Origin of the sequence: Mesorhizobium sp. B2-3-12 (assembly GCF_006442205.1) — a bacterium.
Classification (GTDB): Bacteria; Pseudomonadota; Alphaproteobacteria; order Rhizobiales; family Rhizobiaceae; genus Mesorhizobium.
This window is the reverse complement of the sequence record NZ_VFVR01000007.1, coordinates 57,672-115,342: the sequence shown is the minus strand read 5'-3', so window position 1 is coordinate 115,342 and position 57,671 is coordinate 57,672. Positions and strand designations below refer to the sequence as shown.

Here is a 57,671-nt window from a genome sequence, read left to right as displayed (position 1 = left end):
CGATCTTGCTTTACTCCTATGCCATATTCAAATATTACACCAAGCTCTGTTTGGGCGTCGCTGTTGCCATTAGTGGAACTCTGCTCAAACGAATTTATTGCTTTGTCAAAATTCTTTTCTATTCCTATCCCTTTTAAGTACACAATACCTAAATCATACTGCGCCAACGAGTTGTTCTGCTCTGACGATTTCTCAAGCCAATAGCGAGCGAGGGCGTAGTCTTGCCCCACACCTTTGCCGGTTAAGTAGGCCACCCCGAGATAAAACTCACCGCTTGCATCCCCGCTGTGAGCTGCAATCGAGAAGAGTTCGGTAGCGCGCCGATAATCTTGCGACACCCCCCGGCCACTTGCATAGAGGCCACCAAGATTCACATTGGCCGGAGGCAGTCCTTGCGCCGCTGCCTTCGCGTACCAAATGGCGGCCTGTGCGGCATCGGGTGCGATGCCTTTCCCGTTCTCATAAAGTCCGCCTAGATTGTTTTCCCCGATAGGACTGCCTATCGCTGCAGCAGCCCGATACCAGTGCATGGCAGCGGTGAAGTCCTGTGGGACACCCCGACCGGTTTCATACAAATAGCCAATTGCTGCCAGCGCCGTGGGATCGTTCTGGGCTACCCCCTTCTGATACCACAACATCGCCTGCGCATAGTCTCGCCCAACGCCTTCGCCACTATCGTAGGCCGCACCGAGCTGATATTGGGCAGCGGCAAGCCCTTGGTCCGCTGCCTGACGGAGGAGCTCGGCGGCCTTAACTGGGTCCTTTGGTATTCCTTGGCCGATCTGATACATTGTGGCCAGGCTCAATTCCGATTGGGCAAATCCCTTGGCGGCTGCCTTGGTATACCAGGCAAAAGCGAGAGCGCTGTTCTGAGCCACGCCAACGCCTCTGTCGTAGAGGTATCCTAGATTGTGCTCTGCTTGCGCGTCGCCCTTGTCGGCGGCCTGCTCGAAATACTTCCTTGCGCGCTGGGCGTCCTGCTTCACGCCGCAACCCATTACGTACATAAATCCGAGATTGTTGAGCGCTGCCGCCTTGCCTAAGGCGGCGTCATTTTCCCATTCCTGTTGCTTTGCGGCAGAATCTCCCAGCGCTCCACATGTCAATTGGGGGGTGATAATGAACTCTCCTGCGTTAGAGGGTGACGAAGGAATAAAAATCAGTATCCCTACGCAAGCCGCAGCCAGGGTTATTATCGTCCGCTTTGCCGGATCAATCATTGTGAGCTGTCTCAAGGTAATGCTGCAATCCATGAGTCAAGGAGGCCAGAATTGTCGGTGTGCGTCCTAGCACTGTCACTCTACAAAAAGAACCTGACGGCAACCTGACGAACTTCGGCCGATACGCATCTTTCCATGAACTTTATTGTGTAGGTTCAGCGTCAACCGATGCTCGGCGAACTCGCCTGCCGTGAAATTTCTATGCAGTTTTGAACCTCAGGCGGAACAGGGCGCCGCCTTCCAGACGATTTTCCACCTCCACGGCGCCGCCATGCTGGCGCATGATCTCGTCGACAATAGCCAGGCCGAGGCCCGAGCCACCTTTGTCGGCTTCGGTTGTAAAGAACGGCTCCAACAGGCGTTGCCGATAGGCCTCGGCTATGCCGTCTCCTTTGTCGGCGACAGCGATGACGGCGGGCAATTCGACCGCTATTTCGACACAGGTGCCGAGCGCGGTGTGGCGGAGACCGTTGCGAATGACGTTGGCAAGCGCCTCGCCGATCGCCGACGCGTCCCCCGTCGTCAGGCAAGGTGCTTCGGACGCCTCGTAGGAGAGGCTCTTGCCTTCCGCGATGGCGAGGGGAGCCATGGCTGCGACGACATCCTTGGCAACTGTCCTGAGATCTACTTTTTCCTGAGGCAGCGGCACTGCGGCAAGCCGCGACAGGTTGAGCAATTGTCTGACGAGGTTCTGCATGCGCATGATGTCGCCGCGCAGACCGGGATCCGGGTGGGGCACCGCGCTTTGCTCGATCCGGGCAGACAGTAGCGCCAATGGCGTCAGAAGCTGATGCGCCGTATCCGCGGTGAACCGGCGCTGGCTGGTAATGGCCTGCTGCAGCCGGCCCGCCGCCGCATTCGCAGCCTCGGCGAGGCCGCGCAACTCCACCGGCAGGTAGGCCTCCGCGATACGCGCCTCTGGATCGCCTGGTCCGATCCTGTCGGTTGCCTGCGATAGCCTTCGCACCGGCGCGAAGCCGGAACGGACGATGGCCAGGCTCGCCCCGAACACAATAAGGCAGATCGGGATGGCCGCGAGCAGTGTCCCGGTCAGCAACCGCCACTCCACGTCACGCAGCAGCGCGTCTATCGGCGAGGAATGCTGCCCGACGATCAGAACCAGGTTCTCACCCTTCGCACTCAGCGGCCGCACCAGGAAGTAGAAGGCGTTGTTGAGCCCATCCCTGCCTTCCGTGTCGGTTTCGCCAAAGGGCAGCTGGCGGATAAACTGCAGCCCGAGCCTGTTCTGCATAGCCGCCGAGGAAGTCATGATGATATTGCCGGCTCCATCACGCAGTGCGTATAAGAAAGTCGGTGCATCGCCCTGATAAGGAGCCATGCGATCCGCGGGCAAGTGTACGGCAGGGCTTGTTCCATCACCAAGGCGGAAGGCTTGACTAATTTCACCCGCCTGGCGCTGCAGACGAAGCGACCTCGCCGTCTCGTCGATGTTGGACAACTGATAGCCGATCAGCAAGGCGCAAGCCGCCGCGAAGAGTACGAACAGCAGCGAGAGCTGCAGGCTCAGGCGAAACCCGATCGAGCCAAACAGGCGCTCGCTAAGGCGCAAGGCAATACCCGATGCCGCGGACAGTGTGTATCTGCCGGTCCGCCCCCAGGTTGCCGAGTGCGGTACGCAGCCGGTAGACGCTCGCCTCTATCGCATTAGGCGAGGCACTGTCGCCGAAGCCGAAAAGCTTGGCGTCCAGAATTTCCCGGGTGACGACCTGGCCGGAGCGGCAGACCAGTTGCTCGAGAAGCATGCTTTCCCTTCGCGCAATCATCAGCGGTTTGCCGCCGACCGACGCCGAATGCGTCGCCTTGTCGAGGACGATGTTTCCGGCCTCAACCGTCGAGGCGACTACCTCGCGCGGGCGACGCAGCAGCGCAGCCACACGCGCAACAAGTTCGGCGCCTTCGAAAGGTTTGCAAAGATAGTCGTCCGCCCCCCGGTTGAGCGCCCCGATGCGGTCGGCGAGGCTCGATCGCGCCGTCAAGAACAGCACTGGAATGGCCAGTTTGGTTTGTCGGGCAAAGTCCAGTAACAGCAAGCCGTCACCATCCGGCAATTGCCTGTCGAGAACCAATAGATCAAAGGCGGCCGCGCCGAGAGCATGCATACCGTCGGTTATGCTATCGACGATGTCGACCGCATAGCCCGCCCGCTCCAGCGTGACATGGATATGCCGCGCCAGAACGCGCTCATCCTCAACGACCAAAAGCCGCGCCACGTAACACCCTCCGCCAGGCAGGCGAGCTGAAAGGAACCTGCAGGTAAGCCAACGGTGTTATGAGCTTCGGCTGATACTTGGAACAAGGGCAGTGGACAAATATCCGTGAATTACCTCGTGGGGTGCTGCGGTAATATACCACAAGCCGAAGCCTTCATTCTGCTAAGGGATACCCTATTGGCGCAACTGCCTGTAGCTTGATGGCTGTGCTGGCCATCATTCGCCGTGTGCCTGGCTTATAGTGCACAGCAACGATCTTAAGCGTGGTTATCCATGATGCCTGCTTTGAAGCGGTGAATGGCCCCGCGGGGATTGCGCGCCAAAATGCGGTTCGCCGCATGCTCAGACTGGATGTCAGAAAAGGCTCGTGCGACGCCTACTTGGCAAATTCCAGACTGCCATTTATGCGACTTTCGAAGCACAAAAGGCGAACATGGTCCGTTTCGACGTCAATAGCACCGGCTCCGTTCCGCGGCTCCGGCGAGCATTATCAATGGCTGGGATGGGGCCGAAAGCTGACGGCCCGGTATTGGCCGAAAAACTTGCTAAGTTGCCGTTCGGCATCCGACCTCATTTCCCCCACTCGGTTTAACCACGTCGGCGCCCGACACTTGCCGTTCGTTCGATTCCAATACTGGACCTGGTTAGAGGCGCTTCGAGGCCAATCTCGGCCAAGAATTGCGTCGGCTGTCGCGATATATTTCGACTTTTGCAGCGAGCTAAAAGCAATACCCATACTCCAATTCAATTAGAAGCATACGGTCAATCCAAGCAATTTCTACGGCCAAGAGGAAACAGAGTTGAGGGTGTCAACAATCTCTGCAAAATGATCAGCCGAATCCCGAGCCTTCGCAAGATGAGCGCCACGAACGCCATCGCTAGAATTACAGTAAAAGATGGGCTTCTTGGCATCCATGGAGTAGGGAACGAGGCTGTGAAGATTTGGGATCAAACCTAACTTATAATCATCATCATGCCAAACTTGGACTTGATTCAGAGGGCTAAGTTTGTTGATGATGTTTGCTCGGATCGCGGGTTCGAGTTCGTTCCCGTAAATTTGCCAACCTTCCGTCATTCCAGCTGCATTTGTACGGACGTTATGCTGTTGAACGACGTAGCCAAGGTAGCTCGGTTTCCCCTTCGGGATAGAGAGAGTGGGATCCTGCCATGCGACATTAGTTTGATCCCACTCTTTCCGCCATCCGACGAGCTTGTTACCGAGGTTTTCGGTTCCTTGGATGGAAAAAAGATCGGGAGCCAACGGCGTGATGAAGTAATCCGCCGAGGCTAGAACTGCTCGGTTCAGCGCGCCAAGATTGGGGCCGAGGTCCAACAACACCAAGTCTGCGCCGACTTTCTCGCTAGCCCATTGAATGTACCGATGGATTGCAGATTGAGCTCGCACCGCTGGCTCGTTGCCACCTCGTGCAGCACTCCAAGTGTCGCCCAATGTGTCTTCAAAATCGCTGAGTCGAAGATCCCCCGGCACGAGATACAGCTTACCCTGAGCGTTTGGAACCGGACTCGGCTGTCTCTGGCGAACATCGCCAATGCCTCGTGCGACACGCTCAATGGCTCGGTAGATACTGTTTCCCTCCGTGCTCCATGATTGTCGAATGGAAGTGTCGCTCAGGCAATATGCACTGAGGTTGCATTGACTGTCGCAATCGACCATCAGCACGGTGAGCCCGCGCGCGGCGAGGAGATGCGCAACGTGATACATGTAGGTCGTCTTTCCGACGCCGCCTTTGTTATTGAAGATCGCAATGCTCTTGGTCATTTCAAATTCCTGTTGTTCAGGCGATGACCATAAGTGGCCGATGGTCGGTTAGCTACAGATATGAAATTTATCTTCCTCGAATTACGGGAAAGATATGGGCATGTCCTCAAGCCTCCGCATAGAGCCAGTCAAGACTGTCGACATTAGGAATGCCGGCTAGGCGTTGATTCTCACCGTTCTCCTCGATGTGCTTAAACGGCTGATCCGTCGCATGCTCGACTCAAGAGCTGTCCGACCGCTTTCCACCACCTTATGGACGGGACGAACAAGGATTGTCGCGCCAAAGCGGCCATCCGCGCTGCGTCGGATGGCCGCTCAACGTCAGATTTCGGTTCGCTCAGCCAAGAGAAGCGCGTCCTCCACTTCGACACCAAGATACCGGATGGCCTGCTGCCGGTTTTTCGGACACCCAGTTAAGCTAGCATAGCTTGTTCCTCGAACTCGACCGGCTGAGATAGCCCAGCGTCGAGTGCCTTCGACGAAGCGAGTGCGTGCCGTACTCATCTGAACGCAGACCGATCGCGGCCACCCACTCGTCAACGAGGCGCGCGTATTGCCTTGTGCTCATGTAGTGCGTGTGATCAACCCGACTCGGGAAGGCGTAGTCTTCAACCGTGCCGCCTCGCCTTTCGATCCAAGATAGGAGGCTCGCGCTCACATCGCCGGTAATCTCAAACTGAACGGCGCCCTGCCTTTTGCTAAACCACGATTGCGCGAGTCCTGATCTCCGGTCCCGCGCGAATCCTGATCTTGACTAGATCGCAGCCGCGACGTTTGCTGTCGATTGCCAGATCGAACAGGCAAGATCTCGAATTCGTCCCTCGTCATCGAGAAAGAAGCGAACGGCCCAGATTTGCTTCTGAGTGAGCGGACGCTTCGTTCCCACCTGTTTGCCAGCGTTCCAAGCTGCTCGCTCGCGGCTAGCATCATCGAATTGAGAGTGACCCATTTGAGTTCTCCTCGGCCTTGATTGGCCGAAGGAAAAACGGCGCGAGACACTTCCACTCGTGCGACGGTTTGCGGAATGGCCGCTACTGGGATTTAACCGAAAAGAGGACGCACTACCGGTGGAGTAGGCCGAAATTGTCGCAAAGCGGTGGTCCGATGGGGCGCCACTTGCCGCCCGGGCAAACCCGCCACTCAGCACCAGTCAATGTTACCTTTTCTAACAAAGAAATGGCTTTGGCAGCCGTTCTGACGCCAGATTGATGGCTTGAGTGTAGCCAACCCATCGAAGCCATCAAGGGCAGACCATTGAGGGCGAATCTGCGGCAGCATGTTAAGCTCGATGGTTTCGCGGCAACCGCACGGGCAGGTCATGGCCGCTCCCCAAAAATCGTCACCTTCGCCGGCAAGATAGACACGCCCCGGCATCAGCATGTCTGGAAAGTCTTCGACGCGCTCGAACTGCCAGACAAGGCGACGTCGAAACAGTCGGTTGAACAGCGCTACAGGCGCTGTAATGAGCCATAGCCTGACCGCGAGGATGAACGCCCAAATTTGTCTCATGGCCACACCCGGCTGAGTGCCGGCATGTTCAGAAGCGGCGTCGTGTCCCCCCTGCCGACATATTTGCTAAACATGCCCGATGCCTCACCTTCGCCGCTCCGCATGACCTCCGAGCCAACGAAGTTGACACGAACGACGGAGGACGACGCGTTTTCGTCGAGGCGATAAGGATGGAGCCGCGCCAAGAACTCGTTAACGGCCATGCTAGCGATCTGCAAGTTGATGCTGATGACAGCGGGCCGGTCTTCCGGAACGCCGCGTAGGTAACCTCGCGCCACTTGATCGCGATAGGCAGCGGGGTCGGTACGCTTCATGCCTTCGGCCATCAACTGCTGCTGAGTATAAACTCTCCGGTCCATCAGCGTGTCACGATCCGGCCGAAGGTAGTGGATGGCGCCCACTGCCTCGTTGATGCCCCCGGCACCATCGGCTTCGAGCTTCACGCCGAGATCGAAGTACGGCATCGTATAGAAGGACGCAATCCGGTTCAGCAGCGCGCGACCCTCAACCCCGTCCATGCAGCCGAAAACGATGTCGCACTGCGCCACCGCCTCGACGCAGCGCGCCGTCGCAAGATCCTTGCGCAGAATTTCCAATTCGGTCCCGAAGCCCATAGCAGCGATCGCGCGCGCCATTACCTCGACCTTCGACCGACCAAGATAGCTGTCCTCGCGTGAGCTGTTGAGAATCCTGTTCAGATTTTTTTCTTCGACGATATCCGGATCGACGAGAACCAGTCGGCCAATACCCAGGCGCGCGAGCTGCTCGATCACGGGGCTCCCGGTTCCCGAGCAGCCGATGACGGCAGCCGACATGGCCCGCAGACGGTTCACCGTCCCGTCCCCGAACATCTGCGCGTGTCGCTTCGCGAACCCGGGCGCCACCCTACCGCCGCCGTCGGTCCAGATCTGGATGTCATCGCCGACTACAGTGATGGAATCCAGAACGCGCATCTTTCCGTCGGGAAGGATTGCTCGGCCGAAGAGTTCGCCGTCGGGGAGCATGACGGCGCTCGCGTGTGGAAACACGCTATCGGTCCAGCCGAAGACCGAGTTGAAAAGGTCGGCGTCAGATTCGTCGTCGATCGGGGAAAAAGCCCGGTACCCGCCCGGGTGGCTATGAATCTTGAGGATGCCAAGGTCGTACTTGGCAGCGCGCTCAAGAAGGGGGACGAGCCTTTTCGTCGACCAGGTCACGCGGTCGGCACGTCGGACGCTGCACTCATTATATGGTATCGGGACCAGATCGAGGATGCTAAGGGCGTGGACAGCGTCGCCACGACGGCGCCCACACACGGCGACGGCGACCGCCTCGAGGCCGTCACCGGGCAGCAGATGGGCCTTTGCCGCATCATGCTGCTTCTTGGTGAGCCGGAGTTTGATCGCCCTCATCTGTTGATCTCCCGCTGCAGCCAAGTATCGACCTGCAGAAGGTGAGTGCAGACATTGTCGATGCCAGGCCGCCACGGATTGGCCGCGGTGCGATGCCGGGACCACTGCTGATACTGCTTACCATCGAGGGGGCTCATCGACAGGTTGGCAATCACCCTGCCAGTCCTGAGCGCGATCGGCGGGTCGAAATAGACCATGTCGATCTGCTCGTCAGGATATTTCGGCGGGATCTTAAGCGCTGCGGTGGCCACGCTGACGTTGTAGCCGTCCGGGATGCGGTGGCCGGGAAGGATCAGCCAGTTGGCGTCCCCTTCCCGGATGGCTTCCCAGGAGAGCCCGGCCTGCGCCAAGCACTCCTCGTCCTCTTCAGAAAGCTGAAAAGCCTTGCGCATTTCAGCCCTCCGACGGATCAAGCGCGAGGGTCTGGAAGCGTTCGACGCGGTCCTTGTGGAAGACGACGATCTGGGTCGGACCGACGGGCTGGAAGCCGGCGCCGCGGACCTTCATCGACAGAAGGTACTTGTCGGGGATCTTGTCGACGAGCGCCAGGATCTGGCTGCCATTCATCTCGTGCACCTCGACCACTTTCTTCTCCTTGTCGATGCGCAAGCGGTACTTCTTAGCCTTCTTCGGGTCCTTGCCGGCCTTGGCCTGCTCTTCGAGGTCGATGAGCTCTTCGAGCACCTCAACCTCGTGATCGAGCACAGCCACTTCCTGCTTCAAGTCCGCGATCTCGCGGTCATGTTCGTTCTCAGTCATTTTGACATCCTTGCTTCGCTTGTTCCTGCGCCGCCGCACTAGGTACACCGGCTTCAGAGAGGTCGCCTTTCGACCATGAGCAACATGATAGCAGAAAGTTTACTCTTTTGCAAGTTAGGTTTACACAGGACAAATTATTGTTGACGAAACCGAGGAAATGGGTGACATTCGTTTGTATGGAAATTGACACAAAAAACCTCGTTTCGCTGCTTCAGGCCGCGATGTCGGCCGATTACACACAGGTGCGAAGGATGGCTAACGTCCTCTCCAAGCGGCTGCTCGACGCCAAGGATGTGGACGGCGCCAAAGCCATTCAGGCGGTGGTGCGCAAAAAGGGCGTGCCTCTTCAGTCGTCCGGATACGTTGAAACGCTGCCCCTCGATGCGGGCAGCAGACTGCCGCTGCTTGAGGAAGGAAGTGCTCCGACGACGCCGCTGATTATCGACGAAAGCGCCGGGCATGTTGTGGCCCAATTCATCGAGGACTCCAGGCATCACGACCAGCTGGAGCAAGCCGGGGTCGATGCGCCGATCCGGCTTCTGATTTTCGGAGATCCGGGTACCGGAAAGTCCCTGCTCGCCTCGCACATTGCCGCGCAGTTGGGCCGGCCGCTTTACATTGCGCGCCTTGATGCGCTGATCTCGTCGCGCCTTGGCGAAACCGCAAAGAACGTTCGCGGCATTTTCGATTTCATCCCAGTCCGGAATGCCGTTTTATTTCTAGATGAAATGGACGCGATCGCAAAGCTGCGCGATGACAGGCAGGAGCTAGGCGAACTCAAGCGCGTGGTAAACGCAGTACTCCAGGGACTTGATACGCTGACCAATGACGTGATCGTCATCGGTGCGACCAATCATCCGCACCTACTCGATCCAGCAATATTCAGGAGGTTCCCCTACAAACTTGAACTCAGGCCACCCTCGAAGGACACGCGTGCAGAGATGTGGACGACCTTCCTGCGACTGCATGCCGACGACACAGCGGACGCAAAAACCCTTGCACAACTCTCTGAAGGGCTAACGGGAGCGGACATCGAGAATATTTCGTTGAGCGCGCGTCGTCGGGCGGTCCTGGATAAGACGGATCTGAATCTGCCGAACATTCTGCTTGCGATACTGTCGTCCCACAGAGGCAGCCCTTCCCTCCTCGACTCGCGGAAGCTCACGTCTGACGACAAGCGAGAGCTGGCTGTAACGCTGCATGATCGCGCCAGGCTCCCGGTGACCGATATCGCACGGCTGATCGGCGTAAGTCGACAGATGGCGCACCGTTACCTTAAAGGCGAGGACGGAGAGATAGATGGCTGACGAACAGCCCCGCCGCCCGATCCTCAATCCGGTCCTGCGTTTTACGAAGGACCCGAGGCCAGAAGGCATCACCGGACGAGGTAAGGGTCGGACGGGGATCAAGTCCGAGCGACTAGACCATCAGCGAAGCGCCCTCAGTGATGCGTTCGCAGGCCTCAATAGGAAGCGAGAGCAGCTCGCGACGGCTGCCGGCCGCACGATGATCTATGCGTCCATGTTTAGCGACTCTCGCGCGACAACGTGGACGCCAACGGATATCTTCAACGCGGATCGTGGGGCCTCGATCATCGCGCCCTACCGCTCGGGGTACATTGTCGAAATCGAAATTAGCCGCTTGGGTTTTTATTCGAGCCTCATGATCGCTGCTGATTTCGATCGCGACATGGTCGATATTTCGCGCGTCGAAGACGTGCGTGCTTACGATTCGAACGACGTCGCGCACGGAATCGGGATCGACCGGCTTTGGGAACTCGCGCCGGAGATAGGAGCAGGTCGGGCCTTTACACTCTGGTTCATGCCTTACCGTGACAACGCAAGCGCCGAAGTGGTACTTCAGGAAATTGGCCGCCTTCGCGATGAGGAGGTGGTGGGAAGTCTGCCGCCCGCGCCGTTGCTTCAACTGCCGGCATTGCCCGTTGCGCCCGGTGAAGAGACTGGGCAACGCCTGCGGCTAGTCTCAAACCTCACTGATCGAATCTCTTCTGCGCTGCGGGACTATCGGGCGCGTCACCGGGCAAAGACTGGGGTCATCATCCAAGACAGGAAGCGGCTAGCGTTAATACTTGGCTCTGCCGCCGTTTTCCGCCTCGATCCGATGCCGGTCATTGCATCGACTTCCCCCGGCGAAGGGACGGAGCCGCAACGGCCCCTGCCGTCGTCACTTGCCTCGATGCCGATTGTGGGCGTCGTCGACGGCGGGCTGACGGCGTCCTCTTATCGGCCGGCGGAAGCATGGCGGGCGCAGCCCCTCGTCCCGACCGGCTTTGCTGATGCCGGACATGGAAACAAGGTCACCTCCCTGATTGTTCAGGGCCACGACTGGAACAACCGCTTACAACTCCCGTCGCTGTATTGCCGCGTGGGCATCGTGCAGGCAGTGCCGCGCGACGGCTCGGGATACTTCCTCGATCCGGATTCGCTCACACCCTATCTTGATGTGGTGATGGCGGCTCATCCAGAAACGAAAGTCTGGAATCTGTCTCTAAATCAGCGGATGGATTGCGACCTCAATCAGGTCAGTGCTCTCGGCCACGATCTCGCCATTCTTGCGCGCAAGCACCGCGTTCTACTGGTGATTTCGATTGGCAACCAGCCAAGTGGGCGAATGCAGCCGCCGGCTGACTGCGAAGCGGCTCTGACCGTCGGTGGCCGGCTTCACACGTCAGATGGCGCGCCGGGAGGTAAGTGCCCGGTCTCCCTGACTGGTCCTGGCCCGGCAAGCATGCTCAAGCCTGAAACCGTGCACTTCTCTCACGTGCGGACCATAGGTGGGGTCGTATCGGCGGGATCGAGCTTCTCGGCGGCCCTTACCTCTCCTCTTGCCGCGCACACGATGGCCGCTTTGCGCGAGCCTTCGCCAGATCTGGTAAAGGCGCTGATCCTCCATAACGGCGACAATGCGGTTTACGACATCGCGCTCGGATATGGGTCTCCTGGCACGTCCATGCCGTGGAACAGCCCTCCCGGCGCGGTGACGCTGCAATGGACAGCGTCCTTGAAAGCGGGCGCAGCCTACTACTGGGAGTTGCCGATCCCCGCCGCTTTGCGCGCAAGTGGCAAGCTTCGTGGTTACGGCACGCTCACCGCTATCCTCGACCCCCATCCTCTCGTAAGCGAAATCGCGGGTCCGAACTATTTATCGGCGCGACTGGAGACGGCGGTTCAGTTTGAGCGCGACGGGAAAACTCACAATCTACTTGGATCGCTCGACACGAAGAAAATCACGGAGCAGGAAGCGCGCGAACTTGACCACAAGTGGAGTCCGCTTCGCCACCATCACAGGAAATTCAAGGGCATCGCCTTCGACGGTGACAATCTCCGCATTTATGCGCGCATCTTCACGCGCGACCTCTACCTGTATGGCTACAATCATCCGGACGAGGCCCCGGAAATGCCGATCAACTTCGTGCTGACGATTGGAACAGGCTGGGAGAGCGATGCGGTCTTCAACCAGATGCATACATCGCTTGGGGCTTTCGTCGAGAACTCAACCATAGACACTATGGTCGAGGTCGAAACCTGAACTCTGGTCCGCGACGAAAGGTAGCCTCCGGCCCACCGCCCACTTTGGCGAAAAAGGTGCCAACCTGACTTGCTTCGATTAGTCCGCTTCTGGAAAGGAACAATCATGTCGGTAACGGCCGAAATGAGGCGCGAAGCGGTCGTTGACAATGCGGCTTGCCTCGCGAGAACGGGCCAACGACAACGACGCCGCGTAAATCACCCAAGCTCATGGATCGCGACGTTGGGGATGACGGCCCTGGCGATGTCGCATAGGTGTTGGTGATGGGTGAGATAGATCACCTGGCCGACGCTGGCCATCTCGCCGAACAACCGGAAAACTTCCTCCGACCGGAGATGGTCGAAGGTCTCCATGATGTCGTCGGCGATGAACGGAACAGCCGGCCTGAGCTTGGCAAACTCGTGATATCCGGCGAGCCGTAGAGCCAGGTAGAGCTGGAAGCGCGCGCCTTTCGAAAGAGCGTCTGCGACCTTCGATTGGCCATCCCGCTGTGTCGCGATGAGGACCTCGCCGCCCCTTACCGGCTGGGTCGTCAAGCCTGTGTAATGGCCCCGCGTGATCAGTGCGAAGGCGTCGGAGGCCTCGCTCATCATTCCGGAGCGGTGACGTTCGCGATAGACGCGAAGCGCGCTCGACGCCGACATCACCCCAAGCTTCAATTCGATGTAGCGGACGGCCTTTTCCTCGATTTCGAGAAGGACGGTGCGACGATCGGCATCGATTCGCGCCACTGCGCTGTCGCCGCCGATCGCATCGAGCTTGTCGGACGCCCGGGTCCGCCGGACGAGCTGCTGTTGCAGTGAGTCATCGAGGTCGGCGAGGCGCCGCTCGACGTCGGCCTTTTCAATTGCGAGCCCATCAAGATCGAGGCCCTCCAGCAACGACTGCGCCTGGATGAAGTCGCCGAGGGCGAGCTCGCTCGTCAATCGCTCTTGAAGCTCGGCCACGGCACTCTGCAGGCCGTCTCGCTCGCGAAGCTGTTCATCGCGCTCCACGACCTCCGGCAGAGTTTTCACCCCAAAAGCATCGAGCACTTCCTGTTTTGTGGTCTCGTGTGCCGCGGCCTCAGCATTCAGTGCCTCTCGAACGTCCTCCAACTTTTGAACGTCAAGGAGGAGATTTGCCCTCGCCTCACGGGCACGCTCGGCTTGCTCCAGACGTTCTGTCAGCCTGACGCTCACCTGTTCTGGCGCGTCGTCGCTTGCACGCTCGCCGGCCTGCGCACCAAGGCGGGCCACCTCTTCAACAAATGCAGTCCTATCCGCCTCCATCTTGCGGATGCGGATACGCATGGCCTCACGATCTTGCAGTGCCTTGGACAGCTCCGACAACTGATCGAGCACGCTGCCAAGCCCAGCCCCGGCAATGCCTTCTTCGAGCCAGGTGCCCTTTAGCGTTTCCTTGACCTCGGCCTGCCATGCACCCTCTCGCCGCTCGGCAATTTCAACAGCGAGCCGCCTGGCGGCCAGCTCCTCTTCTTTCGCGACGACGCTCCTCAGCGCTTCCGCGCGTTCCGCGTCGACCTTCGCCTGCCTATCCAGAAAGCGGTCGGCGGCGACCACCATTGCCTCCAAGGCCTCACCGACTTCGGTCTGAATTCCTACGCTTTGAAGTGCCGAGGTCAATCCGAGTTGGACCCGCTCTCCTTCGGCTGTTGCGCGTTGGACCTTTGCGCGTGCGAGCAGGATGTCACCCCAAGCGCTAAGCGCGTCAGCACGCGCTGAAATGCGCTCCTCCAGGAGTCCGATCAAGAGGTCGAGCGACTGCGCCTGGCAATCCTCAACCAACGCGCTTGCAATTTGCTTGATTTCAGCTGACGCCATTTCCGCGCGCTTTTCCACCTCGGCGAGTTGGCAGCGTACGCGCTCTATGGCGGCTTCGGTCTCGGCCGCCTTTTGCTTCATTGCGCGCAGATCCGCCAGCTCGCCCGCATGGGCCAACCGACCCGCGCCGACATCATCGTCCTTGGCCAATGCGGCGGCAAACACGTCTGCGGTTTCAGCCTTGAGGTCCGCCCGGTGTGTTCGCCACGCCTCATCTCTTTCACGTCGCATGACTGCCGCTCTGTCATCGTCGGCGAGATCGACCGAGGCGCTGACAGCAGCCAGGCGTGACGAAGCAGATACCCGGCTTTGTTCATGTTCAGCCAAGCGCTCGGCGAAGACTGCCTTGTCCCTTTGAAGGTCCGCGGCCAGTGTTTTCCACGCAGCAATGTGCGTGGCTGTCGGAACCGGCATCTTCGAAAGTGCGTCCGCATCTCCCGACCATGGCTGGAGGCGCCGCGTCGCGTCCGCCAGCCTTGCTTGCCGCTCGTCCTCCAACGCGCGCGCCTCTGTTATCTCGCCTGCGTGACTGCTGGCCTTCGCCTGCGACACGGCTGCCATCAGCCTGGCCCTTGCGGGCTCGGGCACCGCCCTCTCCTCGCCAACGCGACCTCGTACAGCGTTGAGCCCGTCGAGCGCGGCGGCGGCTTCGTCGCGAGCCATCCGCAAGCTCGTCGTGATGCCGGAGCGTTGCTCGACCATAGTGCGAAGCGTGCCGACCACAAACGCCGGCAGGATGAGCCGGGACGGATCCGGGTCGGCCGACCTTCCTAGCGCGGCGAGACAGTTCGCCACCACTTGGTCGAGCATCTGGACTTCCATCTTGCGGGTCGGCAGATCCATGCCCGCGGCCACATAGCGCGCCTTGCGATCGGCAAGTCCACGCACCTGTTCGGAGATCGCCAGCACAGCGTCGTCGACAGCGATTGCTTCGATCTTTGCCTTCGCCCGATCGATCTCATCGCCATTGGCCTGGAGGCGAGTTCTCAAGCGGGCATCATGATCGATCAATTCCGCGACAGTGCCGCTCCAGGTTCTGGGAGGAGACGGAATGTCAGGCAGCTCAGCCAATCTGATCGCCTTGCGCTTGATCTCCGGGAGGATCGGCGCGGCGCGGGTATATCGGTCGATTGTGGCGAGACGCGTCGACAATGCCGAGCGTTCAGCGAGGCTACGGTCATACCTGTCCTGGGCTTCCACCCGTTCCGCCTCGAGCGCCTCGAATGTGGAGGCCAGGGTATCGATCGTCTCCTTGCGTGACTTCAGTTCCGCGAAGCGCTTCTTCAGCAGAGCGATTTCCGTGGTCTGGGCCTGTTTTCGGTGGAGGCTATCTGCTTCCGTTTCCAACGCAGTCAAAACATCGCTGGCATGACCAAGTCCTGCACTGGCGGTGAAAAGGAGCTTGCCGAGATCGCCACGCGATTCAAGGATCGCCTTGCCCCCCGCTTCCAGCGTCTCGTCATCGAGCGAGAACATACTGCTATAGGCTTCGCGGGACAGTCCGGCGAGCTGCGCCGAAATGGCAATTTCGCTTAGCGGCGTGCCCTCCGCGTCGTGCAGTGAGTTGCTGCGGCTTTTGGTGCGCGAAACGGCAAGCGTCCGTCCCTCGAATTCGAGCAGCCCGCCGATGCGCATGGAGCTATATTCGTGCAGAAAATTATAGCGGCTGCGTTCTTCGATGCCGAAGAGCAAATCTAGGTAGGCGGAAAGCGCCGTCGATTTGCCGGCCTCATTCAGACCGAACACGATATGTAGATCCGGACCTGAAACCGACTTCTCTCCGAAGTCGATCGCCTTATCGGTAAACTTGCCGTAGCGAGTCAGATCGAGGCGCCGCAATCTCATCGCGTCGCACCTGCCTTGAGCCTGGAGGCGACCAGGTCGACGCTTCCGGCAAGCACATCGTCGAGAAACTGTTCAAGCCCCGCTTCGTCCTTGCCGGCGAAGCCCCGCGCATCGGGCGGCAGGTCCGCGATCGTTTTCAATACGAATTCTCGCGCGTCGGACCTAAATGCCTCTGACTCCGCATTGGCGCGCATCGACTGCGCGAGCTCGAGGGTGGGATCGGCAACGCTTTCCAAATTCCCGTCCCCAGGATTGGAAAGGGCGAGTTCCACCTTCTCAACCCAGGTATCGCCCACCTGCTCCGCGGCTTGTTCGGCTTCTGCGACAACCAAGTCCCGGTCGCGGATCATAGCCCATGAAAGCGCAGAAGTGCCGATCAGGCCAAGGCGAGCAACAAGGAAGCGGGATCTGGTAGCCTCCCGGGATTGCTCGAGCCCTGATCGGATGCGGGCAATGGCCTCGCTCCATTCCAACGCCCCGGTCAGATCGACGCTCACCCGCGCGAACTGCGCCACGCTGGTGAGTTTTTCCTCGATCTCGACAGAGCGGTCGTCGCGAATGGTTACCAGCGTAACCGACTTCTCGCCGGCTTCGTTGATATCCCTCCCCTGAGGGATCCCTGGCATCACGAGCGTGCTCGCACCGGAATACACCTGGCGAGCGTGAATGTGGCCAAGCGCCCAATAATCAAAGCCGTGGCCGTGCAGGTCGGCGACGCTGCAAGGTGCATAGACGTCATGGGCTGGGGAGCCGGCCAGGCTTGTGTGCATGATGCCGATGTTCGCAGCACCCTCCTGCGGGCCCACATATTTCGGCAACAGGCTTTCGGCAGCCTTGGGACTGGCGAAACTGAGACCGTGGAACGCGACATCTACCCCAGCGCCCGACTGGATCACGGATTGGCAGCGGCCGCCAAAAGTGGTCACCGTGTCGGGCAATACGAGCTGCTTCGTAATCCGCGACATGGCGTCGTGGTTGCCGCGGATCATGTATACCCTGACACCGGCCTGATGGAGGCGCGCCATCTGGGAAGCCAGAAAGCGCGCGGTCTTCATCGAGGTCTGGTCGCCATCGTAAAGGTCGCCGGCGATGACCAGAGCGTCGACACACTCCGCGAGGCAAAGATCCACTATTGCAGCGAAAGCCTGGCGGCTGGCATCCCCTACGAGTTCGGCGAGTTCAGAATTTCTGAGTGCGAGCGAGCGCAGTGGCGAATCAAGATGGATGTCGGCCGCATGAACAAATCGAAATGCCATCCGGGCGCCCTCCAGGCCCGAACAAGAGTCCAGGCAAATGCCGATACCTAGTCAAAGTCGCCCATGCCATCACAGCGTGCGACAAAGGCAGCTTGGGTTTCGGTAGCAAAGTCCGGCAGCGTTCGGCAACAGTCCTACTGCAATGAGGTCACGAAGTTAAGGACGACCGTTATCGCGCGTCCCCTGGCGGTGCATTGCTGAGAGTGCGCTTCACCGTTGGTTGACCCAGCTATCGGGTGGATAAGCGAAGCCTTTTATTCGTTCAGCCCGCCGGGAGCCTTTTATATCCCGAAAAAATTGCTAATCTGAATTCAGGGGACTTAGGGTCAATGCAATCTGTTGATAGTTCAGAGCTAGTATTAAATGATGATGCGGTAGCCGACAACTCGCCTGCAGCGAGCATAATCGCGGACGTCGCGTCCAGCTTCACTTATGCGTCCTATCAGAACGCGATACCGGTGGTTCGGTCCATCCGGCTTGATAACGACTCCGTCCGCACTCTGGAGAATTGCCGTCTCGAGCTGACATCATCGCCCTCATTCCTGCGACCGAAAACCTGGACAATAGACCGTCTCGTTCCTGGCGACAGGCTTGAACTGAGCGACCGCAAAATCGAGCTCGATGCCGGATATCTCACAGGCCTCAATGAGGCCGAGCGAGGTGAGATCACATTGCGGCTGACCGCGGCAGGCGAGGTCCTCGATGAGCAGCGGCTGACAGTCAGATTGCTCGCGCGCGATGAGTGGGGTGGCGTTGCCGACATGGCGCAGTTGCTTCCGGCTTTCGTGATGCCGAATGATCCCGGCGTTGCGCCGATCCTGAGGGTCGCAGCGGAACGACTTGTTGCGCACGGCCATCCGAGCGGCCTTGACGGCTATCAATCGCAAAGTCCGCAACGGGCATACATGCTGGCTGCGGCCATCTATTCGGCGATCGCCGGCATTGGCCTGCACTATGCCGAGCCTCCAGCGAGCTTCGAGAGCCGAGGCCAGAAGATCAGGCGGCCAACGACAATGGCTGAGGAACGCTTGGCAACTTGCCTGGATACGTCACTTCTCTTTGCTGCTGCACTGGAGGCTGCCGGACTGCATCCAGCGGTCTTGATGTTTGACGGGCATGCCGCGGTGGGAGTCTGGTTGGCCAAGCGCACCTTCTCCAATGCGGTCGAAACGGACCAGATGGAGGTGCGCAAGGCGCTGGCTTCGCGTGAGTTCATTGCGTTCGAAACCACAGGCGTGACGCACCGCCCTGCGCTGACGCTCGAGGCTGCCCAGAATGCGCTCGGTATCCGCCTGGCGGAAGAACAGGCGCGAGCCTTCGTCGCAGTCATAGACATCCGGCGATCGCGCAGTGGCGGCATCACGCCGCTTGCCTCGCACGAACCCATCAGGCGAAACACAGTCGATGAGGAGGCGGCGGCAGTCACCGCCCTCCCGCTTCCCCGCGCGCCCGCGATGGGCGAGATGCCGGCTGAAGCCATTGAAGCAAAGCCTAGCACCGCGGCCGGCCGCATCGACCGCTGGCAAAAGAAGCTGCTCGACCTGACGCTCAGGAACAGGCTGCTGAATTTTCCCGAATCAAAGAAGACAATCCCGTTTCTGTGCACCGACGTGGCCTATCTGGAGGACAGGCTGGCAAATGGCGCTGCGGTCCGTGTCATATCGTTGCCAGAGCAGAACCCTTTGGGCGAGCGGGACGCGGAGCTCTATCGGGATGTCCATGGCCGCGATCTGCAACGCGGGTTCGCGGCTGAAGCGCTGCAGAGGGACGAGCTTGCCTCCACGCTGGATGCTCGTCAGCTTGAGGCGAGACTAATCGATCTTTACCGTCAGGTGCGTAACGACTTCGCCGAGGGCGGCGCAAATACGCTGTTCCTTGCTGTCGGCTTTCTGCGCTGGAAGAAAAAACCGGAGGATGAACGCAGCTACCGGGCGCCGCTTTTGCTGGTCCCGGTCAAGCTCGAGCGACGGAGCGCGACCTCACGTTTCACGATCCGCTTTCATGAAGACGAGCCTCGGTTCAACGCCACGCTACTTCAGTTCCTGGAGCGCGATTTCGAGCTTCGCCTTCCCCAGTTTGCTGGCGATCTGCCGCTAGACGACAGCGGGGTCGACGTACCGCTGGTCCTTCAGACAATGCGCCAGGCGGTCCGCGATGTGCCCGGGATGGAGGTGATCGACGAGACCGCGTTGTCGACATTCTCCTTCGCAAAGTTCCTTATGTGGAAGGACCTGGTCGAGCGGACCGACGCGTTGCGCCAAAACCGGGTCGTTCGCCACCTCATAGACACACCCGAGCAGGCCTTCGAGAGTTCGGACGGCCAGTCGGGCTTTCGAGATGAGGCAGAGCTGGACCGCGCGTATGAGCCGTCCAAAATCATAAGTCTCCTTCCTTTGGATTCAGCGCAGACAGCCGCGAGCATCGCCGCGGCCGAGGGGCTTGATTTCGTGATCGTCGGTCCACCCGGGACAGGGAAGAGCCAGACGATCGCCAACATGATCGCCAACTGTCTGGGCGTTGGCAAAACGGTCCTGTTCGTGGCTGAGAAGACGGCGGCGCTGGATGTCGTTTATCGCCGGTTGCGAGAACATGGACTTGGAAATCACTGCATCGAGCTACATTCGAATAAGGCCGATCGCAGGCATTTCGTCGGCCAACTGAAAGCCTCATGGGAGCACGGCGCCCCGGCGGACGCATCCCAGTGGATTGCCATCAACGAGCGGCTTCGCCTGCGCCGCGACGAGTTGAATGCCTACGTCGAAGCGCTTCACAAACGCTATCCCAATGGTTGGACTCCCTACCTGGCGCTGGGCATCGCGCTCAAGTCGAATGATCAGACCGCGCCAGCATTCACGTGGCAGGCGCCTGATGGGCACGACCCGCAAACGCTTCTCGAATTCGAGGAGCTGGCCGCGCAGGTCGGCTTGGTCTTTGGGTCGGTAGAGCGTCAGCCGGCGTTGGATCTGGTCGATGTTGGAGAGTGGAGCAGCGATTGGCAACTGAGAGTGCTGGCTGGGGCGACGTCTCTGGACTCCGCGATCGGCCAATTGACGGCATCGATCCGGGACTATCAATCCGGTCTCGGTCTTGCCTCCAGTGAGCCTTTGCCGCACGCGGAAATCCAGTCGCTCCTGGGCCTGGCGCAGGTTCTGGCGCAGACCCGCAATCGCGATGTCTCGATTGCTTATGACCGGGATTTCTCGACCTTCGGCGAAGCGCTCGCCACCCTAGAGCGCTCGATCGCGGCCTATCGGGAGGCCGAGCGTGGCCTCTCGGCGGCCTATGATGTCGCGATCGTCCGTGACCTCGACCTGGATGTCCTGGACAGGCAATGGCGTGATGCGGAAGCATCGTTCTGGCCGAGATCGGTAGTCGGCAAACGCAAGGTCCAGAAACTGCTTCAAAGCCGCGCACAACGAGGCACCGCCGACCCCGGCAAGGATCTTCCGCTGCTCCGCCGGATGAGAGCGTTTCTGGCCGCGGTCGACCAAAGCCCATTGGCAGGCAAGCCCCTACCGGTCGACGGCTTAGCAACAGACGTGAAGGCTGTAGCGGCGATCCTCGATCTCGCTCGGCGACTTCGCGTGTCGCTCCGCATTCCTGGACGGAGCCAGGACGAATTTCGGGCCATCATCCGTTCCGTTGCGCCTAATCTGCGCGGTACCCTTGAAAACGACCGACTGCGCGAGGCGGGCGACAAACTGCTGGCGGCCGCCGAGGGATTCCATGCTGCGAGAGTGGCGTTCGGCCAGACCGCGGGACGCGAGCTTGCGGATCCAGCGGATGGTCCGGGTCTTGAGGCGCTTAGGGCCAAGCTGATTGAGCTAGCTGGTGCCCAAAACCTGCTTCGCAATTGGGCGGCCTGGTGCCAGGTGAAAAGACAGGCGGTCCAACACCATCTTGCGCCTCTTGTTGAGCAGATCGAGAGTGGGACGATAGCTCCCGACCAGACGCGTTCCGCCTTTCGCATCGGCTACGCCAGATGGTGGCTGCCGAAAGTTCTCGACGGCGACGCCGTATTGCGAAATTTCCGCAGGTTCCAGCACGAGAACGCGGTCACAGAATTTCGCGAGATCGACGATCTGGTGCGTGCACAAGCCACCCAGCGCGTCGTCAGTGCGCTCGCGCATGGGCTTCCGTCGGTACAGGGCGTCGCGCGCAATTCCGAGCTTGGGCTGTTGCGGCATCAGATGGAGCTTCAGCGGCCGAGCCAGTCCATCCGCGACATGATCGGCAAGATGCCGCAGTCCTTTGCTAAGCTCGCGCCATGCATGTTGATGTCGCCGCTTTCGATTGCGCAGTACCTGCCTCCGAACCAGGCACTGTTCGACGTGGTGATCTTCGACGAGGCCTCGCAGATCACGACCTGGGACGCGGTTGGCGCGATAGCCAGGGCGCGCCAGACGATCATCGTGGGCGATCCCAAGCAGCTGCCGCCCACCAATTTCTTTGGCCGCAACGACGAAGAGGAGGAGATCGCCGACCACGAAAAGGATCTGGAGAGTATCCTCGACGAGGCAAGGGCCTCCGGGATCGCCGTGCGTGATCTCAGATGGCACTACCGCAGCCGAAGCGAGTCGCTGATCGCGTTCTCCAACTATCACTATTACAGCAACCGGCTGGTCACGTTCCCCTCCCCGGCGGTGGACGATCGCGCGGTTCGCCTGCACCGGGTGCCGGACGGCGTTTACGATCGCGGCAAGAGCCGCACAAACAAGATCGAGGCCATGGCCGTCGTGCGCGAGGCAGTCAACCGCATGAGGGACTGGCTGGCGCTGCCGGAAAGCGGACGACCGACGCTTGGCGTGATCACGTTTAATGCGCAACAGCAATCGTTGATCCTGGACCTGCTCGATGCCGCGCGCCGGGACCATCCGGAACTCGAATGGTTCTTCGCCGAAGACCGGGTCGAGCCGACGATCGTGAAGAACCTCGAGAACGTCCAGGGTGATGAGAGGGACGTGATCCTATTCTCGATCACATTCTATCGGGATGCCTCCGGAAAGCCACCCGCGATGGACTTCGGGGCGCTGAACCGAGACGGCGGCGAGCGCCGCCTCAACGTCGCGGTAACACGCGCTCGCCAGGAGCTCATCGTCTTCTCCGGCTTCACTGCGGACCAGATTGATCCTTCGCGAAGCAAGGCGATTGCGGTGCAGCATCTGAAGACATTCCTCGACTACGCCGACCGGGGCCCAATTGCGCTGCCCGCCCAGGATCTTGGATCGGTCGGTGGTTTCGATTCGCCATTCGAGGAGGCGGTCGCCGAACAATTGGAGCGGCGCGGATGGACGGTCGTTCCGCAAGTCGGGATTTCCGACTTCCGCATCGACTTGGGTATCCGCCATCCAGATCTGGCTGGGGCGTATCTGGCAGGCGTCGAGTGCGATGGAGCGACCTATCACCGATCGGCGACGGCAAGGGATCGTGACAAGGTTCGCGAGCAGGTCCTAACGGGGCTCGGCTGGACCATCCGTCGTGTATGGTCGACGGACTGGTGGTTCGACGCAAAGGGATGTGCCGAACGTCTTCACACCAGCCTGGAGACCCTGCTCGAGGAGAGCCGGTTGCGCCGTTCGAGCGAACAGACCGAGGAGGTGACAACGCGCTGGGAAATGGGTCAGCAGATCGAGCCGACAAACGAGCCCAGCGATCAGACGTCGGCGCCGACCGAGGAGCCCGTGCCTCTTCCGGTCACGTCGGAGGTTCAGCTGGTTTCGGCAGACGTTTCCACAGTTCCCGAGTCTTCCGACTTTGCAGCATTTTCAACAATGGTGGGTCAGGGGATCCTGGGCAACATCGAGCAAGGACCTCGTTACCGGATTACGGATTTGACCGTCTTCCGGGCAGACCCCGCGCAATTCTTCGAATTCAGCTACAGGACCACGCTACAGGGGATGGTAGAGGCCATCCTCGAGACCGAGAGCCCGGTGCGAGCAGACGTTCTCGCCCAACGCATTGCCCGGGTGCATGGCTGGCTACGCACCGGTGGTCGCATCCGCGAAAGGATCGATCTGCATCTGCGCGACTTGGATCGCACACAGGAGGCGAGCGGCGAATTCATCTGGAAGAAGGGAGCGGTCTCGGATTTCCTATCCTATCGCCAACCGCTCAATGAAGAAGCGCGGCGCTCCATCGCTGACATACCTTTGGCAGAGCTCGCCTCGGTGGTGGTCGACAATCCCGGACTTCTCGACATGCCCGACCCTGCACGCGATCTGGCCCATCTTCTCGGAGTAGACCGCCTAGCGGCGATCTCGCGTGCGCGTCTGGATGAGGCAATCGCGAAAGCAAGACAGCATGTTACCCCCCCTTCATAGGCAGAGATCGGCCATCATGCCCAAGGTGGCTATGGTGTGTTCGCAGATAACCCGGCACGAGAAGACCCAAAAAGCCGGAAGCTAAGATTTGGTACTGGCCTATAACCAAAGCGTCTGAGAAGCAGGGTGGACGTTGCGGTGACGCTGATGTTCGGCTTGGCGTTTTCCGTCGCCATGGCCAACTCTACGGGTATCCGCCCTCTGATGGGCGCTGCTAGTGCCGAAACAGTTGGTGGTATCCGAATGATGTACAAACCCGAAGAAAAAAGACCGCTTGGTAGTTCGATTCGATTAGCAGCATAAGAATTCCACCGATGGTATCGTCAAAAGTATTCTTGGAAATTCTGTTAGGCCGCTTGTGTCGATGCTGCCGTCACTTTAGAGAACTCTTTCCAGCGTGTTGGTGATCCCGAGGCTTGGGCTAGTCTCGGCTCCGCCGCACTACCTGGATGGGTCGCGCATTCAGAAGACTGAGCCATCCTACAAGACCATATATCGGCATCCGCGAGTTGGGGGCAGAATGAATTATCCGAAGGGACATCACCCGGGGGCGGTGTGGCGCAAGACTGACTTTCAGATCCATACGCCGCGCGACGCCGGATGGACAGGCGGCGGTGGCTTGCCAGGTGGGTCTGAGGAAAAGGAGCTGGCGCGTGAAGCGTGGGCGGACGAATTCGTGGCGGCATGCCTCAAGAGGGACATCGGGGCGATCGCGATCACGGATCACCACGACATAGTCATGTACCCCTATGTGGCCCGAGCTATTGAGCGATCACACACCGCCAAGCCGACGCTGTGGTTGCTTCCGGGCATGGAAGTGACATGCAATGACTCTGTCCAGTGCTTGATACTTTTCGACCAGGGTACGCCAACCGGAGTCATAGGTCGCCTGTTTGGCATGATGCCCAGAGTGCCTGCACCAGATCCCCACGCCGCCAAAGCCCCGCAGGCTAGCCTCTGCGGAAAGGATATCGAGGACCTACTTGGGTCGATCTTCCAGGATGATATGCTTAAGGGAGGAATATCGCGCTGCCTCATGCCAGCAGGGGTGGCCACAAGGATATTCTGAGGCAGGGCTTTCATCAGCGTTTCGCCGATCTCGAAGTCGACGGCGTTTACAACGAGAAGCCGTTTGCAAGCCTTGATGAGATCACGCGAAAAAAGATCTACGGTGAGATATCAGATTGGGGTGATCGTCGTCACGGGATTATCACGACCGGTGACAACCGCACATCCAATTATGCCGACCTTGGCACAAATGCGTGTTGGATGCGGCTCGGGGAGCCTACCGCGGAAGCCGTCCGGCAGGCGGTTTTGGCTGATGAAGCTCGCATTACCTATGCTGAGCCCTCCATTCCTAGCCAGCGGGTTCTGGAACTGCGGGTAAGCTCGACACTAACGGGGGACGATTTCAGCATCACATTCAACGATGGTTTCAACACCCTCATCGGCGGCCGAGGCTCCGGGAAATCGGCGATCCTGGAGTATCTGAGGTTTGCGCTTGGCCGTAGCACGCTAGACGCTGCTGATGACGTGGCGACTAGTCGCGAACGGGACATGATCACCTCGACGCTGATAGCGGGGTTCGTCGAGGTCGACCTCGACCGGAATGGCGTCATCGAAACGTGGCGGCGCACGCTGGATAAGCAGACCATGGTTACCGTCTCGACGGACGGCGAGTCGCGCGATCTTCCCATCAGCGTGGCGCAGGAGCGGTTTCGCGCCCGCGCATTTTCCCAAAAGCAGCTGTCAACTATGGTGAGACGGCCAGAGACCGCCGATGAACAGATAACTGGCATAGCTGCGGCAGAAAGTGTCGATCGCCGTCGGAAGGCAGAGCAGGATATCGACGAGGCGGAGCGCGCAATCCGTGCGGCATTCCAGCAGGTTGTTCAAAGTTGGGCAGCACAGGCCGCATTCAACCGCGCTGAGTCTGCTTCTGGTGATTTGGTAAGGCGCCTTGAGTCGATCCGAAACCGTCTCGAGCAGGGCGGTCTTAGTGCCGACCAACAGGCGATTCTCGACCAGCAGCCCGTGTATAATCGAACCTTTGCGTCGTTCCAAACCGCCGTGAAATTTGCTCAGGCAACGCTTGGCCAGGCCAAGCTGCTCAGGGAAATTCCCATGGAAGGATGGGATGCTCTTGTGGAGACATCGTCTGTTAGTAACGCACGGCAAAGCATAGTGCGGTTGAATGACCGATTCCGTGGCGGCATCAAAGAGATCACCGACGCGCTCGAACTCACGCTTGAGGAACTTGCACGGCATCAGCGGGAATTCGGTGAGGCCCAATCCAAATTCAACGAGCAGTACGCCGTCGCGAGTCTAGCGCAATCGCATCTGACGACGCTGCTGTCAGAATTCCGCCAGCTTGGCGAAGAACAGCAGGTGGCCGAGAGAAACCTCCAAGACGCCAAGGCCGCCCTGTCCAAATTGGTCGGGGTTGACTCCCGACTTGCAGAGGCGAGAACCCTGCTCGGTACGCGATTGACGGCGTTGCGAGAAATCCTCAACGAGGCATCGGACCGCGTCAAGGAAATGTCCACTGGTGTCCTTCGCGCTCATGTAGAGGAGGAGACAATACCGCGTCGCTTTGTGGACGCCTTGATGGAGCTGTGCGAGCGTTGTGGCATCCGTGAAATCGACGCCCGCTGCCGGGAGCTCGTTGAAAACGCCGCCCGAAACGGGCGTCAAGGGTGGGAGGAGCTTGTTCACCGCCTACAACGGATCAGACACGGACAGGTACTGCGAGGTAATGGGAATGAAGTTGATCCAAATGACATCACGGAATTAAAGGCTGCGCTGAACTGGCTAACTGACAATCAGGCGCGCCTTGTTCTGGCCCGATTGGACGATGATCGACTAGGCAAATTTTTATCGGCTTGGGCATCGCCGTTTATTCGCTTCGAATACAGGGATCGGGGAAGTTACATGCCTTTTGAGCGTGCGTCGCCCGGGCAGCAGGCCTCGGCACTTCTCACCCTGCTCCTCAACCAAGAGGCGGGAACGCTCATAATCGACCAGCCGGAAGATGACCTCGACAACCGCGTGGTTATGGCGATAGCCAAGCTGTTGCAGACCACCAAACGCAAGCGTCAGCTAATCTTTGCGACCCACAATCCAAATTTCGTCGTGAATGGCGATGCCGACAAGGTTATTGCCTTAATGCCGAGTGTCGAACCGAACGCCACGGAAGCTATAAGGGCAGCTCAGATTGCCATCGAACAGGATGGGGCGATAGAAACGCCCGCAGTTCGGGAAGCTATAACCGAAACAATGGAAGGCGGAATGAGAGCCTTTGAGCTTCGAGGAAGGAAATATGCCGTTGTGTGACGGAGCGACTTCTTGAATCAGTACTCTAGTTCAACGATGGGGCTCCTGTGATTAGCGATCCCGATCACCGGCTGCCGCAGGACCAGTCGTGCTAGCCCGGAGTCATCGAGTGTCTTGATGGTCGCAACGCAACAACGCCGCCGCTCACGACATCTGATCCTCAACGACATCGTCACTGCCTTCCGCGGTAGCCAACCCGGCCGGAATGCCGCCGGCCAGCAGCTTTTCCTTCGACAACAGCCCGGCATCCTCGAGCGCCTCGAAATCCGGCAGCTGGCGTAGCGTGTCGAGCCCGAACTGCGACAGAAAAGTCTTCGTCGTCACATAGGTGTAGGGCGCGCCCGGCTGCGGGCTGCGCGGCCCCGAGGCGATGAGCCCCTGGCCCCTCAGCACGCCGATCAGATCGCGCGACACCTCCTTGCCGAAGAAGCTCGACAACTCGCCGCGGGTGATCGGCTGGAAATAGGCGATGCACATCAGCACGAGCGCCTCCGCCTGCGACAGTTCTTTTGCCCCCTCGCCCGCCGCCGTGCCGAAGGCGGAGCGGATGGCGTCGCCAAAAATTTTCTTGGTCCGGTGCTGCCAACCGCCGGCGACCGCGACCAGTTCGTAAGGGCGGCCGGCGAGCTCGGTGCGGATGTCGTCGATGATCAGCTCGATGTTGCAATTCTTCCCCACCACCCGCGCCAGCACACTCCGTGTCACCGGTTCATTTGCCGCAAAGATCACCGCTTCGACGCGGCCCATCCACTCGCGCCAGCGCAGCTCCGCCGGGAGGTGGTCCAGTTCCGTATCGAGCAGCACAGGCTGTTCGTTCGGCTTGCGGCGGGCGGACGCTTCGCTCATCGCTAGAGACCAAACAGCCGGAAGCTGGGGCGGCCCGAAAGCTCGCGCACCGCTTCGAGCTGTTGCAGCCGTTCGAACAGGCGCCGGGCCGCAAAGCGCGACAGGTTCTTTGTCACCAGCGATCCGGAAACGGCATCTTCATTCAGCAGCAAAAAAATCACGTCGCCGGCGCCTTTCGCGCGCAGTTTCGGCGTGACGGAGAGAAGTTTTTCGGCACGGCGCGACAATTCGGCGGCCAGCCGGCAAGCCACCGCCGCCGCTTGAACCAGCGCACCGCAGACCGCCCGCTCAAAATTCTTTTCGCCCGGCCGGATTCTTTTGCCTCCACCTTCAGCGCGGAAGGTCGGCGAAAAAACCTGGCTCATGAGCAGCGGCAGCGGCCGCGGCCACCGAAAACTTTGCGCCAGCACCAGGTCGGCGAGCCACCAGGCCAAAAGCTCGGCATCGGGCCGAATGGCGACGACGCGCGCGGCAATCGCCGCGGCGGCGAATGGTGCCGGCCGCTGGGATTCGGCCAGCTTCTCGATCTCCGTGCAGAGGTCAGCGAGCGCCGCGCCGTCCCAGTGAAGGCCAAGCTGGCCGACGATCTTTTCAAGCCTGTCGGCGTTGGCGATGGGCGGCTGCGCGGCCAACTGCCGCCAGGCGCCCAAAATGGCGCCGGCGGGGCCGGGATCGGCGCCGGCCGGGCGAAGATGCCAGGCATCGCGCAGCGCGGCTGCGTCCTCTGAGCGGCCGGCGAGCCGCATGCTGGCGACAGCGCAATTGAGCGCCCGCCGCTGGCGCCAGGCTCCGGCCCAGGCAGGTTGCGCGCCGGCGAGGGTGTCGAGCGCGCCCAGGGCGGCGCCAGCCCGGAAGGCGGCGTCGGCGTCGCTCGGCCCACCACCGGCGGCAAGCGCCCAGGCCGGAACCGTGGGCGGCGCAACGGAGTTGGCGGTCGCGGGATCGAGGCGAATCATGTTTCCGAGGATAAAGCGGCCGTGCGCTTTGCGCCATCGATTTCGCACCAAAACGCACAGCCTGTCGGACGCATAAAACGAATGATAATGTTGCATTATCATTCATTTTGCTCTTCATATAAGAAATGGCCTCTCACATCGATCAAAACCTCGAACACCGTAGTCAGCGCGGCTCCGCTCGACCGCAGGAAACGGCGCCCCCTGTCGATCGGGAACGTGTTAACCAGAACGCGGCTGCAGGCTCGGCCGAGGCCGACGCCACGTTGGCCGATGACCTGCCCGACATCATCGACGTCGTCCTGGAGATGGGCCGCGCGCCGCAAGAGCCGGCGGAAGCCGAAGCTCTCCGCTATGGCTCCCAGCCCTTCGGGCGTTCGTCATCCTTCGAAAGGTCCACCGGACCTTCCTATCCGCCTGAAGAGGAACCGGACGCTCACCGTTCGGAGTTCGGACAGCCAAATCGTTGGCTTTCCGCCGGCGATGCCGACCACTCCTCACCCCCTCCCCTTCCGGTCGTCTCGACCGAGCGCCTGCCGGCGCATCTCGACGCACTGGCCGATCGGGCGCGCGATTACGTCGAGGCGGCGAGCTCGGCCAATACGCGCCGCGCCTACGCGTCCGACTGGAAGCATTTTTGCGCCTGGGCGCGCCGCCAGCATCTCGATGTGTCGCCGCCCGATCCGCAGGTCGTCGGCCTCTACATCACGGCCTGCGCGTCCGGCAACGTAGCGGGCGACAAGAAGCCGAACGCGGTCTCGACAATCGAGCGACGTCTCTCTTCGCTGACCTGGAATTTTTCTCAGCGTGGCCAGCCGCTGGACAGAAAGGACCGCAACATCGCCACCGTCATGGCCGGCATTCGCAACAAGCACGCAGCCCCGCCCCGCCAGAAGGAGGCGGTGTTGCCCGAGGATCTGATCGCCATGCTGGAAACGCTCGACCGCAGCACGCTACGCGGCTTGCGTGACCGGGCAATGCTGCTGCTCGGCTTCGCCGGCGGCCTGCGTCGCTCCGAAGTCGTCGGCCTCGACTGCGGCCGGGACCAGACCGAGGATTCTTCGGGCTGGATCGAATTTTTTCCCGACAAGGGCGTTCTGGTCACCTTGCGGGGCAAGACCGGCTGGCGTGAGGTCGAAATCGGTCGTGGTTCCTCCGACGCTACCTGTCCGGTTGTTGCCCTGCAGACCTGGCTGAAACTTGCGCGCATTGCCCACGGCCCGCTTTTTCGTCGGGTGGCAGGGCAAGGCAAAAAAGTCGGAGCCGACCGGCTCAACGACCAGGAGGTCGCCCGCCTGGTCAAACGCACCGCGCTGGCGGCCGGCGTGCGTGGAGATTTGCCCGAAGGCGAACGCGGTCAAAAATTTGCCGGGCATTCGCTGCGCGCCGGCCTCGCCTCCTCGGCCGAGGTCGACGAACGCTATGTGCAGAAGCAGCTCGGCCATGCCTCGGCTGAAATGACCCGCAAATATCAGCGCAGACGCGATCGTTTCCGCGTCAATCTCACAAAAGCCTCCGGGCTTTAGGCGCGGGAGAAGGCCCCTCCCCTGCCCTTCGGATGCCGAGACGTGCATCATCGCCAGGAGAGCTGGTCCTTCGGCAACCGGCCGCTTGGGTCGAATACGGTTACCTTGTGCGGCAGATCCGGACCCCAGTCCCAAAGCACCAGGTTACGATCCTCCATCTCGGCGCTCGGCGCGAAACTGGGGACCACAATGCCGGCAATACTGCGAGGCCGCAGCCGGTCGTAGACGGACCAGGACGCCGGGCGCTCTCCGTCGCTGAGCGCCGTCGCCCAGGCGCAGGCCATGTCCTCGAGCGCGATAGAAAATTCTCCCCTTGCCTCGTCCGTTGTCAGATCCACGATGTCATCGCAGTCGATCTCATAGGAACACAGCACGCAAGGATCGATCCGGTGCGCGAACCCTTGGTTGGCTTCCTTGACCGCTGTCATGATGGTCAGCGCCAAATATAGCGCCGGCACGCCTTTGGGATTAAATCGCGCACCTCTGATCGCCGCCCCTTCGCCGGAAGTCGGCTTGAATGCCCAACGTGGATCGTGTGCCCGGTAGCAGGTTCCAACGAACCTCAAGCGAAACCACCGACGGCCATGTGATCGAGATAATCACGGACCGCAGCGGCCTTGCCTTCCTTCACCAGCGCTTCAGCAGTGCGTCCGCCAAATGCTGGAAGCGGCTGAGCTCGATACCAAGCCATCGCCTGCTCCTTGCCGCCCGCCCAATCCGTCACACGACTGATGATCTCAAGCATTTCCCGCAGACGCCCCTGTGTCTTGACCGCGGCGCTGCGCTCTGAGCGATAAAGGGTCTCGCGAGCAAGACCGGCGGTCTGGGCCAACTGGCCCTTGGACATGCCAAAACCGTCCGCGACCTGCTCGATCGCAATCTTCCCGTTCCGGTCCATATAGGACAAGATGAGAGGTCCATTCTGCTCGGGGATCTTGAGTGCATGGGCCACAGAATTCATCCTACCATATTGAGAGTCATATTTCCTGTGCAAAAGGTATGGCAGTTCTCGGCACCTTTCAAGCCCAGGACCGAACCATTCAAGCTGCTGCCACCGTCCTAGCATGCACGCAAATCGAGCTGACCATGTGCGCGCTTATGCCGGGGCAGCGAGTTCGGCAAACACCCGTCGCGCCTATGCTCCAACTGGAAGCATTTTTTGAGCCCGGTGCCGGCGTCAGATCCGCAGCGGCCAGACCCACAGATCGTCGGCCTCTACATCACGGTCCAGACCTCTGGATCGGCAAGCGACACAAGTCGGTGTCGACAATCGAGGGCTGCCTGTCGTCGCTGACTTGGCACTATACGCAACGCGGTCGACCGGAAGGGCACGGCATATCTCCACCGTGCTCGCCGGCATTAATAACAAACGCGCCTCCACTCCCCATTAAGGAACCCATCCTGCGCGTCGTTCGACTCGCCATGCGGGAAACGCTTGACCGCGGCACCTGCGCGGTCTGCGCGACGCGTCATGTTGCTTTTGGATTTCGCAGGCGGCTTGCGCCGATCCGAAATCATCGGCTTCGACCTTTTGCGCGGGCCGGCTTGGCCACGCCTCCGCCGAGATGACGCGGAATACCAACGCCATCGCGACCGCTTTCGCGTCAATCTCACGAGGCGAACGGGCTGTAGAGCCAAACGGCCCCCTCCCTGCTCCGTGATCAGCTATTCGGTTCGAGGCGACGCGCGCCGTTACTGGCAAGCCGAGCACGTCAGCGACACTTGCTAGGGCTGGCCCGACTGATCTCATATGAGACCTCGAACAAAGAGGCTCCTTGGCTCCCACTGTCAAGGGAATCGCAGTTGGCCCTTACGGAATGCGTTATCAGCCCCCTCCCCTGCCCCGATAGGCGGCTGAAAACCGGGCGCCGCATGGTATCCAGCGCCCGTCACTCCCAGCCCCTGTTTTTCATGCTGAGCCGCAGAGCCTCGCTGATTTCGGTGTGTCTGGGGCGATCAACTAGATCGTTGCCGACGTCCGCCTCCGTCCAGGACGGTTCTGCCGGGGACTTCCCTGCCTTTTCGTCAAGCCTGGCCCGGAGCAGTGCCATGATCATAGGCCATACAGAAAACTGTCCGCCACGAGCCCTTTCCGTCAGGTTCCTGAGATAGCCCCCCAAACTGTTGATATGATTGCTCCGCTGGAGGATCCCTGCAACCGTTGCTGCCGCTTGTTCCGGACCCATGGCTTCGACGGCTTCCTGCCAAGCGCTCGGACTGATCCCCATATGGGGCCGGGCAAGCTCGGCCGCGGCCACAAAGTCCCGCCATGTTCGAATTTGCCCCCCACGTACCATGGTCAGGATTTCGGGGCAGGCATCCAGGACCATCCCTAGGGGCAGATCGCGTTTGGGCAAACTGCGCACATTATCGTATTTCGCAGCCGTGGCGCTCGCTTCGTTCTCTTTTCCAGAGCGGTTTTCAGATTCATCGGTAGAATTAGAGTGTGGGTTTGAATTCTGTATGTGGCGCTCAAAATGGGACTCATTGGCGCTCATATTTTGTGATTTCACGAACGTTTCCAGCAGTTGATGGACCTGCGTCCAAAGATCCTCCAACTCGTCGGCAATCGTCTCGAGCACCTGCCGCGATGCCGTACGCGGTAGCTTCGCGATGATTGTCTCGTACCGCCTCAGGAACCGTCCCCAATCGGCCGGCACATCTTCATTGAGCCCTGCATCGATAATCTTGACGATATCGCGCCGGCAGATCGTAAGGCGCTCCTTGACCAGCTTATAGGCCTTCCGCTCGTGCTGGACCGCGGCTGCCAATTCCTTGAACTCGCCAGCGCGCGCCACGATCGGCGACAGGTCGAAACCATAGGCCTGCTCAACCTGACCTCCCTGGCCTTTACGGGCAAAGCGTTTGCCATTCGGGCTGTCGCGCCGGATCACCAGGCCACACGTGACCAGAACAGACAGGTGGCGCCTGAGCGTCGCCGGCGACATGCCGTTGGCACGGCGGATAAGCTGCTCATTCGACGGGAAGACGACGAGACCGCCCTCGCCCGAAAGTTCGTCATCACGGTGAAACGTCAGCAAGGCGTTAAGGATCGCCAATGCGCGGTCGGTAGCGCCGAGCGCTTCCTTGGCTTCCCTGATATTCCCGAAGGCCTGCCACTTGGAAACCGTGGCATCGGAATCGATCTTTCCAGCCCTGGCCTGACTTGCAATTATGTCAAGCGACATTGACCGCCGCCCAAAGGGCGTCGTTGCGATATGCGTCCCCATCTTCCTTCACCTAACGCTAGGCAAAAGAAATCTGCTCGCCAAACGACGTCCAAAGCACTTGACAGTGATTCGCGGATTTGCGATTCTCAGCTTGCTACAGACTTGAGAAGGGCTTCCGTGACGGTGACGTTCGGGGGCCTTTTTCTTTTGCGGTTTAGTCTCCTGTTTGAACCTTCTGTGTCTTCTTGAAGGCTTGGTAGAGATCCTCAAGGTTCTCCGAGAGCCACACTCCAAACCCCGGTTGATTCTTCGACGACAGGGAGATGCTGACCGCTCTGCCCTTCACGCCAACCTTGGCAAGAACGGCCTGATCGGATGATGACCATGATGTCGTGGTGGACGGCGCCAACTTCTTCCTGGACCGGTGAAGAAGCGCGGCCAAGACGAAATTGAACCGTTCGGCCTCATCCACCTGTCGTATCTCTGCACTCTCGACCAGGTCCACAGCGGCGGCCGCATTCTTTGGCGCCAGAACCGCCTTCTTGAGTTCCTCCCATCGGTCACGACCGACACCTTTTGCGGGTCCCAAAGTGCGGATCACCACCGCGGGAATGACATCAACGACGGAAAGCATCCTGGAAAGCACAGAATCATCGACCGTCAATGCGGCCTTCGCAGTCTCCTTCGAGTGGCCAAGGTCCAGCACTTGCCGGGCAAACAATGCGCGTTCGATGAACGAAAGGTCCGCTCTGGCCGAGTTTTCCTGACCTTGTGCGACCACAGCGGCCTCGTCCGCCATAGGCTTGATCACCGCGCGCACTGGTACACCGATCTCGGCCGCGGCCTTTAGCCGTCGCCGGCCAAAGACGACCATATACCGGCCATGCTCGGTTGGATGCGGCCGGACCAGTATTGGTGACGCCTGGCCATTTGCCCGCATCGCGGCCACCAGATCGCGATAGTCCTGGTCATCCAGTTCCATCCTGTCCGCTGTCGGCGAAGCATTGACGAGGCCCGGGTCCAAGGCGACGACCGCTTCCCCTTCCAAAAGCCTGGCAGAGTTCTGCGACATCTCATCCAGCGACAACATCATCGTTCGCGATGCTCCGCGCCGGGCGTACTGAGACCGCGCGGCGGCGTCGGCTACCGCCGCGTCCGGGCTTATTATGCTCGTCAGCAAGCCTTTCCTAGCCATTTTTCAGCGCTCCATCCAACCTAAGGCCCTGACGAACATCGAAAAAACGCCGATTTGCACGGCTGTCAAAATCTCGCTCATCGACGCCCCCACGCGCGGTGGATAAGCGTGACGATCTCAGAATTCACCGCGTTCATGCTCTCGATCGCCCGATCATAGGTCGAGCGTACGAATTGTGAGCGATCGACTTCGTAAAGCGTCTGCTTGGTCATGCCGGCATCGGAAATCGCCGTCGATTTAAGCATATTCGCCTTCAGCATGTGCTCGACGAACATGGCTTGCATGAAGCCGACCATTTGCGTCTGGGGTCCGTCGGTCGGTTCATACCGCGTCACAAGATATCGGAACCACTTCAGTTTCACGGTGGCTCCAGCCGCCTTGATCGACTGCAATATGCCGCCCAGCATCAGAAGAAATTGCGACATCGACATTATGTCCAACATCTGTGGGTGCACGGTAATCAGAACGGCCGTCGACGCCGTCAGCGCCGTCAGCGTGAGATAACCCAGCTGGGGCGGGCAATCGACAATGACGACATCATAGCGATCATCGACTGATTTGAGCGCATTCGAAATCCGTGTGAAGAACGTCCGTCCTTCAGCTGACTGCTTCGAAGCGGCCAGGGGAGTTTCATACTCGTATTCCTGCAATTCCAGATTCGCTGGGATGATGTCGAGACCAGGGAAGTTGGTGGGCTGGATAAGCTCCGCGATGTCCTTTCGCTCGTCATCGTAACGAAGGGCCTCGTAGAGGGATGGATTTTGGTCGAGTTCCGGTTGGATTCCATGCAGCGCCGTCAAGGAGGCCTGGGGATCGAGGTCGATCGCCAAGACTCGGTGCCCGGTGAGCGCGAGGTATTGCGCCAAATGGGCGGCGGTGGTCGTCTTACCGGAGCCGCCTTTAAAGTTCACGACAGAGACAATCTGCATCGCGTCACCGAGGCGCCGATGCGGCAAATATTGCTTCATTCCAGGACGGCCGTGCTTGTCCAGATACCGCCGCAGATCCAGCATCTGCGCAGCCGTGTAAGTACGCCGGCCCGAGGGGGTGGTCGCCGGTACCGGTCCTTTGCCGTCCAGATGCAGCTTTTTTACGTTGTTCGACGTCACGCCTAAAAACTCGGCAACTTCCGACAGCGAAAACGCTCTCAGTCCCTTGGCTGCATTGGGTGGATACTGTTCGAATCGAAGGATGTTCAGCTTGTCGGAGATCAGTTCGCCTTGCGCGACGATAGCCTCGTCGAAGTCCAGATCAGCGTCTGAATTCGGCCGGATATTCATTTAGGAGCCTCGAATAACGCTTTTTCCGTCTAAAAAGATTTTCAAGCGTGAATAGTGCCCGATTCTCTAAACGACGCAAGGAATTTAAAGTTAATGGAACGTTAACGAAGGCGGCAGCTTTGCCCGATCGATCAGCATGTATCCAAAAAACGACGGCAAGTTCCGAATATCCTGTTGATATTGCTACCAATCTCGGCGATTTGCACGGCTGTCAAATCGCGCTTGCAACGTTAGCCGATTCGCCAGCCCGTATCACACAGGACGGAACAGCGCACCCTGGTTGGTGTCCGAGGCGCGAAGGTCAGGTGGAGTTCCTTGAAAAGGTCGTTCGTACCGCTGCGGCCCGCTCCTCATTCCAAAATCCGCCCCGCGAGCCTTTCGAGGTGACTTATGCGCGCTTGCTGCCGGCTCGTTTCGATGAAACCCCAACCCGCCTCGCTTTGATTGCGGGATGGCATCTGGGCCGCTTCGCGGCGATTATGGGGAAGGATTGGAGAGTTGCCCGCGGTGACGTTGCGGCGCCGGGAGGGCCGAAAGCGATATTCGGCCGAGCCGTGCGAGTTGCGTGCGCGCGGTGCGTTAGTGGCCGGACGCGGGTGCCCCGGACCGTCACGCGCTCCGGGCAGCGTCGTTCATAGCGGCGCGGCCTGGCCCCCTACGCTTGTCCTCGCAGTGTCTGGCGGATGATCCAAGCGTTGAGATCACCTTGGCCTTAGGCCCACTGCCATGCGGCCTAGGTTTGAGAAGTACCGCGGCTGCGTATAGTCAGTTGAGAAGCCGTATCCGACTCATGTGCAACGACTATGAGCAACTCATACTCTGGGCCGAATACCGCACGATGATCCAGCGCCTCGAACTCGGCGTTCCGACGCGACAGACCGAGGCCGATCTGCCCAGGGCTGTCGACATCAAGGTGAACGATATGGGCCAAGTCATGAGGGCGGCAGGCAATGGAGTCGGGTTGGGACCCATGAATTTCAGCTTTCCGCCATGCAGGCCGTGCGGCGGGCCAGTCTTCAACTTCCGCTCCGAGGGACGCAGCTCGCCAAGAGGAATCGTTGTCTTGTGCCGGCATGGGCCTTCTTCGAGTTCACGGGCAAGAAATAGCCAAAAGCCAAGCATCGCTTCACGATGAACGGCGAAGCATTCGTGGCAATCGCCGGCATCTGGCGGGTAGGGGAGGGGGACGGGCCGCCGACCTTTCAATATTGACGACCGATCCGGACATACGGCCCTATCACGAGCGGCAGGTCATTGTTTTGAGGCAGGAAGATTGGCGCATTGGATCTATCTGACCAAGGCGCAAGCTGACCTACTGAAGCCATTGCCGGCCGGACCGCTTCAGGTCGAGACTGTTAGAACAGGGAAGTGACTGACGAGGCGAGATGGAGGGCGACCCAGGCGCGGCGACGTTTCGAGCCGTGCCGCTCATTTGAAATCTCGTGGCTTCACCCTGATTGTGTCGATATGCAGATCTGGAATGTAGATGTCGCGTGGGCGCAACCGCCCCGCAGGCAAACCGCGCGGATCGGGCGTCGGACTGCCATGATGGAACTCGTCGCCCCGGCCATGGGGCAGCGGGAACGCGGCATCGCGATTGCCGACACTGGCGAGTTCGGCCGACAAGTCGACGAGCCGTTGGGCTACGAGATGAACCACATCCCCCTCTCGTTGTATGCGGCCATGTACAGCGATCATGCCGGCCGAGAGCACGACGCGGCGATATTGTTCGAACACCTTGACCCAGACGACGAGGTTCGCGATGCCGGTTTCGTCCTCAAGCGTGATGAACATCACGCCCTTGGCGCTGCCGGGACGCTGCCGCACCAGAACAATGCCCGCAGCCTCAAGCCAGGACCGATCACGCGCCTCCATCGCCTCCCGGCACGTGACGATGCGCCGGCGGCGCAGGTCATCGCGCAGAAACGAGACGGGATGGGCGCGCAGCGACAGGCCGACATGGCCGTAATCCTCGACCACTTCGCCGCCCGCTGTCATTGGCCGCAGCGACACGACCGGCTCGTCCACTTCAGGAACGGCGCGCACCTGGCGAGCAGACGCCGCGGCGAACAGGGGAAGCGGCTCCTCGCGCAGCGCCTTGATGGCCCATAGCGCCTCGCGCCGTGCCAGCCCCAGGCACGGACGGAAGGCATCGGCATCGGCAAGCTGGACAAGCGCTGCTGAGGGTACACCGGCGCGACGCCAGAAATCGTCAACCGAAGCAAAAGGCCGATCGGCTCTCGCGGCAACGATCGCGGCGCCATGCGCGTTGGCGAGCCCGCGCGTCATGCGCAGGCCAAGGCGGACGGCAAAGCGGCTGTCATTTTCCGTTGACTCGAGCAGGCAGTCCCATCGCGAGGCATTGACGCAGACGGGACGGACCTCGACGCCGTGCTCGACCGCATCGCGCACGATCTGGGCAGGCGCATAAAAGCCCATTGGCTGCGCGTTGAGGAGGGCGGCGCAAAACACGTCCGGGTGCCAGCATTTCAGCCAGGCGCTGGCATAGGCGATGAGCGCAAAGGAGGCAGCGTGGCTTTCCGGAAATCCGTAAGAGCCGAACCCCTCAAGCTGCTTGAACGTGCTTTCGGCAAAATCCCGCTCATAGCCATTGTCGACCATGCCCTGGATCAGCTTCTCCTTGAAGGAAGAGACACCGCCGGTGAACTTGAACGTCGCCATCGACTTGCGCAGCAAGTCGGCTTCGCCAGGCGTAAAACCGGCGCATTCGATTGCGACCCGCATCGCCTGTTCCTGGAAAAGGGGAACCCCGAGCGTCTTGCCGAGCACCTTCTCCAGCTCCGGCTTCGGGTAATGGACCGGCTCAAGGCCTTGCCGGCGCCGCAAATATGGATGGACCATGTCGCCCTGGATGGGTCCCGGCCGGACAATGGCGACCTGGACGACGAGATCATAGAAAGTGCGAGGTTTCAGCCGCGGCAGCATCGACATTTGCGCGCGGCTCTCGATCTGGAATGTGCCGAGTGTGTCCGCCTTGCGGATCATGGCGTAGGTGCGCGGATCCTCGGCGGGGATAGTTGCCAAATCGAGGTTGATGCCCTTGTGGTCAGCCAGGAGATCGAAGCCTCGTTTCATGCAGCTCAACATGCCCAGCGCCAGGACGTCGACTTTCATGAATTTCAGGGCGTCGATATCGTCCTTGTCCCATTCGATGATCTGGCGATCATCCATTGCGGCGGGCTCGATCGGCACCAGCTCGTCAAGCCGGTCATGGGTCAGCACGAAGCCGCCAGGATGCTGCGACAGATGGCGCGGCGCGCCCATCAGCTGGCGGGCGAGATCAAGCGCCATGCGCAGACGTCGGTCACCGAGATTGAGGTTGAGCGCCTCGACATGCTTGGGCTCGACGCCTTCCTGCGACCAACCCCAGACCTGACTGGACAAGGTTCTAATGAGGTCCTCGGTGAGCCCAAGGGCCTTGCCGACATCGCGCAATGCCCCCTTGGTGCGATAGCGGACAACGGTCGAGCAGAGTGCCGAATGGTCGCGACCATAGGTTTCGTAAACCCACTGCATGACGATCTCGCGCCGTTCGTGCTCGAAGTCGACGTCGATATCGGGAGGCTCGCGTCGCTCCTCGGAGACGAAGCGCTCGAACAGCAGATCGTTGCGGCCGGGATCGATGTTGGTGATGCCGAGCGCGTAGCACACCGCTGAATTCGCGGCCGAGCCTCGGCCTTGACACAGAATGTCTTTCGATCTCGCGAAGCGCACGATGCTGTTCACGGTGAGGAAATAGGGCGCGTAGCGCAGCTTTTCGATCAGCCGCAATTCGTGCTTTAGCGAGGCGCGCACGCTGTCCGGCACCCCCTCGGGATACCGTTCATCGGCTCCCTCCCAGGTCAACTTCTCCAGCGTCTGCTGCGGATTCAGCGTCGGATCGCCGCGTTCCTCTGGATATTGATAGGCGAGTTCGGCGAGATCGAAGCGGCAGCGTGACACGATCTCCAGTGTGCGAACCACGGCTTCCGGGTTGCGCGGGAACAGGCGATGCATCTCCTGCGGGGGCTTCAGGTAGCGATCGGCGTGGCGCTCGCGTCGGTGTCCAAGTTCGTCGATGGTGACGTGATGACGGATGCAGGTGACGACGTCCTGCAGGACCCGGCGGTCCGGTGCGTGGAAGAGCACGTCATTTGTGACGACAGTCGCCACACCGACGTCATTTGCCAGGGTCGCCAGATCGTGCAGCCTCAGCTGATCGTTCGGTCGTCGGCGCAAGGTGAGCGCCACGTAGGCGCGGTCGCCGAAGACGACGCGCAGCCGCCGCAGATGCAGGCCACAGCACTCGTCAGCCTGGTCGGGAACTAAAACGGCGAGCAGGCCTTCGCCATAGGCGACGAGGTCTGCCCAGTCGAGGATGCATTTGGCCTTGCCGCCGCGTTTCTTGCCGAGCGACAGCAGCTGGCAGAGCCGGGCATAGGCGGCGCGATCGGTTGGATAGACCAGGACGGACATGCCGTCGGCGAGATCGAGCCGGCAGCCGACGACAAGGCGGACGCCGGTGGCCTTGGCCGCCTCATGGGCGCGCACGATCCCGGCGAGCGAGTTGCGGTCGACGACTGCCAGCGCCTCGATGCCGGCCACCGCGGCCTGGGCAAACAACTGCTCGCATGATGAGGCGCCACGCAGGAAACTGAAATGCGATGTGACCTGTATTTCCGCGTAGCGGGGGCGGTCCGTCATCCGAACACCCCATGCAAGAACCAGCGATGCGATCCCGTGGCCGCATCCTGGCCGTCTCCGGAGCGGAAAATCCAATAACGTTCGCCGCCATCGTCCTCGACGCGGAAATAATCGCGGACCGCCGCCAGTTCCGCGTCGCAACGCCACCACTCGCCGAAAATGCGTTCCGGTCCATCGGCGCGGCGAACACGGCGTCGGATGCCGCGCCAGATGAACGACACCGGCGGATGATCGGGCAACAGCGCAACGGTCTCGATCGGTTCGGGCGAGGGCAGGAGCCGGGCCGGGCGCGGCCAATGACCTGGCCATGTGGCACCGGAGTCCGGCGCCATTGCCGGAATGCGGCGCACCGATCGTTCCGGAACATCGGTGGCGACCGGGGCGGCGCGATAGACTGAGCGTTCGCCGACACGGTTGGCCAGGACATCGATCAAATCGGACACGTCCGGTGCCACATCGTCGACCAGGGAGGTCATGAGCTGCCGGCCGGCAAGCGGCTCTGCAAGTATCGCCGTCAGCGTCATAATCTCGATCCCAAAGCCGGGGTCGATCGTTTCGACCTTGTCGGTCAAAAGCCGCGTCAGGCGCTTGGCGTCGCGTACGGGCAGGGCGGTGCCGACGCGGATGACCTGGGCGCTGCTGTCGACGCGGATGCAAATGAGGTCCAGACGCCGGACGCCGAGCTCCTTGGACTCCAACGCCTGGCGCAGGGCAGCGACGAGTTCGCCAATGTAGTGTTTTATGGTCTCGGCCGCCCCAATCGGCTCGGCAAAGCTGCGTCTGACCTCGATCAGGTCCTCGCCCCGTATCGGATCGATCAGCTCGTTAAGGACGCCAAGCGCCTGATCGACCCGCCGCCAAACTTGGGGGCCGAACCGCAATGCAAAAGGCGCACGCGGCTGCACGATCAGATCGGCGATGCGTTCGAAGCCAAGGACGCGCAGGCCCTCGATCGTGTCAGCCGGCAGGCGCAGTGCCGAAAGCGGCAGCTGTGCAATCGCTGAGGCGGCGTGTCCTGGCGGGGCAACGACTGTCGGTCTGGTCGCATGACGCGCGAGCGCGTGCGCTGCTCCCCAGGTGTCGGCGATCGCCGACCGACTGGTGAACCCGGACGCACCCAGCCGGTCAACCAGGCCAGCGAGCATCCCTTCCTCGCCGCCGTGCAGATGATCGGCACCCGTTGTATCGAGGACGATGCCGTCCGGCAAATCGACCGCAACGAGCGGGGCGTAACGCCGCAACAACCAGACGGCTAGCCGGCCAAGCGCCTCTGCGTCGCCGGCAGCATCATATTCTCGAACGATCAGCTTGGGGACGAGAACACGGGCCTTGGTGGCAGCCATGCCGACGCGCGCGCCCGCGGTCCAGGCCGCCGTGTCCGCAGCCAGCACCACCTCCCGTCTCCCGAGCAGGCCAGTCAGCACGAGCGGCGCCTCAGCCGGAGGCGCGGCGTCGCCACCCTTGCGCCGCAGCCTGTCGGTCGACCAGGTGGGAAGGAACAGCGAGACGACCCTTGCCATCGCAGGCCTCCAGTTCAAAATCCGCACTTTCGCCAGCTCGCGACCGGATGAGCTCGACCAGCCAGCGGTGGCGGCCCACACCGGGAACAGGCAATGGAGCCGAAGGCAGCACCGAAATGCGCCATCGGGTCACAGCCGCGGTCGGTTGACCGAAATCGGCAGCTTCGGTCTGCCGTCGCCAGCGCCGCAGGGCGATGCCGATGGTGCCGGTCTCTTCGGCACAAAGCTGAAGCCGCCGGGAGGCCGTCATGTCGAGGCGGGCGACTTCGCCGACCACGGTGCCGAGCCCGCCGTGCCGCAAGCCTTCCTCCACGCAAGCAAGCAAGGTCTTGTCGTTGCCGGCTTCAGCGTAGATGACCCGGTCGGGTGCCAAGCCTGCCTGCGCCAGAGCCGGCGCGAACAGGTCGGGGCGTGGGATCACCCACAGGACCTTGCCTCTAGTACGGGCGGCGATCCCGGCGGCGAAAAGCGCCGCGGCTGCGGCATCGATCGCACCGTTGCCGCCGCCGGCGATCTCATGCAGGGCACCGAGCGCCAGCCCGCCACCCGGAAGCCGCGTGTCGAGGTCGGCGATGCCAAAGGGCAGAACCGACTTGATACGCCGACTTCGGCCTTCGATTTTTTCGATCGACGTGCGCAATGTACCGATAGCGGGTTGTGGCCGCACCTTAACCGAACCTTCAGCAGGATAGGAATTTGTTCTCTATTTGTTCCAAAACTAATCAAGAGTCAAGCGATATGCAGGGACGCCTCTTGGCACGACACTGCCAAAGATGGACGAGCACGAAAGGCACAAAAGTGACCGCCAAGAAACTGCTCCGCCGGTCAAGGACGAAACCACGTCTGTCATTGCGCCGTTGCCGGGCGGTAGGGGTGGTGGCGGGTGCTGGAGGATAGCGCCTTACAACGGGCGACGCAGCCCAAGCTGTCGTCGGCGATAACTGTCGCGAGGCGCTGGAACTACTCGCCAAGCAGGAACAACTGCTCTATGCTTAGGCGGTGCCGTTAGCGAGATCGGGTTGCCTGGCGGGGGCGTTGCATGTTCGAAGTCGTTGCATTGTGGCGAGCGCGAGCCAAAGCGCAGCGTCTTGGCCTGATCGTAATAGCGATACTGGGATGGCTGGTTTTCGGGCCGCAGACAGCGAGTGCAGCACCGAACTGGACGCTCGATTCGGCCGCTTCGGTGCTTACCTACCAGTCAGTCAAGAAGAACACGATCGTCGAAACCAACAAGATCAGGAATATCACCGGAACGCTGAGTTCCGATGGTGATGCCAAGATCAGCTTTGATCTCAACTCTGTTGACACGGGCGTCGACCTTCGCAATGTGCGGATGCGGTTCCTGTTCTTCGAAACATTCAAATACCCGGCGGCCGAACTGACAACCAAGGTGGATCCGGCTGCGTTCGCCGATTTGCCGGCTAAACGTCGGATCAAGGCCATCTTGCCGTTCCGGCTCAGCCTACACGGCGTCGAGAAGGATCTTGAGGCGAGCGTCGTCGTCACCATGATCAGTGACACTCAGGTCTCGGTTGCTTCCGAGGCTCCCGTTGCGGTGCATGTGGAGGACTTCGGCCTGCTGCCGAACGTCGACAAGCTGCAGCAGGCCGCCAACGTGACGAACATAGTGCCCACTGCGTCGGTATCATTTGACTTCGTCTTTGTTGCCGAGGGCAGCAAACCGGCTGCTGTGCAGACAATCGCGGCGAGCGCCGCCGACGTCGGTCCCGTGGCCACCGACGCCGCGAAACCCAACTTCAGCGACGAGGAGTGCCTCAACCGGTTTGCCGTTTTGTCGCGAACCGGCGCCATCTACTTTCGTCCAGCCAGCGCTCGACTTGATGCCAAGAGCCGTCCGCTGCTCGCCGAGGTTGAAGGTGTCGTCGGCAAATGCCCGACCCTGAGTGTTGAGGTCGCCGGCTACACTGACTCTGACGGTTCGCCAGAGGCAAACAAAGCGCTCTCCGAACGGCGCGCCCAGGCAGTTGCCGACGCGTTGATCGCCGATGGCGTACAGCGCCACCAGATCAGTGCCACCGGCTATGGCGAGGAGCGGCCGGTTGCCGCCAACGACACGCCAAAGAACAAGGCGCTTAATCGGCGCATCGAATTCTCCGCCACGAAGCTCGCGAACTGAGGTCGCGGTGGGGTTCCGTCCATTCGCGTTTTGCGCTGCCTTGTTTCGCGACACTGGCCTCGTGGCGATTGTTTTATTTTTGACCTTGACCGCCGCCACTGCCGAGCGCCGTGTCGCTCTGGTGCTCGGCAACTCACAATATCAGCACGCCGCGCCGCTCGCCAATCCCGCGCGCGATGCGAAGGCCATGGTCGAGCGCCTGCAGAATCTTGGTTTCGAGGTCGTCTCCGGTTTCGACCTCACCAAGCAGCAAACGCAGGCGACGGTCGCCCAGTTCGCAAAGCAGGTGCGCGGCGCCGATGTCGCCCTTTTCTTCTATGCCGGACATGGCTTGCAGGTCTCCGGCAACAACTACCTGCTTCCGGTGGATGCGGCACTCGAGGACGAAACATCGCTCGACTTTGAGGCGGTGTCGGTCGATTTCATTATGCGCCAGATGTCTCGCGAGACCAGCATCAGGCTGGTCTTTCTGGACGCATGCCGGGACAATCCTTTGGCCGATGTGCTGGCCAAGACGGCGGGAGTCAAAGGAGCAAGCAGCGGGCTTGCAGAAATTGGGATCGAGGATGGCGGTGCGGGAACGCTCGTTGCCTTCGCTGCCAGTCCCAACCAGCTCGCCTATGATGGGTCCGGCGACCACTCGCCCTTCACGACGGCATTGCTTCAGCACATTGGCGAGTCCAACGTCTCTATCACCGAAGCGATGAACAGGGTGACCAGCGACGTCTTCAAGGCGACGGCTGGCAAACAACGCCCCTGGACAAATGTCTCCCTGACCACCGAGGTTGTCCTGCACAAGGTCGATCTCAACGCGCCGCTGATCGTGGGGGAAGCGAACACCCCGCCAGATGAAGCCAGCTCTGGGACGCGCTCGTCAGCCCAGAATGATGACCAGCTTGCGCTCGATATTCTGCGTGCGAAGATCCCGAAGCTGGCCACCGAAGGTCCAATCTTTTTCGATCGCCCGTTCACGTTCGGGGAGCCGGCGATCGACGGCAAGAGCATCGCTCAGTTGATCAAGGGCGAACCGCTTTTCAGTCCGGTGGAAGGTCTCGACAAGTCAGTCTGGGAAGGCAAGCACTGCGACGCCTGCCACGAGTGGAACGAAACCCGGCTTTGCGAGCAGGCAAAGAATTTCGCTGCCAACGACGTCTCGGTACTGCGCCTGCAGCATCCGCTTGGTACGCGATTCAAGGTCGCACTGGCCAGATGGGCGCAAGGCGGCTGCAAGTAGTGCTGGGCTGATGCCAGCGACGGGGCAGGGAAGGCGAACGGCGGACCCGTTACGCCTCAAGCTGAGCCATTTCGATGCCCATTTCGACAAAGGCGGAAAGCAAGGTAAACCGGTCCGCCAGCGCCGCGCGGGCCAGTCCCGCCAGGATTGCGGCATTGACGGCGTGGGCGGCGGGAAATCCGCTGGACTCCATTTTGAGGGTAGGGTGACGCCATATCGCTGCCAACGCGATCCAGGCGGCCGGCGTTGCCGGCGGCAGCTCCAATGAATTGCTCAAGGCTGCTTGATGTTGAAGATTGTCAGGCTCGCCGACGCGGGCACGAACGAGCGCCAGCAATTCGAGATCCTGGCCAGCGAGGAGCTCGGCGACATTGCTCAAGCATTCATGTCCCCACCAGACGGCGGCTCGCTCGGGTAGAAGGTAAGCACAGAACGTGACCGCTTCTTCCGGCACCCGCCCGGCAAGCAGGCTACGGCAAAAATCAAGTGGCGGCTGACTGGTGGCCAGCGATTTCATGTCCCTGGCGATGGCGGGACAAGCCGTGAACAGATCTCGCGCCGTTCTGTACCCAAGTTCATTCGCCATGGCTGCCACATCCCCAAGAGCCAGCAGACAAGCACTCAAGCCTGTGAGCGAGCGCCGGTCAAGCGTTTGCCCCCAACAGTGGCCGGCACGAGCGGCGTACGTTTGCTCACAGACAATTGCTTCTTGATTTGATATGGTCGTCGGCAGCGAAATCCACTCACACAGGAGTGACGGTCATGCGATGGGTCAGTTCAGCCTTGGCATCGGCGGCCATGCTTCTTGCAACGCACGTCTGTGCCGATCCGCTTCAGAAATCGGACGACATCGTGAAGTTCTTCGCCGATCAGCCCGGCAACCTGGGGCCCTCGCGCGGCATCTGCGTCGGTACGGAGGAAGAGTGCAAGAGCAAAGCCGAGAAGACCGGCTCAGCCCCACACAAGGCTGGTCTCGACATGATGATCAATTTCGCCCTTGATTCCGCGCAACTCGACCAGGTCGCGCGCACCGAACTCGATGAGTTCGCAAAGGCGCTTAAGGACAATCGGCTGAGTACGTTCAGCTTTGTCGTCGAGGGCCATACCGATGCGACCGGCTCGGATCGCCATAACCAAGACCTTTCGCAGCGAAGGGCGCAGTCGGTAGCGGCTTTCCTGACAGCCAACGGGGTAGAACCTGCCAGACTGGAGGCAATCGGCGTTGGCAAATCGCATCCGCGGGTCGCCAACCCTTACGATCCGGTCAACCGCCGCGTGGAGATGCGTGTCAGGACCGAGTAGGCTGGCCGACCCGCCGATCCTCAACAGCGATATGCATTAGCCTGGCTCAAGCACACCTTGGATTGAATTGAGCAACGCTGTTATAGCGTTCTTGTATTTTTCGAACTCCGGTGATGTCTGCCGGAGTTCGGTTGTGCTCGCCGCCGGCTGGCCCGCGTCCGTCAGCACGCGCGGCACTTTCTGTCCCATCTTCCGCTCGGCCCAGTCAATGACATAGCCAGCGGTCTTGCCGATGAGGAAGGGATTGGCCTCGATCACCGCTGACCCGAGGACAGCGCTCAATTGCGACGTGCCGGACGCGGCCAGCACCTGGTGCGCTCCTTCCATGCCAAGGAAGTGGCATAAATAAAGGCGCCCTGCGGTTATCTGGTGGCCGCGGGCGCGCAGATAGGATTCGCCCTCGCGTGCCAGGTTGCGCACCATCTCACGTGACAACGTCACGTCATAGCGAAGCGCGAGCAAGTCCGCGGTCGAGAGCGAACGGGCAAGATCGGGACGATAGGTGTTCATCATCCGGATCCAGGTCTTGGTGATGAACTGGCCAGCGCCGGTTGCTGACGAGTTGGGATTCTTGGCGCGGGCGCTGCCGCCGCTTTCAACATGCACGATCCGGTCAGTTAGCGTGTCGACCGCGGCATCGCCAGAGCTCGCTGATGGGCTAGAGCTGGTGGACTCAACGCTGGCAACCCTGGTGACCTTCCCGAGCGGATCGATCGCCTCTCCGTTTTGATAAAGTTCGAAATGCAGATGTGGTCCGGTCGACAGCCCGGTCGTGCCGATATAGCCGATAACATCGCCGGCCTTCACCTTGGTGCCGACGCCGCTGGCGATGGCGAATTTCTGCATATGGGCGTAGCGCGTCTCGCGCCCGTCTGGATGGGCGATCTTGACCAGATTGCCATAGCTGCCGCCATCGCCTTGGAAGCTGATCTGGCCGTCGTAGGCGGCCATGATCGGCGTGCCGACCGGGGCTGCCCAGTCTACACCTTTGTGGATGCGAATGGTGCCGAGAATTGGGTGTTTCCGCGGCCCGAAGGTCGACGTCATCACCCCGCTCACTGGCGTGATCATGCCGTTGGTGATGGTTTGCGACCGAACCTGGTCATCGCCGGTGACGCAGGCATATTGGCCGTCGCTTTGCTGGTAGACGAAGCAGTCGAGGTTCTTGTCCTTTCCCAGGATCCCGACGTAAAGCACTCGCCCTGAAATCTCGCCTTGGCCGCGCGGGGTCTGCGAGTAGATCAGCACCAAACGTTGGTCCTCGCCGGCGAAGGCGTCCAGATCCTGTCCTCTCGACAGATACATAATCGCTTCGCCTATCACGCTGGTCGGCACCTTGTTGCGCGCCGCCGTCGAGTAGATTGCGTCGAGCAGGCGGTACTGCCGCTTCGGCCCGCCCTGATCCGAGCCACCAGAATAGTTGAAGAGGTCCTCGCGGACCCAGGGATCGACTCCTGCAACAAAGGCGCCTCCGGCGTTGCGGGTCAGTGTACCCACGTAAAGGTTCCTTGCGTAGACGGAGACCTGCATCAGCGACATCGTCGTCGTCTCACGGTTCGGCCGGAAACCGCGCAAGGCGACCACAAAACCAGGCTCCAGTCGATCGCGGTTGAACACAGCCTTCAGCGCCTCGCCCGCAAGCCTAGCGTCGTCCCCCGAGAAATGCGCGTCGAGTGCGACGCCATCCAGGCTGCGCTCGTTGAGGACTTTCACGAAAGTGTCCTCTGTCGCCTCGTAACGCTGATAATCGCTGATGACGGTCGCGACAGTGGTGTTGTTCTCGATGGCGGTCTTCTCGAAGGCGGGCAGCGCTGCCTCGCCCTGATCGATGGTCTCGCCCCAGCCGGCTTCAGGGTCGTCCGCGTCGGCTTTGAGCGCCGAGGCTGAGGACGTCTCGCCGCCGTCAGGGGGGGCCTGCAGGTCGTTCGCCAGATCGTCTCGTTCATTCTCGGACGGCATGGCCGGATCGCGCGCCGTCGGCCGGTGGCCCTCGGCTGCCGCAACGGATGGCTCGGGAGCAGCCTGCCGCTGCGCCTGGAAGAAGGCAAAATCCTCCTGCGTGGAAGGGATCGTCGTCATGAACTTCTCGCTTGCGCTCAACATCACGTCAGCCAGAATCTCGATTTGCGGCGAAGCCCCGGAGCTGTCGAGTTCGGCCGGGCGCGCAATCGTGCGGCCCTTCGTGGCGGTCTCGTCATCGGGTGCCAGCGTGATCCACATTGGGTCACCGGCGAGATCGATAATGGCCGGCACATAGACCGAGGCGTCGGGGGGCATGTCATCCATGCCTTCGACCGGATGCAGCTCTTCATTCTCGTCGCCGAACGACCAATCATCCCTGGTGAGATAAAACCCGGTGGCAATCGCGATGATCGTGAGCGTGGCAAGGCCGGCAAGAAAGCGGTGCCAAAGTTTGCGTCTGTGCTCACTCTGGCGCGCCAGCTTCTTTTGTTTGAAGCTCGTGTCGATGCTATGCGTCACGGGCTGTTTCCGGTCAGGAAATAGGTCCACCGCACCTGCTCGAGCGTATCGACTTCGACGAAACGCGCCGCGATATGACCGCGCTGCCAGCACTCGTCGATGCCACGGATAGAGAAGCGGCGTCGATCAACGCACATTTCGGTCGATCCGCTGAGAATCGCATGGCCGAACACGTCGGTCGCGTAGACGTATACGTACCGGTTGGTCAGTTCCTCGCGGATGACGTTCACGCATTGGTTGGCGCCAATGGTCCACCAGCCGTCGGTCTGGTCGGCATCATCGATCTTCTGTCCGACGGCGAGGTTAACGACGTCGAGCGTCTGGTTGCAGACGGTGAATTCCGCATGTGCCCTGTCGGTCGAGATGGCAATGAGCAGTGCTGCGCCCAACAGCGCGGAAAAAGCGACGCGGTTGGCCAGTGAGCCTGCAGACCAGCTACGCTTTATGCGTGAGGAAGGCGGCCAAAATAAATGCAGGGCGCGAATATCCATCGGCGTTTCATATCTATCCGCCGAGCTTGAAATATTTGGCGGCGGCGGAGAATTGCGAGCCGTCGGCCTCGATCTCCTCGAGTATCTTTGGCAAAAGGTCGGATGCTGGTGTCGGCCTGGAGAATCTCGCGGCCTGAATGTCGCGCGGTCCGGTGATCACCAGCATGATCTGCGGCAGAGCTTTGCCGACCGCCTTGTCCGCGGCGCCTAAGCCGATCGGGATGCTGAAAGTCGCCTTGTCGGTTTGCGCCACCATCCGGTCGTCAAGGTTGAAGGCGATGCCTCTGTGGTCGATCAACATGACGTTGGAAAAAAGCCCGCCATGCGTTGCCAGCGTGCCCCTGATGGGCGCACCGTCCGGCACCGCCATGCGATCGAGAACCAGTTGGGGCCTTTCTACCCGGTCGCGGTCGAGCAAGCGCAGGAACTTGGTCACTTCACACTGGGGCTGTTCGATGACACGGACGCTGATATCCGGCTCCAAATCGAACCTCGCTTGAAACTCGTTGAGCATCTGCTCGAAGGGCTGCACGGTGGTTGCGAAGCCTTCGATTGCGGCAGCGCTGCCGCTCTGGGGCGTCAGCGACGCGTAGAAACAGTCGCCGCCACTGAAATCGCGTACCCATGAAGCACGTTGCGCCGTCTCGTCGACTGCAGTCGCTGGCGGCACCGCCGGGTTGGGCACGTTGATGGCAACGTCGGTGTTTTCGGGTTGCGTGGTCACCGGCGGCCGCAGTTGCTGAGACGATTGCGGCGTGTTCGCCAATTCGGACGGCGCGATGGGTAGGGGGTGGCTGGCAATCGGATTCGGCAATATCGGTTCAGCCGGCGGGCTGGCCGGCAGCGCCGGCAATGGGCTTTCCGCAACCGTCGTTGAGGGAGCCTTTGGCTTGGCCAATTTGGAAAGTTTGTCAACCAGCTCGGTTGCGCTTGGTTTCGTCGGCGGCGGCTCCCGTGCCGGCTTTCCCTCTGCCAGCGTCTGGCTTGGCGCGGACGTCCCCGGCTCGCCGACTGGTTGCGGCGCGGTCGCCGGCGGCGTCTGGGCAGGCTTGATCTCGACTGGCGGGTTGTTGTTACCCGTTGTTTCGGGTTGAGCCATGGATGGTCTCGTCTCGCCGATGGGCGGCACGACAGGCGCCTCCCTGTCGGCGGTCACCGGCTGGGCCATCGGCTCCTGGCTGGCGACCTGCTGTGATTTTGTTGCCGGCTCGGGGGGGCGGGTCGGCACCGGCCGTTCGGGGGGCTTGGCCGGCTCCTGTTTCTGCTCGCCTGCCGCGTCAGCCTGGTTCGCGGCCGGTATTGTGGTGTTCACATGAGCATTGGGTAGCGCAGGTGGCATTGCCGTTTGATCGGTGGCAGCGTTGTCTTGTTTCGACGGCTCCGGGTGCAGCTGTGATAATGGCGGTGGTTGCGATGCTTGCGGTTGCGGCTTTTGCACCGGCTTTGATGTGAGGGACTTGAGGGTCTCTTCGGCCGGCGGCCGCGCCAGGATGCCCCTGAGATAAAGACCGCCCCCCAACAGAACCGCCAGCGTCACCAGGCCGCCAGCGATGGCCGGCATCCGCGCCGACTTTCGCGGCTTAGCCGAAACGGTCGTGCCGGGCGTCGGCGCGGACCCTGGTTGCGACAGATGCGCCGGTCGCACATGCTCGACAAAGCGTTGTTCGCCCGCAGATGCCGAAGACTGGAGGCTGGACGGCAGTGTCCAGCCGGCGCGCGGCAAGCCGGAGCGTTCACGCGACCCATATAACACCGGCGGCAGTGTCAGCTCGACATCCTCGCCACGCGTTGCCCGGGCGATCTCGGCCATGCTGGCGGGCCGATCGCGTGGGTCGGGCTGCAGCATAGCGCCCAGAAGATCGTGGAACTCGGGATCGATGTCAGACAGGTCTGGGACGGTCCGGCGTTTTTCGATCACCTCATACTGCGAGCCGCTCATATCGAGCGGCTTTCCGCGCAGTGCGGCGGCGAGTACCAGGCCAAGGCTATAGATATCGGACTGCTCGCTGACCTCGCCGCCATAGAGGCCGAGCTGTTCGGGCGATACGTAATTGTATTTGCCGGCGAACTTCCCGCCGATCAGCGTTTCACCGCCTGCGGTCGCCGAGCGAGCGATACCGAAATCGATGATCTTGGCGTGCTCCACCCGCCCGCCAGGCAGGATGATGTTGTCCGGCGAAAGGTCACGGTGAACCGCGCCCGCCTGATGCACCGCCGCGAGCCCCGAGGTCAAGCGATGGCAAAGGCGCCGCACGTCTTCCCCCTGCATCGCTCCGTGACGCATCACGTCGAACAGTGATTGCCCGTCCACGAACTCCATTGCCAGGTAGGGGCGGCCGATCTTCGGATCAATGGTGAAGACGTGATAGCGAACCACCGCGTCATGCGACAGATGGTTGAGGATGGATGCTTCCTTGCGGAACAGCGACAGGATTGTCTGGTCACGGGCGAATTCGGGCAAGACGATCTTGATCGCCACGTGGTCGCCGGTTTGGATGTTGTGGCCGCGGTAGACTTCTCCCATGCCGCCCGACGCGATCCTCTCGTCGAGTTCGTAGATGCCGCTGAGCTGCGTGCCGGCCCCAGCATAGGTGGCGTTCGTCGATATCCGTGTTTTGTCGTCGTCATTCATCTCGCCAAGCTCTCCGCGGACCGATCTGGATGGAGGGCACCGTTGCGCCCGCCGCCGACCTTCACGAGTACGATGGTCACGTTGTCGGTCCCGCCGCGCGCCAGCACCGTCTCAAGCAGGCTCCGGCACGCCGCCTGTGGCGTTGCTGATTTGACCGCGGCTTCGATCTCGGCGTCGCTGACATGTGCCGTCAGTCCGTCGGTGCTCAGGACGAAAACATCGCCGGCCATCAGTTCGCCCTGCTGGAAATCCATCTCGAGCTCGTCACTCACCCCGACTGCATGGGTGATGACATGCCGGCGCGGCCAGGTAAGCGCCTCTTGCGCGCTGATCATGCCGCGATCCACCAGTTCCTGGACCTCGGTGTGATCCTTCGAGACCTGAAAAATCGCCCCGTTACGCACCAGATAGATGCGGCTGTCGCCGGCCCACAGGCCGGCGAACCTTCCATCCATGGCAAGCAAGGCGGCGAAGGTAGAGCCGATGGTGATGCCGCGGGACCGCGAGATGTCGCGGATCTCGGAATTGGCGCGGCTCAGCCGGTCTTCGAAGCGCGCACGAAGGTCGGGTGCCGAGCTCGCTATGCCGATTGTTGCCAAATGATCGACGATACTGGCCGACGCAACCTCGCCGGCTTCGTGCCCGCCCATGCCATCCGCCACCATCCAGAGACCGGTCTGCGGCTCAATCAGGTAGTTGTCTTCGTTATGGTCGCGCACGCAGCCTCTATGGCTCACGCCGAAGCTTTCGATCGTAAGGGCGACAGTGCTCAATTTGCCACCTAGCGCTTCGCGAGCGTCCCCTGTGACCAACCCTGGGCAGCGTGCCCAGGCCACTTTGCCACAAGCACGTACATTAGAGTACCAAAATGAGTGCTGCAGACGACGCTGCGCTTGAACAAAGCCATGTCAGAATGCCTTCGGACAGTTGAAGCCGGCCAGGGCTGGCAACAGGAAGGGATTTGGCACAGATCCGGTCTGGATCATGTAAGCAACGTCGCGTCCGCCGATCACGAAGCGGGCTTCGCCGCTGGCGGTGATGGTCGCCTTGTCCAGCAGACGCTTGAACGCCCACGGTCCCTCGAATTTGACAGCCGAGTCACGGCCGGGCATTTGCGGCATCAAGGTGAGGCTGGCGGAAGCTCCGGCGGTGCTGATTGGCCATGTCACCGTGCTTGGCGCGTTGCCCGTCTGACTGCTCTGGATGATCTGGCCGTCAATGTTAAGAACGGCATTGTCTGCGTCTCCATTGAGCGTCGACGGCGTGATGGTCATCGAAACCGACGGCAAAGAGCCGCCGGACGGGAAGAAGGCGCTGCGGATTTCTGCGGCCGACTGGAAGGATTTCAAGGTGGACTTCGCCAAGTCGTGACCGGCGCGGGCATCCTGTCTCCAGGTCCATTCCTCGCCGCTCATGTCTATCAGCGACGCAAGGTTGTGCGCGAAGAAACGGTCGATCAGCCCGCCCGGCGCGAAAAGCCTGGCGAAATCCGCTATCGAAATCTCTTGCGCGGCGTCCCTTGCGAAGGGATAGCGCCCGCTGACCGCCTCCTCGCAGGCTCGTGTGACCGTCTGATCGAGGTTCTGGTTGAGGTTGGCCAGCGAGGTTTCGGCGACATTGCCCGCAAACTCGTCCGCTGCCGCGTTGACTATGCGCGCAAGCGGCTTCGGAAGACGCGAGACATTGGCGCGCAGTGTGGATATCTGCAGCTGCAGGTTGGCGTTGACGCGTTCGGTCTGTGAAGGATCATCGGCCGAAAGCCTCAGGCTTTGAAAGATATCGCGGAAATTGCGCGTCAACGCATCGATCGGCCGCCCTCCATTTGCGCCGCTGACCAGGGCCTGGAACGGTCGAAACTGCGCCTCGACGCTCGCACCGGCACTGTGTGCGACAGCCGAGCCAGATCCGGCGCGGCTCTGCGACTTGCCGCCGGCGATCTGCAGGCCAATGCGAGCCAGGCCTTTGGCCATGCTGGCGAGATCCTCTTGGGACGCGCCGCCTTCGCCCGGGACCATCTTATCCTTTGTCAACGCTGTCTCATCGGCGATCGCCGTGGCGAGCTGAGCAAGAGGCGAGTCCGGCGCGGCGAGGGCGGAAAGCGGCACGTATCGCGGCTTGTCTTCGAGCAATGCCTTGAACATTAGCTGGTCAAGGACCCCGTTCCATGCGGCGGAAAATTCCTTTCCGTAGCGGTCGATCAGTTCTGGACCGAGCTTGGGCAGGTCCTCGTCGACGCCGCCCTGTTCACCGCCGCCGCCAAGCACCCATTGGTCGTTGACGAGGATCTGCGCGACGCGCGAGAGTTGCGGCAGGAAGAAACGGTTGAAGCCGTCGCGCGTGTAAAGCCCGGGAACGTCGAGATCCGCCAGATCGCCGCCATCCGTGCGTTGGAACACGAGCTGCGCCTCAGGTCCGGCTTCCGCTGCGACTGGGAAGCTCTCCAGCCTTGCCGCGTAGACCGCCGACTTGATCAGCGCCGAAGCGCGGTCGGCAAGGCTCATGCGGCCAAGCGAGCGTTGCGCGGCTTCGATCAGTGGCTGGTTGAGCGCGAAAACGGGATCGTAGGCGTCGTCCAGGGCAAGCATCGCGCGCAGATGCTTTTCGAGCTGCGCGCGGCCCTCGCGGTTGTTCTCGCCAGGATAGCGGTTCAGCTCCCAATCCTGCTTCATCCAGGAAACGACCAACTCGTTGTCGACCTTCGGAGCCTTTCCGCCGAGCATCAGGTAGATCTTCAGCGGCTCGTAGAGTGCGATTGGGTCGCCAATCTTGGCCTGGATGGTCCGCTCCGCCTGCACCAGGAGCCGGGAGCGGAATGTGCGCTCGAGCGCTTGCCGATAGGCATCCTTGGAGGCCGACAGCAACCTGTCGCGCTGGCCAAGCCCGAACGTCTCCTCGATCGGCTTTCCCTGATCGCCGGTCTCGAATCCCGCCGGCAGGTTGCGCAACTGGTCGAGCGGGCCAATGACGTTTTCGAGATCGACGTCGCTCACCATAGTGCTCTTGAGCAGCGAATCGGCGCTGTCGCGATAGTGTGCCATGGCATGCCTGGTGGACGTGATCAGGGACTGGTTGGCGAAGAAGCTCAGCCCAAGCACGGCGAGCGCCGTCAAGGTGGCCAGCGCAATCGCGGCGAGGCCGCCAAATCTCGCAAGCCTCGCGCGCCGTTCGGCCGTCGGGTCGAAGGACACCCAACCTGATTCTGGGAAGATCACCTTGGTCAGGAGATCGTGCAGGAAGAAGCTCTTGCCGGTGCCCGAAAGATGCGTCTGCGAGGCGGTGCCGAAGCTGCGTCCGATTGTGCCCAGTACCTGGTCGAACGGTGTTCCTTCCTGAGTACCCGAGGAGAAATAGAGGCCCCGCAAGCTGGCATTCACTCTCGATCGCGAGGCATCGAACAAACTGCCGATGAAATGCGCGGTCCGGTTCCTGAGGGCGCCGAACTGCGCCGGGAAATCGAAGATGGCGATGCGCGCCACCGGGTCGGCCTCGTCCTGCAAGCGATCGACGAGCTCATCCGCCAACTGCAGTGCCAGACCGTCGAAGTCGGCTGCTGCCTCGCCGGCCATGTTTCTTGTGCGATCGGCGGTCTGGAACGTCGCGCCCCATACCTTGCGCCTGCGCGCGTCATCAAAGCCACCGAAATAATCCATGAAGCCCGACAAGAGGTCGGCCTTGGTGAAAAGCAGATAGACGGGAAACTGGATATTGAGCGTCTCGTGCAATTCGCGCAGACGGCTTCTTATCTCGGTGACATGCGCATCGATATGCTGGGCGTCCAGGCTGATGAGATCGGCGAGGCTGATGGCGAGGATCACGCCGTTGATCGGTTGCTTGGCGCGGGTTTTCTTGAGCAATCGCAGGAATGCAAGCCAGCTCGCCTGGTCGCGTTCGCTGTCCGATTCCTGTGTCGTATAGCGCCCGGCTGTATCGATCAGCACGGCTTCATCGGTAAACCACCAGTCGCATGAGCGCGTGCCGCCAACGCCGGTCACCGGCTGGGCGCTGCCGGAGCCCGCAAGCGGAAATTTGAGACCGGAGTTGACCAGCGCCGTCGTCTTGCCGGCTCCTGGCGGGCCGATGATGATGTACCAGGGGACATCATAAAGGAAGTTGCGCCTGCGGCTCGTGCGCCTGAGCGTCGCGATGGCTTCGCTCATGCGCGCTTCCAGCACCTGTGAATCGTCGCTGTGCTCGTCGCTGCGCACCATGGCCGTTTCGAGCGCCTTTTGGGCCATGCGTCTTTGCCAGAAGCGAACGCCATAGAAAAACGCAAGCATGGTGGCGGTCGCGCCGATGGTGGCCGCCCTGAGCCACGCCGACCCAAGCGGGCGAGTATCGGCGAAGCGGATCAGGGGTCCGGCATACCAAACCGCGGTCGAGAAGCCGAGCACGGCAAGCGCGCTGAAAATCCGCAGCACCCAGCCGATCAGCTCCCCCCCGCGCCCGCTCACAACCCGTTGTCCTTTGGGAGTATCACGTCGACGCGGCGGTTCTTGGCGCGGCCCGCGGCGGTCGTATTGTCGGCAATGGGTTCGTCTTCGCCCTTGCCTTCGACGTTCAGGCGCGACGGATCCTTCAAATGGTCGGCCAGCATGGCCTGCACCGCTTTTGCACGTGCAACGGAAAGGTCGAAATTCGACTTGAACGTGCTCGACTTCTTCGGCTTTACGTTGTCGGTATGGCCGACGATCTTGATCAGTCCGGGTTCGGCATCGAGCGCCGAGGCGATGTCTGTCGCGATCGGCTGGAACTGTGGCATTACCGCTGCCTGGCCGGATACGAACAAGAGCTGGTTGCTGATTTCTAGGACGATGAAGTCGCCCTTCGTGCCCACGCTCACTCCACCGCCCGCGACCTCCTTGGCGAGTGCGGTGCGGATGCGGTCGATCTGCGTGGAGTTCGCAGGCGCAGGTGAGGGCGGCTCGGCTCGCACCGGCTCGGCGGGTGCCGTTACGCTGGCGCGTTCAATCATAACTGAGCTGGACGGATTGAGCGCCAGCAACTCGCTGGCGGTGACATCACCTTCGTCGGTGATCAATATCCTCAGCCAGAAAAACGCTACCGTCACAAGGGTCGTGGCGGCAGCGGCGATCGACCACAGCGGCAGCCTCCCTGCTGACCTGGGTATCGCAGCCGCCATGCCTTGCCACCTGGGCGAAATCTCGTCGGCGGCACGTGGCCGGA

The 57,671-nt window shown here is 60.9% G+C and carries 37 protein-coding genes (2 of these 37 cut by a window edge); 10 read left to right on the top strand and 27 right to left on the bottom strand.

The genetic code is table 11. The features are described 5' to 3' along the window. From FJ948_RS20205 to FJ948_RS20165, 8 genes are all read right to left on the bottom strand, one after another. A protein-coding gene (locus FJ948_RS20205; protein ID WP_181173741.1) for a tetratricopeptide repeat protein crosses the window boundary here: on the bottom strand, positions 1 to 1,220 show its 5' portion. The gene continues 85 nt to the left of window position 1, outside the view; only the first 1,220 of its 1,305 coding nucleotides appear in the window; its start codon is at positions 1,218 to 1,220; its stop codon lies beyond the left edge, outside the window. Between the two features lie 199 nt (positions 1,221 to 1,419). Beyond that, complete coding sequence (locus FJ948_RS20200) at positions 1,420 to 2,790, bottom strand: HAMP domain-containing sensor histidine kinase (RefSeq protein ID WP_140707470.1); 1,371 nt, start codon at positions 2,788 to 2,790, stop codon at positions 1,420 to 1,422. Then, a complete protein-coding gene (locus FJ948_RS20195; protein ID WP_140707468.1) occupies positions 2,780 to 3,451 on the bottom strand; it encodes a response regulator transcription factor in 672 nt (223 codons plus the stop codon). Before FJ948_RS20195 ends, FJ948_RS20200 begins: the two co-directional genes overlap by 11 nt. A 778-nt stretch (positions 3,452 to 4,229) precedes the next feature. After that, positions 4,230 to 5,231, bottom strand: coding sequence for an AAA family ATPase (locus FJ948_RS20190; protein WP_140707466.1), 1,002 nt, complete (start codon positions 5,229 to 5,231; stop codon positions 4,230 to 4,232). 1,140 nt (positions 5,232 to 6,371) lie between these two features. Beyond that, on the bottom strand, positions 6,372 to 6,740 hold the full coding sequence (locus tag FJ948_RS20180) for a DUF6527 family protein (RefSeq protein ID WP_140707464.1): 369 nt from the start codon (positions 6,738 to 6,740) through the stop codon (positions 6,372 to 6,374). Next, the gene (locus FJ948_RS20175) at positions 6,737 to 8,131 is read right to left on the bottom strand and encodes a ThiF family adenylyltransferase (RefSeq protein ID WP_140707462.1); all 1,395 of its coding nucleotides are present in this window, start codon (positions 8,129 to 8,131) and stop codon (positions 6,737 to 6,739) included. Before FJ948_RS20175 ends, FJ948_RS20180 begins: the two co-directional genes overlap by 4 nt. Continuing rightward, entirely contained in the window at positions 8,128 to 8,523 is a 396-nt protein-coding gene (locus FJ948_RS20170; protein WP_140707460.1) for an E2/UBC family protein, read from the bottom strand. Before FJ948_RS20170 ends, FJ948_RS20175 begins: the two co-directional genes overlap by 4 nt. 1 nt (position 8,524) lies before the next feature. Then, on the bottom strand, positions 8,525 to 8,890 hold the full coding sequence (locus FJ948_RS20165) for a multiubiquitin domain-containing protein (RefSeq protein WP_140707458.1): 366 nt from the start codon (positions 8,888 to 8,890) through the stop codon (positions 8,525 to 8,527). A 176-nt stretch (positions 8,891 to 9,066) separates the two neighbouring features. Here FJ948_RS20165 and FJ948_RS20160 point away from each other — a divergent pair, with 176 nt between their 5' ends. Next, positions 9,067 to 10,197: an ATP-binding protein gene (locus tag FJ948_RS20160; protein ID WP_140707456.1), complete on the top strand. Its 1,131-nt coding sequence runs from the start codon at positions 9,067 to 9,069 to the stop codon at positions 10,195 to 10,197. Further along, positions 10,190 to 12,439, top strand: a complete 2,250-nt coding sequence (locus tag FJ948_RS20155) for a S8 family peptidase (protein WP_140707454.1) — start codon at positions 10,190 to 10,192, stop codon at positions 12,437 to 12,439. The genes FJ948_RS20160 and FJ948_RS20155 overlap by 8 nt, the downstream gene beginning before the upstream one ends. A gap of 197 nt (positions 12,440 to 12,636) precedes the next feature. Here the strand turns inward: FJ948_RS20155 and FJ948_RS20150 are convergent, their stop codons facing one another. Next, entirely contained in the window at positions 12,637 to 16,107 is a 3,471-nt protein-coding gene (locus FJ948_RS20150; RefSeq protein WP_140707452.1) for an AAA family ATPase, read from the bottom strand. Further along, on the bottom strand, positions 16,104 to 17,363 hold the full coding sequence (locus tag FJ948_RS20145) for a DNA repair exonuclease (protein WP_140707450.1): 1,260 nt from the start codon (positions 17,361 to 17,363) through the stop codon (positions 16,104 to 16,106). Before FJ948_RS20145 ends, FJ948_RS20150 begins: the two co-directional genes overlap by 4 nt. A 329-nt stretch (positions 17,364 to 17,692) precedes the next feature. Here FJ948_RS20145 and FJ948_RS20140 point away from each other — a divergent pair, with 329 nt between their 5' ends. The 4 genes from FJ948_RS20140 to FJ948_RS20130 all read left to right on the top strand — a co-directional run bounded on the left by FJ948_RS20140 (position 17,693) and on the right by FJ948_RS20130 (position 27,016). Beyond that, on the top strand, positions 17,693 to 23,683 hold the full coding sequence (locus FJ948_RS20140) for a DUF3320 domain-containing protein (RefSeq protein ID WP_140707448.1): 5,991 nt from the start codon (positions 17,693 to 17,695) through the stop codon (positions 23,681 to 23,683). Between the two features lie 138 nt (positions 23,684 to 23,821). Next, positions 23,822 to 23,986 (top strand): hypothetical protein, encoded by a 165-nt coding sequence (locus FJ948_RS30450; protein WP_210242278.1) that lies wholly within the window; start codon positions 23,822 to 23,824, stop codon positions 23,984 to 23,986. A 217-nt stretch (positions 23,987 to 24,203) separates the two neighbouring features. Further along, on the top strand, positions 24,204 to 24,752 hold the full coding sequence (locus FJ948_RS20135; RefSeq protein WP_140707446.1) for a PHP domain-containing protein: 549 nt from the start codon (positions 24,204 to 24,206) through the stop codon (positions 24,750 to 24,752). Then, the gene (locus tag FJ948_RS20130) at positions 24,707 to 27,016 is read left to right on the top strand and encodes a TrlF family AAA-like ATPase (protein ID WP_348643008.1); all 2,310 of its coding nucleotides are present in this window, start codon (positions 24,707 to 24,709) and stop codon (positions 27,014 to 27,016) included. The genes FJ948_RS20135 and FJ948_RS20130 overlap by 46 nt, the downstream gene beginning before the upstream one ends. A gap of 144 nt (positions 27,017 to 27,160) precedes the next feature. Here the strand turns inward: FJ948_RS20130 and FJ948_RS20125 are convergent, their stop codons facing one another. Continuing rightward, complete coding sequence (locus FJ948_RS20125; protein WP_140707442.1) at positions 27,161 to 27,862, bottom strand: SMC-Scp complex subunit ScpB; 702 nt, start codon at positions 27,860 to 27,862, stop codon at positions 27,161 to 27,163. Between the two features lie 2 nt (positions 27,863 to 27,864). Then, entirely contained in the window at positions 27,865 to 28,818 is a 954-nt protein-coding gene (locus tag FJ948_RS20120) for a DUF1403 family protein (RefSeq protein WP_140707440.1), read from the bottom strand. A gap of 305 nt (positions 28,819 to 29,123) precedes the next feature. Here FJ948_RS20120 and FJ948_RS20110 point away from each other — a divergent pair, with 305 nt between their 5' ends. After that, a complete protein-coding gene (locus FJ948_RS20110; protein WP_318012870.1) occupies positions 29,124 to 30,341 on the top strand; it encodes a site-specific integrase in 1,218 nt (405 codons plus the stop codon). 47 nt (positions 30,342 to 30,388) lie between these two features. On the opposite strand, the gene FJ948_RS20105 is transcribed toward FJ948_RS20110, so the two are convergent. The 8 genes from FJ948_RS20105 to FJ948_RS20065 all read right to left on the bottom strand — a co-directional run bounded on the left by FJ948_RS20105 (position 30,389) and on the right by FJ948_RS20065 (position 42,877). Further along, entirely contained in the window at positions 30,389 to 30,907 is a 519-nt protein-coding gene (locus FJ948_RS20105) for an RES family NAD+ phosphorylase (protein WP_140707438.1), read from the bottom strand. Continuing rightward, the gene (locus FJ948_RS20100) at positions 30,904 to 31,239 is read right to left on the bottom strand and encodes an MbcA/ParS/Xre antitoxin family protein (RefSeq protein WP_181173754.1); all 336 of its coding nucleotides are present in this window, start codon (positions 31,237 to 31,239) and stop codon (positions 30,904 to 30,906) included. The genes FJ948_RS20105 and FJ948_RS20100 overlap by 4 nt, the downstream gene beginning before the upstream one ends. A gap of 991 nt (positions 31,240 to 32,230) precedes the next feature. Further along, positions 32,231 to 33,571, bottom strand: coding sequence for a plasmid replication protein RepC (gene repC, locus FJ948_RS20095; protein WP_140707434.1), 1,341 nt, complete (start codon positions 33,569 to 33,571; stop codon positions 32,231 to 32,233). Between the two features lie 154 nt (positions 33,572 to 33,725). Then, positions 33,726 to 34,706 (bottom strand): plasmid partitioning protein RepB, encoded by a 981-nt coding sequence (gene repB, locus FJ948_RS20090; RefSeq protein WP_140707432.1) that lies wholly within the window; start codon positions 34,704 to 34,706, stop codon positions 33,726 to 33,728. A gap of 77 nt (positions 34,707 to 34,783) precedes the next feature. Next, positions 34,784 to 35,986 (bottom strand): plasmid partitioning protein RepA, encoded by a 1,203-nt coding sequence (repA, locus tag FJ948_RS20085; protein WP_140707430.1) that lies wholly within the window; start codon positions 35,984 to 35,986, stop codon positions 34,784 to 34,786. A gap of 1,428 nt (positions 35,987 to 37,414) precedes the next feature. Beyond that, positions 37,415 to 40,690, bottom strand: a complete 3,276-nt coding sequence (locus FJ948_RS20075; protein ID WP_140707428.1) for an error-prone DNA polymerase — start codon at positions 40,688 to 40,690, stop codon at positions 37,415 to 37,417. Next, positions 40,687 to 42,210 (bottom strand): DNA polymerase Y family protein, encoded by a 1,524-nt coding sequence (locus tag FJ948_RS20070; protein ID WP_140707864.1) that lies wholly within the window; start codon positions 42,208 to 42,210, stop codon positions 40,687 to 40,689. The genes FJ948_RS20075 and FJ948_RS20070 overlap by 4 nt, the downstream gene beginning before the upstream one ends. Next, a complete protein-coding gene (locus tag FJ948_RS20065) occupies positions 42,125 to 42,877 on the bottom strand; it encodes a damage-inducible protein (RefSeq protein WP_140707426.1) in 753 nt (250 codons plus the stop codon). Before FJ948_RS20065 ends, FJ948_RS20070 begins: the two co-directional genes overlap by 86 nt. Positions 42,878 to 43,249: 372 nt before the next feature. On the opposite strand from FJ948_RS20065, the gene FJ948_RS20060 reads away from it, so the two are divergent. After that, positions 43,250 to 44,347, top strand: a complete 1,098-nt coding sequence (locus FJ948_RS20060; protein WP_140707424.1) for an OmpA family protein — start codon at positions 43,250 to 43,252, stop codon at positions 44,345 to 44,347. A gap of 61 nt (positions 44,348 to 44,408) precedes the next feature. Next, positions 44,409 to 45,581, top strand: coding sequence for a caspase domain-containing protein (locus tag FJ948_RS20055; RefSeq protein ID WP_246677565.1), 1,173 nt, complete (start codon positions 44,409 to 44,411; stop codon positions 45,579 to 45,581). Positions 45,582 to 45,630: 49 nt separating this feature from the next. On the opposite strand, the gene FJ948_RS20050 is transcribed toward FJ948_RS20055, so the two are convergent. After that, positions 45,631 to 46,167 (bottom strand): hypothetical protein, encoded by a 537-nt coding sequence (locus FJ948_RS20050; protein ID WP_246677564.1) that lies wholly within the window; start codon positions 46,165 to 46,167, stop codon positions 45,631 to 45,633. Positions 46,168 to 46,343: 176 nt separating this feature from the next. On the opposite strand from FJ948_RS20050, the gene FJ948_RS20045 reads away from it, so the two are divergent. Continuing rightward, positions 46,344 to 46,883, top strand: a complete 540-nt coding sequence (locus tag FJ948_RS20045; protein ID WP_246677563.1) for an OmpA family protein — start codon at positions 46,344 to 46,346, stop codon at positions 46,881 to 46,883. Positions 46,884 to 46,919: 36 nt separating this feature from the next. On the opposite strand, the gene FJ948_RS20040 is transcribed toward FJ948_RS20045, so the two are convergent. From FJ948_RS20040 to tssL, 6 genes are all read right to left on the bottom strand, one after another. Next, positions 46,920 to 49,364 carry a M23 family metallopeptidase gene (locus tag FJ948_RS20040; protein WP_140707860.1) on the bottom strand — a complete coding sequence of 815 codons (2,445 nt, stop codon included), beginning with the start codon at positions 49,362 to 49,364 and terminating at the stop codon, positions 46,920 to 46,922. After that, positions 49,361 to 49,855: a DUF1036 domain-containing protein gene (locus tag FJ948_RS20035; protein ID WP_181173740.1), complete on the bottom strand. Its 495-nt coding sequence runs from the start codon at positions 49,853 to 49,855 to the stop codon at positions 49,361 to 49,363. Before FJ948_RS20035 ends, FJ948_RS20040 begins: the two co-directional genes overlap by 4 nt. 13 nt (positions 49,856 to 49,868) lie before the next feature. Then, on the bottom strand, positions 49,869 to 52,487 hold the full coding sequence (locus tag FJ948_RS20030; RefSeq protein ID WP_140707418.1) for a serine/threonine-protein kinase: 2,619 nt from the start codon (positions 52,485 to 52,487) through the stop codon (positions 49,869 to 49,871). Beyond that, positions 52,484 to 53,260, bottom strand: coding sequence for a PP2C family serine/threonine-protein phosphatase (locus FJ948_RS20025; protein WP_140707416.1), 777 nt, complete (start codon positions 53,258 to 53,260; stop codon positions 52,484 to 52,486). The genes FJ948_RS20030 and FJ948_RS20025 overlap by 4 nt, the downstream gene beginning before the upstream one ends. Positions 53,261 to 53,395: 135 nt before the next feature. Further along, positions 53,396 to 56,917: a type VI secretion system membrane subunit TssM gene (gene tssM, locus FJ948_RS20020; RefSeq protein ID WP_181173752.1), complete on the bottom strand. Its 3,522-nt coding sequence runs from the start codon at positions 56,915 to 56,917 to the stop codon at positions 53,396 to 53,398. Positions 56,918 to 56,934: 17 nt separating this feature from the next. Then, positions 56,935 to 57,671 carry the 3' portion of a type VI secretion system protein TssL, long form gene (gene tssL / locus FJ948_RS20015; RefSeq protein ID WP_348643000.1) on the bottom strand. 619 nt of this gene lie beyond the right edge of the window, so only the last 737 of its 1,356 coding nucleotides appear in the window; its start codon lies off the right edge, out of view; the stop codon is at positions 56,935 to 56,937.

Excerpts from the sequence above, each read along its gene's own strand:
- FJ948_RS20120 (WP_140707440.1), bottom strand. The coding sequence starts at position 28,818 with ATGATTCGCCTCGATCCCGCGACCGCCAACTCCGTTGCGCCGCCCACG.
- FJ948_RS20035 (WP_181173740.1), bottom strand. The coding sequence starts at position 49,855 with ATGGATATTCGCGCCCTGCATTTATTTTGGCCGCCTTCCTCACGCATA.
- FJ948_RS20170 (WP_140707460.1), bottom strand. The coding sequence starts at position 8,523 with ATGCGCAAGGCTTTTCAGCTTTCTGAAGAGGACGAGGAGTGCTTGGCG.
- FJ948_RS20050 (WP_246677564.1), bottom strand. The coding sequence starts at position 46,167 with ATGGCGAATGAACTTGGGTACAGAACGGCGCGAGATCTGTTCACGGCT.
- FJ948_RS20150 (WP_140707452.1), bottom strand. The coding sequence starts at position 16,107 with ATGAGATTGCGGCGCCTCGATCTGACTCGCTACGGCAAGTTTACCGAT.
- FJ948_RS20030 (WP_140707418.1), bottom strand. The coding sequence starts at position 52,487 with ATGAATGACGACGACAAAACACGGATATCGACGAACGCCACCTATGCT.
- FJ948_RS20060 (WP_140707424.1), top strand. The coding sequence starts at position 43,250 with ATGTTCGAAGTCGTTGCATTGTGGCGAGCGCGAGCCAAAGCGCAGCGT.
- FJ948_RS20145 (WP_140707450.1), bottom strand. The coding sequence starts at position 17,363 with ATGGCATTTCGATTTGTTCATGCGGCCGACATCCATCTTGATTCGCCA.
- repA (WP_140707430.1), bottom strand. The coding sequence starts at position 35,986 with ATGAATATCCGGCCGAATTCAGACGCTGATCTGGACTTCGACGAGGCT.
- FJ948_RS20045 (WP_246677563.1), top strand. The coding sequence starts at position 46,344 with ATGCGATGGGTCAGTTCAGCCTTGGCATCGGCGGCCATGCTTCTTGCA.
- FJ948_RS20160 (WP_140707456.1), top strand. The coding sequence starts at position 9,067 with ATGGAAATTGACACAAAAAACCTCGTTTCGCTGCTTCAGGCCGCGATG.
- FJ948_RS20075 (WP_140707428.1), bottom strand. The coding sequence starts at position 40,690 with ATGACGGACCGCCCCCGCTACGCGGAAATACAGGTCACATCGCATTTC.
- FJ948_RS20155 (WP_140707454.1), top strand. The coding sequence starts at position 10,190 with ATGGCTGACGAACAGCCCCGCCGCCCGATCCTCAATCCGGTCCTGCGT.
- FJ948_RS20125 (WP_140707442.1), bottom strand. The coding sequence starts at position 27,862 with ATGAGCGAAGCGTCCGCCCGCCGCAAGCCGAACGAACAGCCTGTGCTG.
- FJ948_RS20190 (WP_140707466.1), bottom strand. The coding sequence starts at position 5,231 with ATGACCAAGAGCATTGCGATCTTCAATAACAAAGGCGGCGTCGGAAAG.
- FJ948_RS20135 (WP_140707446.1), top strand. The coding sequence starts at position 24,204 with ATGAATTATCCGAAGGGACATCACCCGGGGGCGGTGTGGCGCAAGACT.
- FJ948_RS20100 (WP_181173754.1), bottom strand. The coding sequence starts at position 31,239 with ATGGACCGGAACGGGAAGATTGCGATCGAGCAGGTCGCGGACGGTTTT.
- FJ948_RS20175 (WP_140707462.1), bottom strand. The coding sequence starts at position 8,131 with ATGAGGGCGATCAAACTCCGGCTCACCAAGAAGCAGCATGATGCGGCA.
- FJ948_RS20140 (WP_140707448.1), top strand. The coding sequence starts at position 17,693 with ATGCAATCTGTTGATAGTTCAGAGCTAGTATTAAATGATGATGCGGTA.
- FJ948_RS20110 (WP_318012870.1), top strand. The coding sequence starts at position 29,124 with ATGGGCCGCGCGCCGCAAGAGCCGGCGGAAGCCGAAGCTCTCCGCTAT.
- FJ948_RS20165 (WP_140707458.1), bottom strand. The coding sequence starts at position 8,890 with ATGACTGAGAACGAACATGACCGCGAGATCGCGGACTTGAAGCAGGAA.
- FJ948_RS20180 (WP_140707464.1), bottom strand. The coding sequence starts at position 6,740 with ATGAGACAAATTTGGGCGTTCATCCTCGCGGTCAGGCTATGGCTCATT.
- repB (WP_140707432.1), bottom strand. The coding sequence starts at position 34,706 with ATGGCTAGGAAAGGCTTGCTGACGAGCATAATAAGCCCGGACGCGGCG.
- repC (WP_140707434.1), bottom strand. The coding sequence starts at position 33,571 with ATGGGGACGCATATCGCAACGACGCCCTTTGGGCGGCGGTCAATGTCG.
- FJ948_RS20070 (WP_140707864.1), bottom strand. The coding sequence starts at position 42,210 with ATGGCAAGGGTCGTCTCGCTGTTCCTTCCCACCTGGTCGACCGACAGG.